Origin of the sequence: Curtobacterium sp. NPDC087082 (genome assembly GCF_044745045.1) — a bacterium.
Taxonomy (GTDB): domain Bacteria; phylum Actinomycetota; class Actinomycetes; order Actinomycetales; family Microbacteriaceae; genus Curtobacterium.
This window is the reverse complement of record NZ_JBIUZN010000003.1, coordinates 353,508-406,467: the sequence shown is the minus strand read 5'-3', so window position 1 is coordinate 406,467 and position 52,960 is coordinate 353,508. Positions and strand designations below refer to the sequence as shown.

Here is a 52,960-nt window from a genome sequence, read left to right as displayed (position 1 = left end):
CTCCTTGGCGGCGGGCGGGGGGGGGGCGGCGGGGGGGGGGGGCGGGGGGGGGGGGGGGGGCGCGGGGGGCGGGGGGGGGGGGGGGGGGGGGGGGGGGGGGGGGGTTGGGGGGGCCCCCCCCCCCCCGCCTCCAGGCGGTCGCGCTCCTGCCCGCTGGCCCGCGTGCCTGCCTGCCCGCCTGCCCGCCTGCCCGCTTGCTCGCCGAGTGGGCACGAAACGTCGCGTTCGCGGCCGCTGTGCGGCCGGTTCCGCCCGCTCGCCGAACGCGAGCGGCGAGTCGTGCCCGCTCGACCGCTCAGCCCGGGCGACGCATTCCGCCCGCTCGCCTGCTGGCGGGGGCGCGGCCTACTGCACCGCGGCGCGCAGCGGCGCCGTCGCGAACTCCCGCATGCCGCGCTCGAAGTCGACCTCGGCACGCCACCCGAGCTCGGCGGCGATCCGGTCCGACGACGCCGTCACGTGCCGGACGTCCCCGAGGCGGTACTCGCCCGTGACGACCGGTCGCGGCCCCTCGGGACCGGCGATCGCGGCCGCCATCTCGCCGATGGTGTGCACGACGCCGGAGCCGACGTTGTACGCACGGAAGGTCTCCGCCGGGAGCTCCGCCGTCGCGGCGATCGACGCGGCGTTCGCGCCGGCGACGTCGTCCACGTGCACGAAGTCCCGACGCTGGCGGCCGTCCTCGAAGACGCGGGGGGCCTCGCCGCGTGCGAGCGCCGAGCGGAACAGCGAGGCGACGCCGGCGTACGGCGTGTTCGCGGGCATGCCCGGCCCGTAGACGTTGTGGTACCGCAGGGCGATCGCGCGGCCTCCGGTGGCACGGGCCCACGACGACGCGAGGTGCTCCTGCGCGACCTTCGTCTGCGCGTACACGTTGCGGGGGTCGAGCGCGGCGGACTCGTCGATCAGGCCCGGCAGGAGCGGCGTGCCGTCCGGCCCGATCGGGTCGAACTCACCAGCGTCGAGGTCGGCCCGGCGACGGGCAGGCGGGCGCACGGGCTCGCCGGCGGCGGTCGTGTACGCCCCCTCGCCGTAGACGACCATCGAGCTCGCGACCACGAGCCGGCCGATGCCGTGGCGGTCCATGCCGGCGAGCACGTGGGCCGTGCCCGCGTCGTTCGTCGAGACGTAGTCCGGGGCGTCCTGGAAGTCGACGCCGAGGCCGACCTTGGCGGCCTGGTGGCACACCACGTCCACACCGTCGAGGGCCGCGTCGAGGGCGACCCGGTCGCGGACGTCGCCGTGCACGAACTCGATGCCCTGCTGCTGGTGGGCGGTGACGACCTCGGCGGGGTCGCCGTGCACGTCGTCGCGGAGGGAGTCGAGCACGCGCACCTCGTGGCCCTCGGCCCGGGCGCGGCGGACGATGGCGGAGCCGATGAAGCCGGCGCCGCCGGTGACGAGCAGGCGGGTCACGCGGTGGCTCCCGTGGTCGCTGCTGCGGGCCGTGCGCTCGTCATGGCGCTCGCGCTCGCCTCGGCCGGGACGAGCTCGCGCGGGGTGTAGTCGTCCGGGATCGCCGCCACGATCGAGCCGATCGCGCGGACGATCACCTCGTTCGCGCGGGCCAGGCGCTCCATCACCATGCCGTGCGTGACCGGGGCCTCGCCGGTTCCGGCGGCTGCCTGCGCTTCCGCCTCGGCCTCGGACGGGGCCAGGCCGGCATCGGCGTCGGTCACGAACGAGAGGTTCACCGTCCCGATGCCGAGCTCGGCCGCGAGGGGCACCTCCGGCGTCATCGTCATGTTGATCGTGTGGCCGCCGGCCTCGCGCATCCAGACGGACTCCGCACGCGTCGAGAACCGCGGCCCCTGGATCACCACGCACGTGCCCGTCGGGCGGAACGGCACGTCGAGGCGCTCGATCGCACCGATCGCGACGCGTCGGAGCACCGGGTCGAACGGGTCTGCGAAGGAGAGGTGCTGCACGGCGTCCTCGAAGAACGTGTCCGCGCGGCCCCACGTGCGGTCGATGAGCTGGTCGGTCACGACGAAGGTCCCCGGGGCGTAGTCGGGGTGCAGCCCGCCGACGGCGCTCGACGACACCACGGCGCGGACCCCGAGCGACCGCAGCGCCCACAGGTTCGCGCGGTGGTTGATGCGGTGCGGGGCGACGGAGTGCGCGCGACCGTGCCGGGTGAGGAACGCGACGCGCTTGCCGGCCATCGTGCCGATGCTGATCGGGCTCGACGTGGCGCCGAACGGAGTGTCGACGTCGATCTCGTCCGCGGTGCCGGGTTCGAACAGCTCGTAGAGGCCCGAACCGCCGATCACCCCGATGCGCGTCTCGTCCACAGCCCCGGTCGTGGTCACGTCGTTCTCCACAGGTCCTCCGAATGGTCCTCGGCGCGTTCTGCGCGCTCGTTACGCTACTGGGACCACCCCCGGCCGGACCGGGAGCGGGCACACTTCTCACCTGTTCGGAGGCGCACGTGCGAACGATCGGTCAGCACCGCGACGAGATCGCGGCCCTGGTCGCGCCGGTCCTGTCCGCCAGGCGCTCCGCGGTCCCGGAGGCGCGGGACATCGACGACCTCGCCACCGGTGCCGGCGGCGGACGGGGGCACCGCGTGCTCGCACGTGCCGTCGTCGCACCCGTGCCGCTCCCACCGTTCGACAACAGCCAGATGGACGGCTTCGCCGTCCGTGCCGCCGACGCCGGTCGCGTGCTGCGGGTGGTCGCCCCGATCCCGGCGGGGACGATGCCACCGGCGCTGGACCCCGGGACCGCTGCGCCGATCATGACGGGGGCGCGCATCCCGCTCGGCGCCGACGCGGTGTTCCCGGTCGAGGCCACCGACCCCGGGGCGTTCCCCGCGGCGCTGGCCCTCGCCGATGTCAGGGTGCCGGACGACCTCGCCCCCGGGACCTTCGTCCGGGCGACGGGCACCGACCTGCCGAGCGGGGGCGAACTGGCTCCTGCCGGTGCTGCCGTGACACCCGCGGTGCTCGGGACGCTCGCCGCGGCCGGGGTCTCGACGGTCGACGTCGTCCGGCAGCTCCGGGTCCTCGTCGTGTCCACCGGCTCCGAACTCCAGGGCGCCGGTGACGCCACGATCGGCGACGCCAACGGGATCGCACTGCGGGCGGCGCTCGCCGAGGTCGGAGTGGCCTCGCGGTCGGTGCGGGTGCCGGACGACGAATCGACCTTCGTCGCGGCCCTCGACGATGCGGTGGGGGACTGGGCCGACCTCGTGCTCACCACGGGTGGCATCAGCGCCGGGGCGTACGAGGTCGTGCGGCAGGCCCTCGAACCGCGGGGTCTCGCCGTCACCCCCGTCGCGATGCAGCCCGGCGGCCCGCAGGCGTTCGGCACCGTCGAACTCGCCGGGCGTCCGGTCCCCGTGGTGTCCTTCCCCGGCAACCCCGTGTCGGCCCTCGTCTCGTTCGAGGTCTTCCTCCGCCCGCTCCTGGCGGCGGACGCCGGGATCCCCGACGACCGCGTCGCCGCGGTGCTGCCCGCTGCGGACACCGCGACCTCGCCGGAGGGCAAGCACCAGGTCCGGCGCGGCCGGGTCGAGGACGGCCGCGTGCACTTCGTCGGGGGTCCCAGCTCGCACCTGCTCGCGCACTACGCCACCGCCACGCACCTCGTCCACGTCCCGATCGGCACCGCTACCGTGGCGCCCGGTGACCCGCTGACCGTCTGGAGCCTCCGATGACCGACCCGACTCTGCCTGGCGTCGACGAACTCTCGCACGTCCGCGCCGACGGCACCGCCCACATGGTCGACGTCTCCGAGAAGGACGTCACCGCGCGGTCCGCCACCGCGACCGCGACCCTCGTCACCCGCCCCGACGTCGTCGCCCGCATCCTCGACGGCTCGCTGCCCAAGGGCGAGGTGATCGGCACCGCCCGCATCGCCGCGATCATGGCGGTGAAGAAGACCTCCGACCTCATCCCGCTCTGCCACCCGCTGCCGATCGCCGGGGTCGAGGTCGACATCACCGGCGACGACGACCGCGTCCTCGTCGAGGTGTCCGTGCGGACGACCTCACGGACCGGCGTCGAGATGGAAGCGCTGACCGGCGCGAGCGTCGCGGCCCTGACCGTGTACGACATGGTGAAGGCCGTCGACCGCACGGCCACGATCACGGACGTCCGGGTACTCGAGAAGCACGGCGGACGCTCGGGGGACTGGAGCAACCGATGACCTCGCAGCCGACCAAGGGCCGGGCGGCCGTCGTGGTGGTGTCGACCCAGGCGTCCGTCGACCCCGCGCTCGACCGGACCGGTCCCGTCATCGCGGGCTGGCTCCGCGAGCGAGCCTTCACCGTGGCCGAGCCGGTCATCGTGCCCGACGGCGGCCCGATCGCCGAGACGGTCTCCGCCGAGCTCCTGTCGGACGCCCGGGTCGTGATCACCACGGGCGGGACCGGCGTCACCCCGACCGACCGCACGCCCGAGGCGATCGCACCGCTCATCGACCTCGAGCTCCCGGGCATCACCGAGGAGATCCGGCGCCGCGGACTCGCCGGAGCAGGACCGACCGCGTTGCTCAGTCGTGGCATCGCGGGGATCGCCGGCGGCGGCACCCTCATCGTCACGCTCCCCGGGTCCCGCGGCGGTGTCGCCGACGGACTCGCGGTCCTCGACGGCCTGCTCGACCACGTCCTCGCCCAGGTCTCGGGCGAGGGCCACGCCCCGCGGAGCGCCTCGTGACGGACGCTGCGACGGTCGGCGACCGGGTCGTGGTGGCGGACGTCGTGGACCGCTGGATCACCGTCGACGAGGTCTCGGCCGTCGTCGCCACCGACCAGGACGGCGCCGTCGTCACCTTCGCCGGGGTCGTCCGCGACCACGACGGCGGCAAGGGCGTGACCGCGCTCGAGTACGAACGGCACCCGAGCGCCGGCGAGGTCATCGCCGAGGTGGCCCGGACCATCGCCGACGCCCACCCCGAGGTCCGCATCGCCGTGCTGCACCGCGTGGGCGCGCTCGGCATCGGGGACGTGGCGCTTGCCGCAGCCGTGTCGTCCCCGCACCGGGCCGAGGCGTTCGCTGCCTGCGGTGCGCTCGTCGACCTCGTGAAGGAGCGGGTGCCGATCTGGAAGCACCAGCGGTTCACCGACGGCTCTGACGAGTGGGTCGCCGCCCTCTGACAGATCCTCAGTCGATCTGGTTGCATCGGGGGCGATGACCGACACCGCAGCACGGGCCGCGTCCCGGTGGGCGCTGGCCGAGGAACGCGCACGGCTCGTGCTCGACGCGCAGCCGCCGCGACGCCTGCCCATCGCCACGCTGACCGTCGCGTTCGCAGCAGCGGTCCTCGCGCTGATCGCCGCTGCACTCGTGTTCGCACCGGACTCAGACGGACGCTGGGTGGCGGCGACCGTCGGCGTCGGCGTCGGCTTCGCGGTCGTCATCCTCGACTCGAGCCGGACGTTCCGATCGAGCCGACACCTCGAGCGACTCCCCGTGACCCGGTCGCTGTCCGGCCGTGAGCGGCACGCCGTCGACCGGGCGATCCGGGGACGTGTGGACGCTCCCGACGAACGGCTGGACGTGGTGCGCGCGACCGCGGTGCAGTCGAGCAGCGGCCGCGCCCTGCTGTCCACCGGCGGCGGGCTCGTGCTCCTGACCTCGGTCGCGGTCTCGAACATCTTCTTCTGGCCGCTCTACCTCGCCGCCGCGATCGCCGCCGCCGTCGCGGTCGGGTTCGGGTTCCGCGACGTCGTCGTCGCGCGTCGGTACCTCGCCGGCGACCCTGTGGATCCCCGCAGCGGACCGTTGCCGGATCGCAACTGCGGCACGCGTTCGGGGCGTAGCGCCGGTTCCTAGCCGATCCATAGAATCCGAGACCATGAGCGTGCTGTTGTACGGGGCCGGCGTGGTCCTGCTGGTCTTCGCCCTGATCGACATCCTGACGAAGACCGACGACCAGATCCGTGGGCTGCCCAAGTTCGCCTGGGTGCTCCTCGTGGTCCTCGTCCCCGTCGTCGGCAGCATCGTCTGGTTCGCCGTCGGACACGACTGGGCGCCGGGCGAGCGGAACCACGGCCGGTACCTCGAGCCGGCTCGCCACGAAGACCGGTACGCCACGCTCGGCGATGCCCGCAACGCCCACGGCGACAAGCGGGTGAGCGGCACGGAGCAGGAGCTCGCCGAGCTCGAGCGCGAGATCGAGTACTGGGAGGCGCAGGCGCGCCTCAAGCGGGCGAAGGAAGCCGCCGGCGAGGGTGAGCCGACCACCGGGACGTGACCCGCGCCTCCCGACCCGCGCCGCACCCCTGACGGACGCACGGTGCGAGGTCCCGCCCGCCGTGCGATCCGCAGCCCGTCCCACGGAGCGCGGAACCTCGCACACTGCGGAACGCCCCCCCGCACCGACCACCCGGCCACGCCGCCTACCCTTGACGGGTGGCTCATCTCCTCGGCGCCGAGAACCTGCATCTCGAGTTCCCCACCAAGGTCGTCTTCGACAACGTCACCCTCGGCATCGACGAGGGCGACCGCATCGGCGTCGTCGGCCGGAACGGCGACGGCAAGTCGACCCTCCTCGCCCTGCTGTCCCAGCGCCTCGAACCGGACGGCGGCCGCGTCACGCACCGCCGCGGCCTGACCGTCGGGTACCTCGACCAGCGCGACATCCTGCCTGCGGGCGAGACGGTCGGCACCGTCGTCGTGGGCGACCTCGCCGAGCACGAGTGGGCCGGCGACCCGAAGATCCGCGACATCATCGGCGGCCTCGTGTCGGACATCCCGTGGGACGTGTCGGTGGACGAGCTGAGCGGTGGCCAGCGCCGCCGTGTCGCCCTCGCGCGCCTGCTCGTCGGCGACTGGGACGTCCTGTTCCTCGACGAGCCCACGAACCACCTCGACGTCGAGGGCATCCAGTGGCTCGCCGAGCACATCAACCGCCGGTGGTCCGCGAACCAGGGCGGCATGGTGGTCGTGACGCACGACCGGTGGTTCCTCGACGCGGTGTCGACCGACACGTGGGAGGTCCACGACGGCGTCGTCGACCCGTTCGAGGGCGGCTACGCGGCGTACATCCTCCAGCGCGTCGAGCGTGACCGGCAGGCCGCCGCGAGCGAGCAGCGTCGGCAGAACCTGGCCCGCAAGGAGCTCGCGTGGCTCCGCCGCGGCGCCCCGGCCCGCACGAGCAAGCCGAAGTTCCGCATCGACGCGGCGAACGCCCTCATCGACGACGTGCCGCCGATCCGCGACACGGTTGCCCTCGCGAAGACCGCGACCGCGCGCCTCGGCAAGGACGTCGTCGACCTGCTCGACGTGAGCGTCTCGTTCGACGGCACCGAGATCCTCGACCGCATCGAGTGGCGGATCGCGCCGGGGGAGCGCACCGGCATCCTCGGCCCGAACGGTGCCGGCAAGTCGACCCTGCTGAGCCTCGTGTCCGGGCGCCTGCAGCCCACGAGCGGCCGCGTCAAGACCGGCAAGACCGTGCAGGTCGCCGTCCTCGACCAGCAGCTCGCCGATCTCGCGCAGTTCGCCGACGACCGCGTCCGCGAGGTCGTCGCCCGCAAGAAGACGAGCTACGTCGCCGACGGCAAGGAGATGACGCCGTCCCAGCTGCTCGAGCGGCTCGGATTCACCTCGGCGCAGCTCTCCACGCCGGTGAAGGACCTCAGCGGTGGCCAGAAGCGCCGCCTGCAGCTCATGCTCATCCTGCTCGACGAGCCGAACGTCCTGATCCTCGACGAGCCCACGAACGACCTCGACACCGACATGCTCGCCGCCATGGAGGACCTGCTCGACACCTGGCCCGGCACCCTCCTCGTCGTGAGCCACGACCGGTACCTGCTCGAGCGCGTGACCGACCAGCAGTACGCCGTGCTCGGCGGGCACCTGCGGCACCTGCCCGGCGGCGTCGACGAGTACATGCGGCTCCGTGCGGCCGGCACCGGTGGCGGGACCGCGTCAGCGGCTGCCGCCGCGTCTGCCGGGAGGCCCGACACGGCTGGCGGGACCGGCTCGGCCGGTGCTGTGGCCGGGTCCACCGCCACGGCCGGTCCCGGCGCGTCGGCCGGGACCGCCTCGGGCTTGTCAGGTGCGGAGCGGCGGACGGCCGAGAAGGAGATGTCGGCGCTCGACCGCAAGATCGCGAAGGTCGGTGCCGACCGGAAGCAGCTGCTCGACCAGTTCGCGACGCACGACCAGTCGGACTACGCGGGTCTCGGGGAGCTGCAGTCTCGCCTGGCCGCTCTGGAATCCGAGGTCGAGCAGCTCGAGGAGCGCTGGCTCGAGGTCGCGGAGCAGCTCGGGGTCTGAGCGGTCTCCGGGGCCTACTCGGCTGGCTTCGCGTCCTCGGGGGCCCCGCCGCCGGGGTTCGCGACGACCTCCCACAGGTGCCCGTCGGGGTCCTGGAAGAAGCCGGACCACATGCCCCACGGCCGCGTGTACGGCGGCGCGAGCATCGTCGCACCGGCGGCCCGCGCGCGGTCGAGGAACGCCTCGGCGTCGGCCTGGCTGTCCACGAAGTGCCCGATCGTGCTGCTCGGCGCGGTCGCGAGGCCGACCCCGGAGTCCTTCGCCATGTCGTCGCGGCCGTACACGCTGACGATGAGTCCGTCGTCGAGCGTGAACATCGCCGTGGTGCCGCCCGCCTCGGTGTCGGTCGCGGGGTACTCGGTGCCGATCACCCCGCTGCCGTCGATCCCGAGCAGGGCGCGGTAGAACTCCGCCGAGCGTGCGACGTCGGCGACGGCCAGGGTGATCGCGTGCATGGGCCGGAGGCTACCCCCGCAGCGCCGGAGCGTGTCCGCCGCACCGCCACAACGCCGCTGCCAGGGCGTCGATCTCCTTCCGGGCACCGGGGTCGCTCGTGCCCTCGGCGAAGACCGTGAACACGATGCGGTCCCCGCCGACCTCGTCGGTCACCCCGGTCAGGCCGTACATGTCGTCGAGCGTCCCGGTCTTGCCGCGGACGTGCCCGCGGGCGTCCGCTGCGGCGCCGGTGAAGCGGCCGTCGTCGCCGAGCGTGCCCGTCCGTCCCGCGACCGCGAGTCCGGCGTCGACCGGGCCGAGGCCGTCCTGCTTCGCAGCGACGGCGCGCATCAGCGTGGTGAGCGCCGAGGCGGGTACCCGGTTGTCCGGGCTGAGGCCCGAGCCGTCGACGAGGCGCAGCCCTTCGGTCGGTACCCCGTAGCGCACCAGGGCCTTCGTGCTCCCGGCCTGCACGGCGTCGAAGGAGCGGCCGGCACCCTCGGCGATGGCGACGTGGCGGGCGAGCACCTCGGCGAGGGTGTCGTCGGAGTCCGTGAGCAGCATCCCGACCAGTTCCGACACCGTCGCCGACCGCACGGTCCCGAGCACCTGCGCGCCGGACGGCACCGGCACCGAGGTCGTGTCCACCCGGACGTCCGGCCCGAGGAGTGCCGCGAACGCCGTCGCAGCGCGCGCGACCGCCCCGGCGCTCCGCAGCGAGTACGACTCGGTCGGGTCGTCGCGGTCACCGTCGACCATGAGCGACGTGACGTTCGAGACGCTGCCGCTGGTCCGAGCGCTCTCCGGCCAGCTCGGGTGCCACGCCGGCCCGTCGAACAGGCTGGTGTCGACCTGCACCGAGCTCACCGGCTGCCTTGCACGAGCCTCGAGCACCTGCCGCGCGAGGTCGTCGAGGTGCGGTGCGTGCGGGTAGACGCTGTCCTGACCGGACGGCAGTCGGCTCAGGGTCGGGTCACCGCCGCCGACCAGCACGACCGCGCCCGGATCGGTGCCGGCGACGACCCGGGTCGTGAACCGGTGGTCGGGTCCCAGCGCGGACACCGCCGCGGCTGCCGTGACGACCTTCATCGTGCTGCCGGTCTGCGTCGGCTCGTCACCCCGGTGCGTCAGGACCGTCTTCCCCGTCCGGGCCGATCGCGCGTCGAGGAACAGCGCACCGTGGTGCCAGCGGGCGGCGAGGTCGTCCGCGGTGCAGAGCTCGCCCGCCGCCTTCGCCTGGCGCTGCGCACCGATGGCCGAGGTCGTGGCCGTGATGCCCGCCGCCAGCAGCAGGAGCACCAGCACGAAGAGCAGGGTGGAGCGGCGGCGACGGATGAGGGCGCGGAGTCTGGGCACGTCGATCATCGTCGCCGGAGCCGGCTTCGTCGCACATCGACCCGACGACCGAAGCCCGGCCCCTGGACTCGGCCGAACGGATGAAGCTGCTCGGCGGTCGGGTCAGTCGCCGAGCCCGAGGATGAGGCGTCGGAGCAACCCCGACAGCTGGTCCTGCTCGGTGTCGGACACCCCCGCGAGGATGGCCCGCTCGGCGGCCAGCAGGTCCGCGATCGCGGCGTCCACCGCTGCGCGCCCCTCGGCGGTCAACGACACGAGGATGCCCCGGCCGTCCTTCGGGTCGGTCCGACGCGCGACGAGCCCGCGGGCAGCCAACCGGTCCACCCGGTTCGTCATCGTGCCGCTCGACACGAGCGTCTGCTGGAGGAGCGTCTTCGGGCTCAGCTCGTACGGCTCACCCGCCCGCCGCAGTGCCGACAGGACGTCGAACTCCCACGGCTCGACGTCGCTCGCGTCGAACGCCGCACGCCGTGCACGGTCGAGGTGTCGGGCGAGCCGGTCGACGCGGGACAGGACCTCGAGCGGGCCGAAGTCCAGGTCGGCGCGCTCGCGACCCCACGCCGCGACGATGCGGTCGACCTCGTCCTCCTGCGGCATCCCACCATCTTGGCGGAAGCAGGGGCTACACGGCCAGCCGCCGCGGCCCGTGCCCGGGGATCAGTCGAACGCGAGCACGATCTTGTCCCGGGTCTCGCCCGACTCGAGGAGCCGGTGCGCCTCGCGGGCTTCCCGGACCGGCAGCGTCAGGCGTCGCTTGAGGCGGAGCGCTCCGGACGCGAGCAACGGCATCGTGACCGCCAGCGCGTCCGGCGCACGGTCGGGGCTCGGGTGGGACAGGAGCGCTCCGGACGAGGCGACCTCCGGGCCCCCGACGAGGGTGACGACCCTGCCGGGGTCACCGACCACGGACACCGCCTCGGCCAGGCCGCCGCGACCGGCCGCGTCGATGACCGCGTCCACCGTCGTGTCGACGTGGTCGAAGACACCGGGACCGGACGCGACGAACTCGCCGCCGAGGTCGCGGACGAGCGCGGCGTCGTGTTCCCTCGCGACGCCGATCACCCGGATGCCCCGGGTCCGCGCCAGTTGCACGACCATGCTCCCGACCGCGCCGGCGGCACCGAGCACGACGAGCGTCCCTCCGGGCTCGATCCCGACGGCGCGCATCGTGCCGACGGCGGCGTCGGCCGAGGCGGGCAAGGCGGCCGCGGCGTCCCACGGCACCGAAGCGGGCTTCGGGTACCAGACCGGGGTGGCGACGAGCTCGCCGTACCCGCCCTGGGCCGGCAACAGCGCGGCGACCTCGTCCCCGACGCGCGCATCGGCCCCGGCTCCGACCTCCTCCACGACACCGGCCGCCTCGAATCCCAGGACGTCGCCGGGGCGCTGCGGGAAGACCGACGTGAGGTTGCCGGCGCGGATGTGCAGGTCGGTCGGGCCGACCGCCGCCGTCCGGACACGGAGGAGGACCTCGCCCGGCCGGACCACCGGCGGCTGCACTGAGCGCCACTGCAGGACCTCCGGACCTCCGAAGGCTGAGATCACGATCGCGTTCGACATGGTGCTTCCGTTCCTGTGGCCGGCGAGGACTGCTTCCCCGTCCCTGCACCGTAGGCAGTTCTCGGGAGGCCGAGCGTGTCCATGGCGCGGACACCCTGCCCGGGAGTGCGCCGTCGGACTCGTCGGTCGTGGGAGGATGGCCGGGCGCCTCCGTGCGCGTTCCGCCTTGGTGTAATGGCAGCACGACGGCCTTTGGTGCCGTTAGGTCCGGGTTCGAATCCTGGAGGCGGAGCTCGGCTCGATCAGAACATCGTGTTCGCGTTGGCCGCTTGCTCCGGTACCTGCTGCATCACGTCCCAGTGCTCGACGATGCGTCCGTCCTCGAGTCGCCACAAGTCCGCGACGGCCATGCCGCGGTCGCCCGGTGCGAGGTGGAACGCACTGTGGGTGACGACGAGGTCGCCCTCGGCGACGGTCCGCTTGACGTCCACGTGGAGTCCGGGGAACCGTGTGCGCATGGAGTGCACGTAGGCGATGAATGCCTCCGCACCGTCAGGGGCCGAGGGGTTGTGCTGCACGTAGCTCGTGCCGAGGGCGCGCGATGCCGCGGCCTCGGGCTCGCCGTCGTTGAACGACTGCGTGTAGAAGCCCACGACGGTCTCGGTGTTCTCGGCGGTCGACATGGGTGTTCCTCTCCGCGGTGCGCCTCTCCGCGGTGCGCCCTCTGCGTTCCGCTGACCAGATCTTCGCCGGTCGCGCGGCCCGGCAGCCTGCCCCCGACCGGGACACGCTCCCGGGCCGTCGCCTCCGTACGGTCGCTGGCACCAACCGAACGGAGATCCGATGCCCGCTGTGCAGTTCACCCGCGAGTCACCCGAGGTCGGACGCGTGGTCGTCTCCGATCCACCCGTCGGCCTGATGACGGGGGCGACCGTTCACGGCCTGGCCGACGTCGTCGCGGGGCTCGCGGGCGACTCGGACCTCAAGGTGCTCGTCTTCGAGAGCAGCACCGACGACTTCTTCCTCAACCACTTCGACCTCGCGCGGATCGACGACTTCCCCGGAGGTGCGGCCTGGCTCGATCTCGTCGTCGCGCTGTCGGAGGCCCGGTACATCACGGTCGCGGTGATCCGTGGGCGCACGCGCGGCGGCGGCAACGAGCTCGCGCTCGCACTGGATCTGCGGTACGCGAGCCGGCAGCGCGCCCGCTTCGGACAGCCCGAGGTCGGCACGGCGGTCGTCCCTGGTGGTGGCGGGACGGAGCGGCTACCCCGTCAGATCGGACGTGACCGCGCGCTGGAGGTCATCCTGACCAGCGCGGACTACGACGCAGACACCGCCGAGCGCTGGGGGTGGGTGACGCGTGCGCTCGACGACGACCAGCTCGACGAGTACGTGGCCGGCGTCATCGGGCGCCTCGCTTCCTTCGACGGCGACGCGCTCGCGACCGCGAAGGCGATGGTCAACCGTGCCACCCTCCCGCCGAAGGCCGACCTCGAGTCCGCCTACCGCACCTTCGAGGAACGCATGGCGAGCCCGTCGTACCGCGCACGGGCGGCGGCCGGTGCTGCGCGTCTCGACGACGACCAGCTGCTCGCCCTGGAACTCGAACTCGGTGAGTTCATCGGAGCGGCCGCTCGACGTCGGGTCGCCGACGCGTGAGACGGCGGACGGGAGGCGCGGTGCGGGCCCGACCCGCGCCTCCCGTCCGATCTGCGGTCGTGACGGGAATACCTGACGCGTCAGGTAGTTGTAACCGCTGTGCAACAGCGACTGAGCGAGCGACAACTGGCCACGTGGCAACGGCTCCAGGTGGTGACGGAGCGGCTGCGCCGCCGTGTCGGCGCCGACCTGCGCAACGGAGCCGACCTGTCGGAGGCGGAGTTCACGGTGCTCGCGCACCTGGTCGACATGGGCGGCGACGCCCGGCCGACGACGTGCGCCGCGGCGATCGGCTGGGACTCCAGTCGCCTCGCCCACCAGCTGCGCCGGCTCGAGCGACGAGGACTGGTCGAACGGCGCGGAGGCCTCCGGGACGCGCGCGGATCGTCGATCGTGATCACCGACTCCGGGCGGTCCGCCCACCGGGCCGCCGTCGGGTCGCACCTCCGTGCTGCGGCGACGTGGTTCGGCGACGCGCTCGACGACGCAGCACTGGCAGGGCTCGACGGCGCACTGCGCGCGCTCGAGGAGCACATGCGCCGATTGGACGGCGACGGACCGGACGACGGACGTCCGGAAGCAGACGAACACGAGGAGCACGGACGATGAGCACCATCGACACATGGACGACACCCACTGCGGACCTGACAGGACGGACGGTCGTCGTGGTCGGCGGCAGCGGCGGCGTGGGGGAGGGCGTGGTCCGGTCGGTGCTCGCCGCGGGCGCGACCGTGATCGCGACCGGACGGGACGGCGCGCGACTCGATGCCGTCGCGGCACGGCTCGCGACGGCCGGGCTCCCCGGCACCCTGCACACGAGGGTGCTCGACGCGATGAACCCCGGGCTGGACGACGACGTGACCGCGATGGCGCAGGAGTTCGGGGCGTTCGACGGCGTGGTCGTGTCGCTCGCATCCTGGGGCGACCAGGGCCGGAAGCCGGCGCTGGCGCTCGACGACGACGAGTGGCAGCGCCTGCTGGACGGCAACCTGACGAGTGTCTTCCGGGTCTTCCGGGCGTTCCTGCCGCGGATCACCGGGACCGGAGTGCTCATGCAGTTGAACGGCATGAGCGCGGACATCCCGTTCCCCGGGAGTGCCGGGGTCGCGCTGAGCGCCGCGGCGACGAAGTCCCTCTCCCTGACGCTGGACGCCGAGCTCGGCGGACGCGGTCCACGCGTCGCGCAGCTCGTGCTCGGGGTGGTCCGGACCCGCGCCCGGCAGGCCGCCGGGATCGACGACCCGCGGTGGATCGACGCGACCCAGGTCGGCGACCACGTCGCGCACCTGGTCGCCGGGAGCAGCCCGCTCGCCCGCACCGCCCTGCAGTACTTCACCGATCGAGCCGAGGGCCCGCGTCCCGGGTCCACCGTGCGCTGAACCGAGGAACCATGGACATCGTCCGACCCAGCGACACCGGGTACGCCGCACTGCAGCACGTCTACTCGAGCACCGGCCGACCGGGATCGATCCTGCTCCCGCGCACGACGACCGAGGTCGCCGAGGCGCTCGCGATCGTGCGCGCGTCGGGGCGCCCGTTCGCGGTGCGCAGCGGCGGGCACGGCATCAGCAGCATCGCCACCAACACCGGTGGCGACGTGATCGACCTCCGTGCCCTCGCGTCCGTCGAGCCCCGGGGAGGCCGGTCGGTCCGCGTCGGGCCCGGCGCGCGCTGGGGCGCCGTGGCGTGGGCGCTCGCCCCGCACGGCCTCGCGATCAGCTCCGGCGATTCCGGTGACGTCGGGGTCGGCGGCCTCGCCACGACCGGTGGCATCGGCCTGATGGGCCGTGCGCACGGCCTCACCATCGACCGCCTGCGAGGCGCGGAGATCGTCACGGCGGACGGGACCGCACGGCGCGTCTCCGGCGACGAGGAACCAGACCTGTTCTGGGCGATCCGTGGCGCCGGCGCGAACTTCGGGATCGTCACGGCGTTCGACTTCGAGGCCTCGGAGACCGCCGACGTCGTGCAGACCACCGCGGTGTACCAGCCGATCGACCTCGCTGCGTTCCTGCAAGCCTGGGGCCGGACGGTGGAGACCGCGGCGCGTCCGGTGTCAGCCTTCCTCTACCTGGGGGCGGGGCCGACGCCGTTCGCGCAGGCGACCATCGTGTACGCCGGCGACGACCTGGAGGCGGCGGCCCCGGAGATCGAACGCTTCCTGCGGATCCCGGGCCTGGCCGGGCAGCGGGCCGCCGTGACGCCGTACGCGGCGGTACCGCTGACGAGCGGTGCGCCGCACACCGGGCAGCAGCGTGCTGCCACCCACACCGGGCTGGCCGTGCACCTCGACCAAGACCTGTCCGACCGGATCGCGGTGTTGCTCCGCAGCGCCGGCGTGGACATGGTCCAGATCCGCTCGGTCGGCGGCGCGATCAACGACGTCGACCCGGCGGCGACCGCCTACGCGCACCGGCACCAGAACTTCTCGGTGACTGCGGTGTCGGTCCGGGGCGGCGACGCGTTCCACGACGCGTGGGAGTCCGTGCACCCTCGGATGGACGGCATGTACCTGAGCTTCGAGACCGATCACGCACCGAGCGCCGTGGCCGAGGCGTTCCCGCCGGCGACGCTCGCGCGGCTGCGGGACCTCAAGGCCCGGTGGGACCCCGACGACCTGTTCGACCAGAACTTCGACGTGTCGCGGACATCGGCGGAGCTCAGCTGAGGGCGACGGCGCCCGCGATGCGGTCCGCGAGGTCCGCGAGCGCGGCGGCGCTGTCGGACCCCGGCACGGCGTGGTACGCGCAGAGCAGGTACCCCGGTGTGTTCGGGACCACGAACGTCTGGTGGCGGAGCGTGATCTGTCCGTACCCGTCGACCGAGGGCCGGACATCCCCGTCGTAGTACGGGTCGACCTCGTGGCGCTCCCAGAGCCGGCGGAACACCGGGTCCGCCTCGGCGAGCCTCGCCGCGGTCTCGTGGAGCCGGGGGTCGTACGGGTGCCCGTAGAACCGCATGCGGCGTGCGGTCCGGTCGGCGAGCGCCGGCCAGGTCGGCAGCGCTCGGACCTCCGGGAAGGTGAAGACCACCTCGGGGATGCTCCTGCCGACCTCGAGCCCGAGCGGGACCACCCACCGCGCGAGGGCGTTCGAGAGCACGACCTCGTGGCGGGAGTTGATGATGTACGCGGGTGTGTTCGGCCAGGAGTCGAGGATGGCGGACATCGCCTCGATCGAGACCGCGGCCTCGGCCGCCGCCACGTCCAGCGGCTGCACCGTGCTGAGCCGCAGCAGGTGCTGGACGCCGGCATCGTCGAGCCGCAGTGCCCGGGCCAACGCGTGGAGGACCTGTTCGGACGGTGCGCGGTCGCGACCCTGCTCCAGCCGCAGGTAGTACTCCTGGCTGATCCCCGCGAGCCCGGCGACCTCGTCGCGACGGAGCCCCGGGACCCGGCGGCGCGTGTGCGACCGTACGTCGACGTCCTCGGGGCGGGTCGCCGCCCGACGCGCTCGGAGGTAGTCGCCGAGCGGTGTCCCTGTCGCGATCACGACCCGTCCTCCCTCCCTGCCGGCGCGTCCGGCGCCGTGGTTCCTCCATCCTGTCGCATTCCCGGTCCCGGGATGCGCCAGGTGTCCCCGACGGGGACACCCTCGCGCCTGCTCGGACCCGTACCGTCGGCGCAGTGCGAAGGGAGTGTCGTGCACGATCCACCGGTCCGCCGGGCGCACGTCACCGTCGCCGCCCGTTTCGACTGCTCGCCGAGCGCGACGTGGTCCCGCTTCGTCGACTTCGCCGACGGGCACGTCGGTCCCGACGGTGCGACCGAGCTCCTCGCGCCCGGTACGAGTCGCTGGATCCGGCGGCTCCCTGGCGACCTGGGCGTCGTCGAGGAGCGTTCCCGCACCGAGGACGGCGTCGTCGCCTATCGCGCTCGCGTCCCCGGCGGTTCGGCGGTCGACGACGTGGACGGCGTCGTCCGCGTGTCCCAGGAGGCAGAGGGGAGCCTCGTCACGTGGACGACCGAGGCGGTCACCGCCCCGTCCGCGTCCGAGCGCGAGCGCGTCCGGCAGTGGCTGGCGGATCGGCTCCGGACCGCCGGGGGCACGGTCCTCGCCCCCCTCACCATGGACGTGTGGCTCGGAGGCTACCGGGACGTCGCCCGCACCGGTCTCGACGGCACGGGCACCGCGACGTGGTCGCCCACGACGGCGACCCTGGTCTCCGGCGAACACGACGCCGTCCTCGTCGACGCCCTGATGACGGCGGACGAGGCCGACGCCCTGGTCGAGTGGATCCGAGGCAGCGGGAAACGGCTCCGAACCGTCGTGGTCACCCAGGGCCAGGCAGACCACTTCTTCGGCCTCGGTCGCGTCCTGCGGGCGTTCCCCGACGCGGTCGCGACGGCCGTCGCCGACGTCGCCACGCGTGCGCTCGACCAGACGGCGCCCGCACACCGTTCCCGGTGGGAGTCGTTGTTCCCCGGACGGCTCCCCGGATCCCTCACCGCTCCGACCCCCGACCCGGCCGGGGTCGTCGACCTCGAGGGCCATGCACTGCAGCTGTTCGACGTGGGACGGATCGGCGACCGGCCGACGAGCCTGGTGTCGGTCCGGCACCTCGACGCGGTGATCGGCGGCGACCTCGTCTACAACCGCGTGCACCCGTGGCTCGTCGGCACGGACGCGGATTCCCGACGGAGCTGGGCGCGGGCACTCGACCTCGTCGAGGCGCTGCGTCCGGCATGGGTGATCGCGAGTCACCGGCACCCGGCTTCCCGTTCCGACGCCGCTCGACCGCAGGTCGCCGCGCTCCGCAGGTACCTCGGCGACGTCGAGACGGTGCTCGCGGACCACGGTGATGCCGGTGGGTTCGTCCGCGAGATGCTCCGGCGGTGGCCGCGGTTCGGCAACCGATCGACGTTGGAGGCCTCCGCGGTGGCCCTGTACACGATGGGCCCCCCGCCATCGGAGGCCGAGTTGCCAGACCTGCTCCCGCGTCGTCCGCAGGACGAGGCGGACGAGCCGACGGACCTCGTCTGAGACGCGACTCAGGTTACGCTGTCCCCGACCGGGAGGAGCGTCGTGGGCGACACGGACCTCGCAGCGCGGCTCCGGACACTCCGGCTCGCAGCCGGCATGACGCTCGAGACCCTCGCGGAACGATCGGGCGTGAGCGTCCGGGGCATCAGCGACATCGAGCGCGGCCGCAGTCGCCACCCGCAGCCCCGCACGATCGAGGCGCTGGTCTCCGGACTCGGGCTCGACGACGCGGCACGTCGATGGCTCCGGGCGCCGCTGGTGGGCGCGGGGCCGGACACCGGACGCACCGATTTCCGCCCGCCGCGCGTGGCGGACTTCACCGGGCGCTCGGGTGAACTCGACCGGCTCGTCGCGGACCTCGACCGGCCGTCGGGCCCGCCGGTCGTCGTCGTCTCCGGACCACCCGGCATCGGGAAGACCGCGCTCGTGACGGAGGCGATCGGACGAGCGTCCGCCGCCGAGCGCCGCGTGTTCGTGGACCTCGCCGGACACGGCCGACCGGCGACGACCGCGTTGGAGGTGCTCCAACGCGTCCTCCGACAGTGCGACCCGGACGATCCGCCCGGCACGTTGGCGGCAGCGAGGGCGCGGTGGTCGGAGCTGTGCTCGGCCGAACGGGTGCTGGTGCACCTCGACAACGTCTCAGGCGAGGACCAGGTCCGACCCGTGCTCGTCGAAGGACGGTCGACCGTCGTCGCGACCTCGCGTCGGACGCTCGCGGGTCTCGACGCGGACCGGATCGTCCTCGACGTGCTCGGACCGGAGGACGGTCGTCGCCTGCTCGAACGCATCGTGCCGGCCGAGCAGCGCGATCCTGCTGCGGTCGACGAGCTCATCGCGCTGTGCGACGGATTCCCCCTCGCGCTCCGCGTCGCCGCCAACCGCATCGCGAGCCGTCCGGCCACGAGCGTGGCGGACCTCGTCGCCCGCATGCGGTCGACCGATCGCCGACTCACGCTGCTCGTGGCCGGCGACGTCTCGGTCGCGGCGGCGATCGCGGTTTCCTACGACGACCTCGACCCGGCGACGGCCGCCGTGTTCCGGGCGACCGCGGCACTCGACGGCGTCACGTTCGGCGCCGACGTCGTCGCGGCGGCGGTCGGCGCGAGCCCAGACGAGACCGAGGCCCGACTCGAGGGACTGGTCGACCTCGGCCTGGTCGAACCCCGGGGCACGCGGTACCGCGTGCACGACATCATCCGGCTGTTCGCGCTCGAGCGGCTCCGCGAAGACGCCCGGACCGAGGCAGCTGCACGCGAGCGGCTCACCCGGTGGTTGCTCGACCGGCTCCTCGCGGCCGGGTCCGCGTTCGTGGTGCCCGGCCGTGCCCCCGTCGCACAACCGGACGCCGATCAGGACGTCGCCCGCGACTGGATCATCGGAGAGGTCGACCACTGGTGGCCGGCCTTCCGCCGGGCCGCCGCGCTCGGGTGGCACGAGATCGTGGTCGCACTCACGACCGTGCTGCAGTGGTTCGGGAACCTCTGGCCGGACTGGGGACGGTGGTACGAGCTCGACCTCGTGGCACAGCGAGCAGCGGACGAGCTCGCGGACGATGCCGCGCGTTCACGAGTGGCGGGACATCTCGCCTGGGCCGCGCACGTCGAACGAGCCGACCACGGACTGGCCACGCAGCACGCGGACGAGGCGCTCGCCGCGGCGGAACGTACCGGTGCCGTCGATCTGATCGCATGGGGGCACTACCACGTCGCCTGGAGCGCACTCGACCGCGGGGATCCGGTCACCGCCGAAGTACACGCACTCGCTGCGGTCGCGGGGTTCGAGAGCGAGGACGACCCGGTCTTCCTGCACCAGGCGCGGGGCATGTTGGGCCTCGCCCTGCAGGCACAGGGTCGGTACGACGAAGCGGTCGCCGCGCTCCGAGCGGCGGTCGACGGCATCGTGGAGGGGCTCGACCCCGTCGACGAACGCGTTCGGTACGCGCAGGCGCTGGCCCGCGCGGCGCTCGCCAGCACGCTCCTCGAGTCCGGTGCGCCGAGCGAAGCGCTCGACGTCCTCGACGCCGGGCTCCGGACGCTGCCGGACGACACCGGGACGTCCATCGGGCTGCTGCTCCGTTCGCGGGCGGCGGTGCTGGTGGAGCTCGGACGACCCACCGAGGCGCTGGCCGACGTGGACCGCGCGCTCCGCGCCTTGCCGGCACGCGTTCGTCCTGCTCGCCTGGACGCCCTGCAACGGGAGTTGGCGGCGCTCCGCGACTCGCTCACCGGGCCGAGCGGCTGAGGGCACGCGGGACGAGGGCGTCGCCCGGCGGTCAGACCTCGACGGCGCGTCGTCCACGAGCGGTCGTGACCTCGTCTCGCAGCGCCGCCAGCGCCCGCGCACCGTCCGTGCCGTCCGCCGCGTGGAAGGCGGTGAGCACGTACCGCTGCGGGCCCGGGACCTCGAGCGTCTGGCACGTGAGGGTCACCCGGCCGTGGCCGTGCACGTCCTGGTCGATCGAGCCGTTGAGGTACGGGCGGGCGTCGTGCCGTGCCCAGAGCCGCCGGAAATCCGGATCCCGGACGGACAGGGTGCCGATGATCTCCTGCAGCCGCCGATCGCGGGGATCGCTCCCGTACCGCAGCGTCGCCGCGGTCCGGGCGGCGGCCTCCGGCCAGTCCTCCATCACCGCGCGGCCGAACGGCGAGAACACCGCCAGCGGCAGGTTCACCCCGGGTGTCAGCCCGCCGCCCGTCATCGCCCGTGCCAGCGGGTTCACGACCAGGACGTCCTGGTTGCCGTCCATGATGTACGCCGGCGTCCCGGTCCACTGGTCGAGGAGGCCGCTCAGCGTGTCCATGACGCGAGCCGGCGTCGTGTGGTCGTCGGAACGAGCCTCGCCGGTCTGGATCCGGACGAGGCGGTCCATGTGGTCCACCGCGTCCTGGTCCAGGCGGAGCGCACGGCCGAGGGCGTGCAGCACCTGGTCCGACGGTTGGCGGTCGCGGCCCTGCTCGAGTCGGAGGTAGTACTCCTGACTGATCCCGGCGCGGCGGGCCACTTCGTCCCGTCGCAGCCCGACGACCCGCCTCGGCGTCGACGACACGATGCCGACGTCCTGCGGCTGCACGAGTGCTCGTCGTGCGCGGAGGTACTCACCCAGAGGCGTGATCGCAGTCGGCATGGCATCGCTCCCGCTCGTCCTCGCTGCACCGTCGTGAACGGTGCTGCATGATGTCGGGTACCAGCCCACCAGGCACCCGGCGTCGGCACCATGCAGAACGCAGGCAGGAATCGAGGAGCACGTGCAGGAACGACCCGACGGCGAGCTCCTCCGGCGGTTGCGCACCACTGCGGGCCGGACGCTGGCCGACCTCGCCGACGCCGCCCACGTCGGCGTGCGGACCCTCAGCGACATCGAGCGAGGGGTCGCGCGGCGCCCGCAGCGCGCGACGATCGAGGCGATCGCGGCGGCACTCGGCGTGACGTCAGCGGAACGGGACGCGCTGCTGTCGATCGGTCGGGCCCGTCCGTCGACGGAGGCGAGCGCCCCGGACGTCGTCGGCGACTTCACCGGACGCGACCGCGAACTCGGCAGGGTGCTCGACCGTCTCCGGGGCGCCCACGCGGGTGCGGTGATCGTGTCCGGCGGCCCCGGGGTCGGCAAGAGCACGTTCGCTGCGGAGGCGCTCCGCGTCCGCGGTGTCCCGTGGATCCACGTCGACCTCGGCGGGCAGACGGCCGCCCCGCTGTCGGCGCTCGACGTCCTCCGCCGTCTCGTCTCCCTCGCCACCGACGGCACGGAAGAGGCACCGGTGATCTTCGACGCGGCGGCAGCACGGTGGCGCGAACTCAGCGCCGACCACCGGCACGCGGTCCTGCTCGACGATGCCGGCAGCGAGGCGCAGGTGCGTCCGGTGGTCGACGCGGCGGGACCGGGGGTGCCGGTGATCGTGACGAGCCGGAGTCCGCTGGCCGGACTCGACGCCGGACTCCGCCTCCAGGTCGAGCCGATGCCGCTCGCCGATGGCCTCGCGTTGCTCGAGCGGATCGTGCCCGACGTGGCGAGCGAGCCGGCCCTGGCGGCGGTGGCCGAGCACTGCGCGGGGATCCCGCTGGCGCTGCGGATCGCCGGGAGCCGCATCGCGGCACGGACGGACGACGTCGACGGCTTCCTCGGTGCCATGCGCGCCGAGGAGCAACGGCTCGGCGCCCTCCGGCACGGTGACCGCTCGGTCGAGGCCGCGTTCGCCGTCTCCTACGAGCGGCTCCCGTCCGTCACGGCGCAGGTGTTCCGCTCGCTCGCGGTGATCGACGGGACGAGCTTCGATGCACGGACCGGCGGCGCTCCCCTCCGGCTCGACGACGTGACCGCCGAGGACGCACTCGAGGAGTTGGTGGACCTCGGTCTCGTCGAGCCGCGCGGTGGGAACCGGTACCACGTGCACGACCTGCTCCGGGCGTTCGGCGCCGATCGGATCGACGCCGAGGACGGTCCCGGCGCGTCCCGTGCGCTGCGGGAGCGACTGCACCGGTCGGTCCTCTCGTCCCTCGATCGAGCGGCACGGCGGTTCGCTCCCGAGTCCGCCCGCCGTGACCAGGCCGATCCGGAGTTCGCCGACCCGGCAGCGGCGAAGCGGTGGATCACCGGTGAGGTCGACCACTGGTGGGCGGCGTTCCGCGCCGCGGTGTCGGACGGGCTGCACGGCGACGTGATCCGGACCGCGGCCGGTCTCGAGTGGTTCTCCAACCTGTGGCCGGCATGGGGGCACTGGTACGAGCTGTTCGGCGACGCGGTCGACGCCGCGCACGCGGCCGACGACCGAGCGTCGGCAGCGCGGCTCCTCGGTCTGCAGACGTGGGCTGCCCTCATGGAGCGCGGCGACCGGACCGGTGCGCTCGAGCTCGCCACGAGGGGTCTGGCGGACGCCCGTGCGGCAGACGACGACGCCGTGTCCGCGAGCGCCGAGTACCACGTCGCGTGGGCACACCTGGCGCTCCGACAGCCGGAGCTCGCGCTGCCGCACATCGACGCCGCGATCGACGGGAACACGCGGACCGGGGACGACGCCGCGCTCGTCCAGTGTCGCTCGATGGCGGGCGCAGCACTCCACCTGCTCGGCCGGCACGCCGAGGCGATCGCGTCCTTCCGAGCGGTCCTCCGCGACCTCCAGCGGGTCGGGGAGGGCGACCCCGGGGCGGTGTTCACCCGGGTGGTCGCGCTGGAGGAGATCGCGAAGTCGGCCAACGCGCTGGGGCGATGGGACGAAGCCCGGGACGCGGCGGACGCGGGGTTCGGTGCGGCGTCGGCACTGTCGTGGGACACGGGTGCTGCTCGCGCGCTCCGACAGCGTGCCGAGGCGCTGTTCGGTTCCGGGGAGGCCGACGGAGCCCGACGCGACGCCGAGCGCGGGATCGCCCTGGTCGACGCCGATCGGGCGGACGCCCAGGCGGCGGTGGTGCTCGGCGAGCTCCGCGCGCTGCTCGAGCGGATCGACGGCCGCGCGCCCTGAGCGGAGACTGTCCCCGGCAGAGACAGGCGCACGGCCTTCCTCGCTGGCTAGCCTGCGACGGTGCAGCGAGACCCTGACGACCGACCCATCGTGCGCGCCCGCGACGTCGAGCACGCCTATCCCGGTCGCGCGGCCGAGCCGGTCCTGCGCGGGGTGTCGCTCGACGTCCAGCGCGGCGAGATGCTGGCGGTCGTCGGCCCGAGCGGCTCCGGCAAGAGCACGCTGCTCGCGTGCCTGTCCGGTCTGGAACGCCCGCTCCGGGGCACCGTGGAGATCGACGGCACCGACATCGGCCCGCTCTCGCGGCAGCGGTCGGCCCGGTTCCGACGCGGTCGGGTCGGCTTCGTCTTCCAGTCGTACAACCTGCTCCCGGCACTCACCGCCCGGGAGAACGTGGCGCTGCCGGCACGCCTGGCGAAACGCCCCGCTGATCGCCGGACGGTCGACGCCGCACTGGAGGCCGTCGGGATGCTCGACTCCGCACACCGGTACCCGGATTCGATGTCCGGCGGACAGCAGCAGCGCGTGGCGATCGCCCGGACGCTCGTCGCACGGCCGCAGGTGGTGTTCGCCGACGAACCGACCGGGGCGCTCGACACGGTGGCCGGCGGCGCGGTGCTCGACCTGCTGCGGCACACCGCCTCGGGGCAGCGTTCGGTCGTCATGGTGACGCACGACCTCGCGGCCGCGGCGCGGGCCGACCGCGCGATCGTCCTGCGGGACGGCGTCGTCCACGCGGAGCTGGTCGCACCGGACGTCGACGCGCTCTTCGACTCGATCGAGCGTGCGTCGGTACGCGCATGATCCTCGTCCGCCTGGCGGCAGCCGATCTCCGCACGTCGTGGCGCGTCTGGGCCGGCCTGTGCGCGGTGTCCGCGGTCGCCGCACTGGCAGGCAGCGTCCCCGGTGTGCTCGTGGTCGGCGGCCTGCGGACACCCGGGGTCCGGGGGCTGGCGCTGCTGTCCATCGCGGGCACGACCGCCGCGTTCGGGCTCATCGCGATCCTCGTGGTGGTGTCCGCCGTGGTGCGGCTCACCGCGGGGCTCCTGGAGCGGACGTACGCCCTCTGGCAGCTGGCCGGCGTCACTCCTCGAGGGGTCCGTGTGACGGTGCTCGTCCAGACCGCACTCGTCGCCGTGCTCGGCGCCGTGGTCGGAGCGGCCGCGGCTGGCGTCGTCGTCCCGGCCGCCGTCGACGCAGCCCTGGCCGGAGCCTCCGGACTCGACGGGGTCCGGGTGGCCGCTTCCTGGGCCGAGGCCGTCGTCGTCGTCGGGCTGACGGTCACCGCCGCGGTCGTCGCCGGGCTCTCGGGGAGCCGCCGCGCCGCCACGACCCCGCTGCTGCTCGGTGTCGGACCGGGTGTGCGCGGACGTCGACCGCCGATCCTCCGTGCCACGGTCGCGGCACTGCTGACGGCGCTCGCGGCGAGCATGCTCGCCGGACTCCCGGCGTCCGTACCGGACGGCGCGGCGTCGGCACTCCTCATCGGTCCGGTGCTGGTCGCGGCGGTCGCCGTCCTCGGCAGGTCGGTCGGTGCACCCGTCGTCCGGCTCTGGACGGCGGCGGTGCCGGCGAGCGCGTCGGTGTCCTTCGCTCTCGCGCGCGCAGCTGTCCGGCGGGCTGCGGCTCGGAGCGACACGACGCTCGCGGCGCTCCTGGTGGCCGTGGCCCTGCCGACGGCGCTCGTCGGGGGTCAGCGGACGGCGGCGACAGCGACCGGAGACGACGCGACCGGGAGCGGCTCAGCGGTGACGACCGTCCTCGTCCTCAGCGGCCCGGTCCTGCTCGCCGCCGTCGGGGCCGCGGCGACGGCGGCGATGGCGGCTCGGGACCGCGCGCAGGAGCGCGAGCAGCTCCTGGCCGTCGGCGCGACCCCGGCCTTACCAGTGGCCGTCGCGGCACTCGAGGGTGTCGTCCTCGGGGTGAGCGGCACGCTCATCGCCGCGGCCACCGTGGGCGTCTCCGTCATCGCGGAGTGGGCGGTGCTCGTCGGGCGGTACCCGTCGACCAGGCCGATCGTCCCCGTCGCGGTCCTGGTGGTGATCGGCGCGCTGTGCACGGCTCTCGTCGTGCTGTCGTCCTTCCTGCCGGCCGTGCCGGGGCGGACACGGAGGAGGACCTCGCCGGGCGACTGACGGCGACGTATGCTCACACCGTGCCCGAACGCGCCTCGCAACTGGTCGGCCGCGACGCCGAACTCCTCGTCCTGGCCGGTGCCCTGGACCACGCCCGGCGGGGGCACGGTACCGCGGTCCTGGTCGACGGCGATCCCGGCATCGGCAAGAGCGCCCTGCTGGAGACCGTCGCCGCGGACGCCACCGCGGACGTCCGGTTCGTCCTCCGTGCCCGTGGGGTCCGCAGCGGGACCGAGATCCCGTTCGGCGGCCTGCACGAGCTGCTCCACCCGCTCCTGCCCTTCGGGGCCGCCCTCCCCGATCGTCAGGCTTCGGCCCTCGACGTCGCCTTCGGCCGTCGTGACGGACCGGCCCCCGACCGGCTCCTGCTCGGCATCGCCGTGCTCGGGCTGTTCGAGGAGGCGAGCAGCCACGGGACCGTGGTGGCACTCGTCGACGATCTGCACTGGACGGACCGGACCTCGCTCGAGGCGCTCCTCTTCGTCGCATCGCGGGTCCGCGGACTCCCCGTCCTCCTCGTCGCGACGACCCGGAGCGGTACCCCTGTCGGTGACCACGAGGACGCGTTCCCGACCGTGCTCCACGTCGGTCCGCTCGACGACGCCGCGGCGGACCGACTGCTCACCGACGTCGCGGACCACCTGCCGACCGGGGAACGGGCACGGGTGCGTCGGGAGTCGTACGGCAACCCGCTCGCCCTGCTCGAGTTCTCCGCGCCCGTCGCCGGCACTGCGCGCGGACCACTGTCCGAACGCATGTCCGCCCGACTCGAGCGGACGTTCCTCGCCGGTGTCCTGCTGCTCCCGGAGACGACCCAGCGGGCGTTGCTCGTCGCGGTCGCCGGAGAGGACGCCACCGCACGGGAGCTCGAGCAGGCACTCGTGGGTGTCGGGCTCGGCGCAGGCGAGTTGGCGACCCTCGAGCGCGAGGGTCTGCTGCGGCGTGACGGCGACCGGTTCGTGCCACGGCACCCGCTGGTGGGGTCGGCGCACTACGACGCCGCCGATCCGGTCCGTCGGCGCGAGGTCCACCACGCCCTGGCACTGGCGGTCCGTTCGCCCAGTCGCCGTGCGATCCACCGGGCCGAGGCGACGACCGGCCTCGACGAGGCGGTCGCCGTTGAACTCGACGCCGTGGCGAGTGCTGCGCTCCGGCAGGGCGCCCCCGCCGAGGCGGCATCGGCGTGGCGGCGAGCCGCCGACCTCTCGCCCGACCCGACCCAGCAGGCGAACCGGTTGGTGGAGGCCGCCGAGGCAGCCCGACGCGCCGGCGCCTCGGGTGAGGCGTCCGCCTTGCTCGACCGTGCGAAGCCGCTCACCGACCTGTCGGACGGACGCGCACAGCACCGGTTCGCCCGCGCGGAGTGGATGCTGAGCATGACCGCGGACCACCGTGGTCGGACGGCCGAGGAGCTCGTGGCGTTCGCGACGACCCGGGCAGATCCGACCGAGCGTGCCGAGGTCCTGCTGTGGGCGGCGGCGAAGTGCTACATCCACCAGGAGGCGGACGCCGTCCGAGCGCTCGTGGCCGCCACGGTGGAGGACGTCGACCACGCTCCGGTCGGACGCGGGGACGCCGACGACGCGGTGCTCGCCGAGGTGGCACTCGCCCTCGTCCGTCCCGGGCAGCGTCTCGACGAGCGCACCGTGGACCGGTTCCTCGCCCGTGCACAGGCGACCGACGGCGTCATCGTGAACTGCCTGGCGTTCGCCGCCGAGGAGTCCGGCGACATGGCCACGTCGGACCGGTGCTGGACCGCTGGCGTCCGGCTGTTCCACGATGCGGCACGCACGAGCGACGAGACCACCGCTCTGTGTGGACGTGCCTCACCCCGCGTCACGGCGGGCCACCTCACCGACGGACTCGCCGACGCCGATCGCGCGGAGCGTCTCAGCCTCGAGCTCGACCTCCCGGTGGTCGCCGGGATGGCGCTCTCCGAGGCGGCGCGGGCCCTCGTGCGGGCCGGGGACACGGCCACGGCCCGGACACGACTCGCGGCCCTGGACGAGATCCCGGTGGCCGGCGCCTTCGCGCGCATCGTCGCGACCGCCGCGTGGGCGGCAGCACTCATCGCCGTCGACGAGGGACGCCACGAGGACGCCGTGGCACACCAGGTGCGCACGCGGGCGAACGGCGCGGTGGCGCTGTGGGCGGGCGCCGACGTGGTCGAGTCGGCGGTCCGCGCGGGCGACACCGACTCGGTCCGTGCCTGGCTGACGGACGCCGCCGCGGCGGCCGCCACGACCGGCTCGCCGCACCTCGCGCTGCTCGTCGAGCGGACGCGCGGTCTCCTCGCACCGGACGACGAGACGGCCCTCGGGCACCTCGCCGCGGCGGTCGACCTCGGTTCGGCGATCGACACACCGTTCGACCTCGCGGTCGCGCGACTGCACCTGGGTGAACGGCTGCGGCGCGTCCGCCGGATCGTCGATGCACGTCAGCACCTGTCCGAGGCGGCCCGGCTGTTCGACCGCATCGGCGCCCGCAACTGGGCCGCGCGCGCCGCGTCCGAACTCCGGGCGACCGGTGGACAGTCGACGGACCGGACGTCGACGGACCGGGCGCCGGCTCGACTCCTCACCGCGCAGGAGCTCCTCGTGTCGCGCATGGCGGCGACCGGGCGCACCAACAAGGAGATCGCGGACGAGGTCTACCTCTCGCACCGGACGGTCGCGGCGCACCTGTCCCGGGCGTTCACGAAGCTCGGCATCAGCAGACGGTCCCAGCTGGCCGGTGCGCTGCGGCCCTCGGACCGTTCCGACTGAGGGCGCGAGCAGACGGTCACGCCACGCGTCCGACCTCGCTGGCGGCCGAGCGAGCGCCGAGACCGCGGCGCATCGCGGTGAACCGCTGCAACGCCAGGGCCGCTGCCGTCCCCGGTTCGGCGGTCAGGGTCATCACCGACCGCCCGCTGCCGCCCGGGACTGCCAGCGAGTGGCACGTGAGCTCGACCGGTTCGGCGGTGGCGAGTCGGATCCGAGCGACCCACGTGACCTGCTGCTCGACGTCGTGCCGGGCCCACAGTTCCCGGAAGGTCGCGTCCCGGATCGCCAGGGTCCCGACGACCTCGCGGTGACGGGCGTTCCTCGGATCACCGTGGAACCGCAGGTTGGCGACCGCCCGTCGGGCGTCGTCCTCCCAGTCGATGACCTCGGCGCGCGCGCGGTCGGTGAACAGGTGGAACAGGAAGTTCGTCCCTGGCAGCAGCCGCGGCCTGATCGCCCGGGCCAACGTGTTCGATGCCAGCACGTCCTGCTCGGCGCTCATGAGCATCGCGGGCACGCCGGACAGTCCGTCGACGAGCTCGAGCAGTGCGGGCTCGACCGGTGGGGGCGGTCCCGCCCCGTCGTCGGTGGTGTTCCCGGTCTGGCCGCCCTCGTCGAGTCGGGCGAGCCGGTGCATGTGCTCGAGCGCGACGTCGTCGAGGCGCAGGGCCCGCACGATCGCGCCGAGCACCTGGTGCGAGGGCCTCCGGTCCCGGCCCTGCTCGAGCCGGAGGTAGTACTCCTGGCTGATCCCGGCCAGTCCCGCCACCTCGCTGCGGCGGAGTCCCGGCACCCGCCGGGCCCGTGAGGAGTCGATGCCAACGTCGGCCGGTCGGACGAGGGCCCGGCGTGCGCGGAGGTACTCGCCGAGGAAGGAGGTCTGAGCGGGCATCGTGTCTCCCGGGTCGTGGCGAGCGTTCCCGGGACGTCCGGCAACCGTGCTCCACGTTGCCGCTGGTCGTCCCCTCCGGGCATCGGTCGAATGACCACATGTCGGCGGCTCGACCGGATCGCGCCGATGGTGTCCCCGCCGGGGACACGATGCCGTCGACGACCGGGCCGTACGCTCCGTCCGTGAGCACGGACGACGGGGTCGACCACCCACGAGCACTGCTCGGCAGGCTCGTGCTGCCGTGGCGGACGGTCCCTGCGGTCGTCTACGACCGACACCTGACCGTCCGGGTGGCGAACGCGTTGGCCGGGGCCGTGCACCCGACGTTCCGGTCCGGTGCGAACCTCGCGCGGGCGACGTTCCTGCGGCCTGAGGGCGACGAGGCGTTCCGCGCGTCGTCGGAGACGGCGGAGGCGGTGCCGCTCGGCGCCCGCGTCGTCGCGGAGCTGCGGCGCTCCCTCGACGAGCACGAGGAGGACCGCGGGTACGTCGAACTGGTCGGGGAGCTCGCGGCCCGGAGCGAGGCCTTCGCTCGACTCTGGGCTGGGCCGGACACTGCGGATCCGGACGGGGTCGTCGGCTTCGACAACCCCGTGGTCGGTCACCTGGCCCTCGCCTACCACCGGTTCGCGGTGCCCGGCCCGGACGGCGACACGCTGCTGTTGTGGCGTGGCGCGGACGAGCAGTCCGCCCGCCGTCTGTCGAGCCTCGCCGACAGCCTGGCCGACTGACAGCCCCCGCCGCGGCCACCCCACCCGGCCCGGCTGACCGGTCCCGCCCGGCCGGCCGGACCCGGCCCACCGCGCACGCCTCAGCGCGCGACGACGACCTTTCCGATCGCGGTCCCGCCCGCCACCTGACGGTGCGCCTCGCGGAGGCCGGCCGGGTCGAGCCCCCGGACGACCGACGTCGCGGTGGTCCGCACGCGACCCGCGTCCACGAGGTCCGCCAGCGCATCGAGGAGCAGGCCCTGCTCGCCCATGTCCGGCGTCCCGAACGCCGATCGGGTGAACATGAGCTCCCAGTGCCAGGCGATCGACTTCCGCTTGAGCGGGTAGAGGTCGAGTCCGCGCGGGTCGTCGATCGCGGTGATCTGGCCGAACGGGCGGACCAGATCGGCGAAGGCGGTGACGTTGCCCGCCGAGTGCGCGGTGAAGACGTAGTCGACCCCGTCCGGCGCGACCGACCGCACGCCGCCGACGAGGTCGTGGTGGTCCACGACGTGGTCGGCTCCCATCGACGACACCCAGTCGCGGCTCTCGGAGCGGCCGGCGGTCCCGAGCACCGTGAGGCCGGTGCGCGCCTTCGCGAGCTGGACGAGCACCGACCCGACACCGCCGGGTGCTCCGACGACGAGCAGGGTGCCGGTACTCGACTCCGTCAGGCGGAACCGGTCGAACAGTGTCTCCCAGGCGGTGATCCCCGTGAGCGGGAGCGCCGCGGCCTCGGCGTGGTCCAGCGTCGCGGGGCGGCGACCGACGAGGCGTTCGTCCACGAGGTGCAGCTCGGCGTTCGTCCCCGGGCGGTCGAGGGTGCCGGCGTACCACACGGCGTCACCGACGGAGAACCGGGTGACCTCCGAGCCGACCGCCTCGACGACGCCGGAGGCGTCCCAGCCCAGTTGCTTCGTCCCGGACCGCAGGCCCTGCCGGGTCTTCGTGTCCACCGGGTTCACCGACACCGCCTCGACCCGGACGAGCAGGTCGTGCGGGCGGACCGGGTGGAGGGGGACGTCGCGGACGACGAACGCGTCCTCGTCGCGGACCGAGCGTCCGCCCTGGGCGAGGAACGCACGGGTCGTGGTCGGGACGTCCCGTCCGGTTCGGTGTGTGGCAGTGTCGGTCATGGCGGTCCTCCGTGCGGGTCGCGTCGGCGGGTGACCGACCGGAGGCGCGGATCGCCTCGTGCAGGCACGGTACGTCCGCACGTGGCCGGTCCGCGTGGCTCCGTCGGGGACACGCTCGCGCCGCCTGTCCCTGCGAGGGGATGGTCCTCGGGGGGACACGTGCGGAGCACCCCACCGGCCGTAGCGTCCTCGGTGTCGCGACGACGTGACCCCGACCGAGGAGACCTGCGATGACGATCTCGTTCCCGCCCCTGCCCGCCGTGCTGCACGTGGGAGCGGGAGCCGCCACCCCTGCCGTGCAGACCCTGCTCCTGCCCGTGCCGACGCCCGCGACCGAACGGCCGGGGGTCCGGCGGTGAACCCGCTGCGGGCGGTCCTGCACGTGCTCAGGGCGGACCCGGACCAGTGGCGTCGACGCGGGCTCCGGTCCCCGCGCGAGATCGCCGTGCTGGTGGCGGAGCGGTCGCTCCCCGACGATCCGTCGTACCGGGACTTCTTCGTCCCGTCCCCGTGACCCGGGCGCACGGCGGACGGCCCGGCCCCGAGGGGCCGGGCCGTCTGACGTACCGGGCGTCAGGCTGCGCCGTCGAGCACCGCGACGTCCCTCGGGGACAGGACGACCGACGCCGCCGCGACGTTCTCCTCGAGGTGGTCCACGCTGGACGTCCCGGGGATCGGCAGCACGTTCGGAGCGTGCTGCAGCAACCACGCGAGGGCCACCTGCGACGGTGAGGCGCCGGCCCGTGCCGCCATCGCCCCGAGTGCTCCGGCGCCGCGCGTGAGGCCGCCGGTCGCCAACGGGAACCACGGGATGAAGCCGATGCCGAGTTCCGCGGTGACCCGGACCAGGTCCTCGGAGGAACGCTCGACCAGGTTGTACAGGTTCTGCACCGTGGCGATCGGCAGGATCCGCTGCGCGGCGAGGAGCTCCGGGACGCTCACCTCGCTCAGGCCGACGTGCCGGATGAGTCCCTCGGCGCGGAGTGCCGCGAGGGTCCCGAGCTGCTCGTCGAGCGGCACCCGCTGGTCGATGCGGTGCAACTGGTACAGGTCGATCCGCTCGAGTCGCAGGCGGCGGAGGCTGCCCTCGACGGCGGCGCGCAGGTGCTCCGGGCGACCGTCGACGACCCATTCGCCCCGTGGTCCCCGGACGAACCCGCCCTTCGTCGCGATGACGACGTCCGATCGGTACGGGGCCAGCGCCTCGCCGATGAGTCGTTCCGCGACCTCGGGGCCGTAGGCGTCCGCGGTGTCGACGAGCGTCACGCCCAGCTCGACGGCGCGGCGGAGCACGGCGCGGGCGCCCTCCGGGTCGCGGGACGGGCCGAATGCATTCCGGCCGGCGAGCTGCATCGAGCCGAACCCGAGTCGGGCGACGGGCAGGTCCCCGCCGATCAGGAAGGTACCGGCGGCGGCGGCTGAGACGCCGTGGAGATCGGTGGTGAGGGTCATGGTGATCCTGTTCGTTGACGTGGAGTGACCGGGAGGAGGGCGGGTCACGCGGTGTGGACTGCCGCGCGCTCCCTGCGGGACCGCGCGGTCAGACCGATCCCGGCGGCGACGGCCGCGATCGCCACGAGCGCGGCGTACGCGGCGCCGACGCCGGCGAGTCCGACGGCGCCGGTGAAGAACCCGGCGACGAGCACCGGAACCCCGTAGGCGGCGTACGCGACCAGGTAGACGGCGGCGAAGAGGCCGCCACGGGTCGCGTTGTCGGCGAGTGGTCCGAGGATCCGCAGGGAGGAGCCGAACGCGGCGCCCTGGCCCGACCCGCCGACGACGGCGGCCGCGACGAGCAGCGGGAGGTCCGCGGAGAGGATCGCCGACCCGGCGCCGATCGCGCCGAGCAGCAGCAGCGCGGCACCGACCGCGGTCGCGATCCGGGCGGTGGCGCGTGAGAAGAGCATGCCGGCCACCGCGGCGGCCGCCGGTTGCAGCGCGACGACGGCCGCGCTGGCGGTCCCGCCGTCGATGCCGAACACGCCGTCGTCGAGACGTGGGCCGAGTCCGAGGAACAGCCCGGAGAACATCCAGCCGGCGACCGTCAGCGGGGCGAGCACGGCGAACCACGCTCGCGCTGCACCGGGCACCGCGAGCACCGGCCGCAGGGACATGAGTGCGCCGGCGTGCCGGTCGGCGGTCTCGTCGGCCGCGAGGACCGCGGCGACGCCGACGAGCAGGACGACCCCGAGGGTCAGGAAGACGGCGGCGGTGGGGTCCGGGGTGAACTGTGCCGCGATCCCGCCTCCGAACGCCCCGAGCGCGAGCCCACCGACGGGAGCGGCACTCGTCAGCACGGTCATCGTGCGACGGTGTCGTTCGCTCGACAGCTCGATGATGGCCGCCGTGAACGTGCTGGTGGCGGCTCCCGTCGCGATCCCCTGCACGGCCCGCGCGGCGATCACCCACCCGATCGAGTCGGCGAGCAGGAACAGGACGCTCGCGATGAGCATGAGCACGAGCGCCCCGATGAGGACGGGGCGACGCCCGATGTGGTCGGACAGCCGTCCGGCCACGAGCAGTGTCCCGAGCAGGGTGACCGCGTACACCGTGAACGCCGTCGTCAGCTGCCAGTCGGGGAAGCCCCACGCCGACTGGTACACGACGAACAGCGGGCTGCCGGCACCCGCTCCGAACGCCACCGCGACGGACGCGACGACGACGCCGATCAGGGCGAGGCGTCGGTACGGGGCCGAGGTGCGGCGGGAGCCACTCGACTCGGACCTGCGGAGCAGCCCCAGCGAGCGGACCGCGATGCTGCCGACGATGCCGGTCGCGACCGCGACGACGACCCAGGCGAGGACGGTCCCCAGGGTTCCAAGGCCGGCGGTGGAGAGCAGTCGCACCGCGTACGTGGCGCTCGCCGCCGTCGTGAACGTCATCGCCCAGAACCCGATCGCGAACCCGCTCCGGACGTACCGGCGCACGAGGAAGGCGTGTGGGAGCAGGAAGGCGACCATGGTGCCCGCGAGGGCGGTGTCGACGACGGAACCCGCGCCTCCCGTCATGGTCCACCAGGCGTTGCCGGCGACCGCCGGCGGCGCGGACAGGATGGCGAGCGTCGGCAGGAGCGGCGGCGGTACGGCGGGGCCGGTGGCGAACCGTGCGATGAGCACCGCGCCCACGAGCAACCAGAACAGCACCCCGGTCGCGAAGTACCCCATCGCCAGGTCGGGGTGTCCGATCACGGCGAGTGACTGCGCACTGAGCAGCGAGCCGGCCACGGTCGGGAGCAGGTAGCCGCCGTGCAGGGAGGCGGCTTCGCGGGGAGACGTGAGGAGATCGGTGACGAACCAGGCGCCGAAGGCGGTCGTGAGCGCCAGCATCGTCCAGACGCCGACGGCACCGGCGACGGGCGCCCAGGTCGCGAGGTGGGCGGCGAGCAGCGAGCCGACGGCGGGGACGAGCGCGGCGAACGGCCCGAGCACGGGGTGTCGGAGGTCGGCGCCGATGGCACGGAGCCCGCCGGGGCGGTGGAGGTACCGGACGATCGTGACGGCCCAGGCGATCGCGGCGGCGGCCCACAGGACCTCGCCGATCGCCGTGGGCGCACCGAGCAGGCTGCCGGCGGCCGTCCAGGTACCGGCGAGTCCGGCGGTGCCGAACGCGATGCCGAAGGTGTTCAGGGGGAGCCGGGGGTGGTGCGTGGCCGTGGTGTTCATCATGCCTCCTGTGGCGGTGCCGCTGTAACCATCCAGAGTGGTTGCGTATTCCGTGGCGCGAGCGGTGACGGACTGGAGGCGCGGTGCGGGCTGGCGCCGCGCCTCCAGTCCGGTGGTGGGTCGCGTCAGCCCTTGATCCAGGCGAGGACGTCCTGCTGCAGGACCGCGCGGTAGTCGCCGTGGATGCCGTGGGGGGCGCCGGGGTAGGTCTTGAGGGTGCCGTCGGCGACGAGCTCGATGGCCTTGCGTGCGGCGTCGTCGATGGGGACGATCTGGTCGTCCTCGCCGTGGTTGATGAGGATCGGCACGGTGAGCGCCCTCAGGTCCTCGCTCTGCTCGGTCTCGGAGAAGGCCTTGACGCAGTCGTACGCGGCGGACAGGTTCACGTTCTGGCCCTGGCGCCAGAAGTCGAGCTTCGCGCCGTACGAGACGTCGCGGCCGTGGTTGGCGCCGAAGAAGCTCTCGGAGAGGTCGAGCCAGAACTGCGACGCGTCCTCGAGGACGCCGGCACGGATGCCGTCGAACACGTCGATCGGGGAGCCCTCGGGGTTGCTGTCGGACTTCACCATGATCGGCGGGATCGCGCCGGCCGTGACGACCTTCGCGACGCGGCCGTTCGCGTACTGCGCGGCGTAGCGGACGACCTCGCCGCCGCCGGTGGAGTGTCCGAAGACGATCACGTCGTGCAGGTCGAGGTGCTCGATGAGCGCGGCGAGGTCCTTCGCGTACTGGTCGATGGTGTGGCCGACGGCGGTCTTCTCGGAACGGCCGTGGCCGCGGCGGTCGTGGGCGATGGTGCGGTAGCCGTTGTCGCTGAAGAACTTCAGTTCCGGCTGCCAGGCGTCGGAGCTGAGCGGCCAGCCGTGCGCGAAGACGATGGGCTGTCCCTCGCCCTGCTCGGTGTAGTACATCTCGATGCCGTCGGGAGTGGTGAACGTGGGCATTGCAGGCTCCTTGCGTCGTGGTCTGGTGCCGGACGAAGGTCGTCGGCGATCGTCACGCTAGGAGCGGTGCGCGCGGCAGGGCGTGTCCCCGTCGGGACCACCCACGGCCTCCGGTGCGACCGCACGGGTGACCCGGGCGGGGACACGCTGCGACGGTGCGCGGTCCCTAGCGTCGGCTGCGTCCACGACGAAGGGAACCAGCCCATGACCGATCTCACCCTCACCCAGGCGCACGCCGCCATCGCCGCCGCCGAGGCGAAGGCCGCCGAACTCGGCGTCCCCTCGACCGTCACCGTCCTGGACCGGGGCGCACGCGTCGTCGCGGTCGCCCGGCAGGACGGCGCACCGCTGGTGTCCGTCGACGCCAGTGCCGCGAAGGCCCGCACCGCGGTGTCGTTCGGTGCCGCGTCCGGCGACCTGGCCGGCGCGGTCCAGCCCGGTGCACCGCTCTACTCGCTCGGGGCGGCCAGCCACGAGCCGCTCACGTTCGTCGCGGGCGGTGTCCCGGTGACCGACGCAGCCGGTTCCGTCATCGGTGCCGTGGGGTCGAGCGGCGGGTCCCCGGACCAGGACCTCGTGATCGCGGAAGCCGCGGTCGCCGCGCTCTGAACCACCGGTGTCCCCGCCCGCGCTGACTGGCCCGGGCGGGGACACGCACGTCCGGGGGCGGCCGATCTACCGTCCCGACATGCACACCGAGATCACCGAGTACACCGCCGACCGGTTCTCCATCCCCATGGCGCAGCCCTTCGACGAGGTCGTCGCGGCGTTCGAGCTGGCCGTGCCGCCGCTCGACCAGACGAGCCTGACCGAAGCACTGGCGCGGCACCGCGACTGGGACACGGTCGAGACCTGGACCGAGCAGCACGCACCCCGTGGCTTCATCCGGTACTGGCGGAACGAACCGACCGCGTTGATGGCCATCGCCGGGCACCGGTCGTCGTGTGTCTCGTACCTGGTGGGGAACCACGTCGTCGCGGAACGGATGTACCGGTTCGACCCGCGCGTGATGGGGCTCGCGCCGTTCCGCGTGACCATCTCGCAGCGGCCCGGGGACCCGGTCCTGCTCACCGCCGACGTGCCGAGCGCGTCGTTCGGCTCCTTCGGTGACGGGCGCATCACCGCCGTGGCCCACGGTCTGGACCGCGAGTTCGCGGAGCTGCTCATCGCACTCGGCGCTCCGGTCCCCGAAGTCCTGGCGGAGCTGTGACGGCGTGCCCGTCGTCAGCGGACCTGCTCGACGACGCTCTCGCCGTGCGGTTCCCCGATCCGGACGACGGGATCCGCGAGGATCCGGGCGAGGGGGATCGACACCAGCCCGGTCGCGGGCGGCGTGTCCGGGGCGGAGGGGTCGCGACGGCGGCTGCGCATGGAGGAAGGCTAGGCACCCGCCGTGCCGGGCCGCGTGGCCGCGCCACGGTCACCCTGGAGCCGGCGCCGTGAGCATCGACGAGACCCTCACCTGGGTCGTCGCGTTCCTCGTCGTGACGGTCGCCGTCAGTGCAGCCGCACGGCGCGTGGGGTGGTCGGCCCCGCTGGCCCTCGTCGTCATCGGGGTCGCCGTGTCCTACGTGCCGGGTGTGCCGCGCGTGGACGTCGAACCGGACTTCGTCCTGTCGGTCCTGCTCCCGCCCCTGCTGTTCGCGGCGGCGCTGCAGACCTCGCTGTCGGACGTCCGTGCCCGGCGGGAATCGCTGTTGCTGCTGTCCGTCGGGCTCGTCGCGTTCACCACGCTGGTCGTCGGCGTCGTGACGTGGGCCGTGGTCCCGACGCTGACGCTGGCGGCGGCGTTCGCCTTCGGTGCCGTCGTGGCGCCGACCGACGCGGTGGCCGTCTCAGCCGTCACCCGGCGCGCACCGCTGCCGAGGCTGCTCGCCTCGGTCCTGGACGGGGAGAGCCTGCTCAACGACGCGACGGCGCTCGTCGCGTTGAACACCGCAGTGGTGGCCATCGTCGCGGTGTTCGACCCGGTCCGCGCCGCGGGCGAGTTCGTCCTCGCGGTGGTCGGCGGCATCGGCATCGGGTTGTCGGTCGCGTTCGTCATGGGCGCCGTCCGGAGGCGGCTCTCCGTCGCGGTGCTCGACACGAGCCTGTCCCTCGTCACGCCCTACGTCGCGTTCCTGCTCGCGCACGGCATCGGTGCATCGGGTCCACTCGCCGTCGTCGTCACCGGACTCTTCCTCGGGTACCGGGCGCCGGTCCTGCAGTCGGCCGAAGCCCGCCTGGCCGAGTCGCTCAACTGGCGCACCGTGCAGTTCCTGCTCGAGAACGCGGTGTTCCTGCTCATCGGACTCAGCCTGCCGGCGATCCTGCGCGGGGCCTTGTCGTCCGGGATCGGGCTGGGTCGCGCGCTGCTCGTGATCAGCGTGGTCCTCGTGACGCTGGTGGCCGCGCGGCTCGGCTGGAGCCTCGCCGTGACGGCGGTCTACCGATGGGGGCCGGCGCGGCTCCGACGCCGGAGCTGGCAGTGGCGCCTGGACCTGCCGGTCACCGTCGCGGGCGTCCGGGGGGTCGTCACCCTCGCCGCGGTGTTCCTGCTGCCCGAGCAGACGCCGCACCGGGCGTTCCTGCAGTTCCTCGCGTTCGTGGTCGTCGTCGCGACGCTCCTGCTCGGGCTCTCGCTGCCGTGGGTGATCCGCCGGGTCGCGCTGCCACCACCGAACCTCGACCAGGAACGGATGGAGACCCAGCTGCTCCTCGCCGAGGCCCGCGCCGAGAGCCTGCAGCTCGTCGACGGCCTCGACGACGGTGCCTACGACGACCGGGCCGTCGAACGCGTGCGGATCGACGCCGCCCTGCTGGGCGAGACGTTCGTCGGGGACGACGGGGTCCGAGCCGACCGTGCGGCCTCCTACGCGGAGCTGCGGATGCGCACGATCGCCGAAGAACGTCGAGCGGTCCTGCGCGCGCGCCGGGAGGGGCGCTACGCGGAGACCGCCGTCCGTGCGGTGCTGACCGTCCTCGACATCGAGGAAGCCGCGGTCCGCGCGACGCTCGCCGGCGACGTGGACTGACGGCCGGCCGGTGTCTGACCGTGTCCGGACCATGTCCCTGACGGGAGCACGCGGCGCTGTCCGCACCGCTCCTAGCGTCGACCTCGCCACCGACCACCCGGGTCGGTCGAACCCAGGGAGTCATCGATGAGCACCACGGAGACCACGGCCGGTCACACCGCCACCACCGTCCCGACCAGCACCGTGACCGCGGCGAACGGCACGACCTACGCCTACCGCCGGTTCGGGAGCAGCACCGACGGCGTCCCACTCGTCTTCCTCATGCACTTCCGCGGCAACCTCGACAACTGGGACCCGGCGCTCATCGACCCGATCGCGGCTCGGCGCGAGGTCGTCCTCGTGGACAACGCCGGCGTCGGCGCGTCGACCGGGACGGTCCCGACCACCGTGGGGCAGATGGCCACCGACCTGCTGGCCTTCACCGACGCCCTCGGCATCCGTCGGTTCGACGTCTTCGGGTTCTCGCTCGGCGGGTTCGTCGCCCAGGACCTGGCCCTCCTCCGACCGTGGGCGGTCCGCAGGCTCGTCCTCGCCGGGACGGGCCCCGCCGGTGCACCGTCGATGCACGGATGGCGGGAGGACATCGAGCGCGAATCACGGCACGACGTCCCCACGGCGGAGAGCCTCCTGTACATCTTCTTCGCGCACACGGACACGAGCCGGGCTCGTGGCGTCGACTTCCTCCGGCGGTTGGGCGCTCGGACCGAGGACCGCGATGCGCCGACCACCCCCGCTGTGCGCGACGCGCAGTACGACGCCGTGCTCGCCTGGGGCGTCCCGGACATCTCGAAGCTCGAGCGCTTGACCGGGATCCGGCAGCCGACGCTGGTGCTCCAGGGGGACGACGACCTGATGATCCGGACGCCCGGGAGCCACACGCTGGCCGGACTCATCCCGGACGCGCGCCTGCACGTGTTCCCCGACGCCGCCCACGCGTCGATCTTCCAGTACCCCGACGAGGCCGCTGCCATCGTCGAGGACTTCCTCACCGCGGCCACCGCCGCCTGACCCGGAGCGATCATGACCACCACCACGACCCTGCTCGACCGCATCCTCGACGCCCACGGCGGCAGCCGCTGGGCCGACGTCTCCACCATCTCGGCGAACCGACACTTCGGAGGCGCCTTCTGGGGCCTCAAGCAGGTTCCGGGGATCGCCGAGGAAGGTCGGTTCACCGTCGACCTCCGCCGCCAGCGCACGTCGCTCGAACACTTCGGCGCCGACGACCTCCGTACGGAGTTCACCGGCGACCACGTCGCGGTCGTCCGCACGACCGCGCACGGCGACGAGGTCGTCGAGGAACTCGCCGATCCGCGATCGTCGTTCCGCGGGCACGTGCTCGAGACGCCGTGGAACCGGCTGCAGCTCGCCTACTTCACCGGCTACGCCATGTGGACGTACAACACCGAGCCGTGGTCGTTCACGTTCCCCGGCGTCCGCGTCGAGGAAGTCGGCCCGTGGACCGAGCCGGACGGAGCCACGTGGGACCGCCTGCGCGTCACCTACCCCGACAGCATCGCGACCCACACCCCCACGCAGACCCTCTACGCCGATGCGGACGGCGTCCTGCGTCGCCGTGACTACGAGGTCGACATCGCCGGTGCCTCGCCGAGCGTCGAGTACATGACCGGCCAGACCTGGGTCGACGGCCTCCTGCTCGCCACCGAGCGCAACATCTTCGTCCGCGACGGAGACGGCCACGCGCTCCCGGAGCCGCTCATCGTCTCCATCGGCATCGACGACGTCGTCGTCGGGTGACCGGGCCCACCATGCGAGTCGTCGTCGCCGGCGCACACGGCAAGGTCGCACGGCTGCTCTCCGCACAGCTGCGCGCCGGCGGGCACGTGCCCGTCGGCCTCATCCGGAACCCCGACCAGCGCGGGGAGCTCGCACGTGCGGGCGTGATCCCGATCGTGCTGGACCTCGAACACGCCTCGGTCAGCGACGTCGCGGCGGTGCTCACCGGTGTGGACGCCGTCGTCTTCGCAGCGGGCTCCGGGGAGAACAGTCCCAGCAGCCGTTCGCTGGCGATGGACCGGGACGGAGCGATCCTCCTCGCCCAGGCCGCGGTGGTCGCCGGCGTCCGGCGGTTCGTGGTGCTCTCCGGCGCCGGTGCCGACGACTACGAACGCGGCTCCACCGAGCCGTTCCAGGTCTACCTGCGGGCCAAGGCCGACGCGGACGCCGCCGTCCGGACGCTCGACCTCGACTGGGTGATCCTCCGCCCCGACGCGCTGCACGACGGCGCCGGCACGGCACGGTTCTCGGCCGGAGTCCGGGTCGAGCGGCGCGGGATCGCTCGCGAGGACGTCGCGGCGGCGTTGTGCGACGTCGCCGTCGGCCAGGACCCGGGCCGGGTGCAGCTCGAGATCACCACCGGCGACCTGCCGCTCCGTGCCGCGCTCCGTGCCGCGGACGTCGCGGTCGGTTGATGCCCGCACACCCCCGATCGACGGCACGACGACAGGAAGGCCAGACATGACGGAGATCACAGGAGCAGTGGTCGTGGTGACCGGTGCGAACGGCGGCCTGGGACAGGAGTTCGTCCGACAACTGCTCGACCGCGGGGCGGCCACGGTGTACGCCGCAGCACGGACTCCACGCGCTCAGGTCGGCGACCGCGTGGTCCCGATGCGGCTCGACGTGACGGATCCGGCATCGGTGCGGGCCGCCGCGGACGCGGTTCCGGACGCGACGATCGTCGTCAACAACGCCGGAGTGCTGCGCAGCGGATCCCTGGTGGACGGCGACATCGCCGCTGTCCGGGAGCAGATGGAGACCAACTTCTTCGGACCGGTGCAGGTCACCAGGGCGTTCGCGCCGGCACTGCGTCGCGCACACGGTGCGGTCGTGAACGTCGCGTCCGCGCTCAGCTGGCTCGCGATCGGCAACGGGTACAGCGCGTCCAAGGCTGCGCTGTGGTCGGCGACGGACTCCATGCGCCTGGACCTCGCCCCCGACGACGTCCAGGTGCTCGGCGCGTACCTGGCGTTCACGGACACGCCGATGACACCGGGGGACATGCCGAAGAACGACCCGGCAGACGTCGTCGCCGCGATCCTGGACGGCGTCGAGGCAGGGGCGCACGAGGTCCTCGCCGACGACCTCACGCGCGCGGCACGGTCATCCCTCGCTGCCCCGGTCCACGAACGCTACGACGCCCTCCGGTGAACGACGGAACGGCCCGCGGGGACCCTGATCGGGTCCGCGCGGGCCGTTCGTCGTCTCACACGTCCAGCGGTTGGAGCGTCCGGAGCGCGATGGGGACCGCCAGGCGCCCCTCGAGAGCCGAGCCGAGGGCCGCGAACGCGGCGCCCGCTGCGTGGCTCTCGAGGGCGGACTGGTCGGCCCAACGCTCGACCATCACGAACCGACCCGTTCGGGCGTCGTGGTGGAGGTCGTACTGTTCGCAGCCGAGATCCTCGGACCGGACCCGCGCGACCGCGGCGAGCAGGGCCTCCTCGACGGCCGGTTCGTTGTACGGCGCGGGTTCGATCTCCGCGATGACGACGATGCTCATGACTTCCTCCTCGGCTCAGGCGACGCGCTGGCCACCGTCGACGTGCACGGTGGTCGCCGTCAGGAACGGGTTGGTGAGCGCGAACACGACCGCGTCCCCGATGTCCGCCGGTGTTCCGACGCGCCGGGCGGGGTTCGTCCGGGCGACCTCGTCGAAGAACGCCGACTTGTCGTCCAGTCCGTCCCAGGACCCGGAGTCCACGACGCCGGGTGAGATCCCGACGACCCGGATCGGGGCGATGTCCACCGCGAGGGCCGGGACGAGTGCGTCCACCGCGCCGTTCGTCGTCGCCATGACGGCGAGCCCTCCCTGCGGCCGGGCGGAGACGTACCCGGAGAAGAGCACGAACGAGCCCCGCGGTGACATGCGCGGCGCGAAGTGCTTGGTCAGCAGGAGCGGGCCGAGGACCTTCGCCCGGAACGCCTCCTCGATGTCGGCTGCCGCCAGGGTCGTGACGGGGCCGTTGGCGTGGTCGGCCGCGACCGTCACGACGTGGTCCACCGGTCCGAGCACGTCGGCAGCGGCGATGATGCTCTCCTCGTCGCCGAGATCGAGGCGGACGGCCGCCGTCCCGCGTCCGACGATCTCGGCGACCTGTTCCGCGGTGTCGAGTCGTCGGCTGGCAGCGACGACCCGCGCGCCGGCACACGCGGCCGCCTGCGCGATCGCGGTGCCGATGCCTGATCCGGCGCCCACGACGAGGACGGTCGTGCCGTCCAACCCCTGCGTGCTCATCGGATGGCGTCGAGGCCGGCCTGCGCGATGACGGCGTCCTCGTCGGGCGTACCGCCGCCGGAACCGACAGCACCGATGACGGTCCCGGTCGCGTCCGTGATGGGGAGTCCACCGGCGAGGAAAGCGAGGGGCTCGGTGCTCGCTGCGCCGAGCGTGTAGAGCGGGGCGCCGGGCTGGATCGCAGCTGCGAGGTCCCCGGTCGCCGCGCCACCGAAGTACACCGACGTCCGGGCCTTCGCGAAGCTCGAGTCGACGGACACGAGCGGGGCGCCGTCCTGGCGGACCGAGGCGACCATGCGGGCGCCGCGATCGAGGACGGTGATCGACGACGGGACGCCGAGTTCGGTGGCCTTGGCGTCCGCGGCGGCGATGATCTCCTGTGCCTGCGCGAGAGTGATGGTCATGCTGGTTCCTTTCGTTGTTCCGTACTCGGTGGTGGGGGACTCGGGGTCAGAGCGCCGGCTCGTCGGTCACGACGACCTTGCCGATCACGCGACCGCTCTCGACGAGGGCGTGTGCCTCCCGCAGGGTCTCGGCCGAGATCGGTCGGAGCACGGTGGTCGCCGTGTGCCGGACCCGGCCGGAGTCGACGAGGTCCGCGACGGTGTCCAGGAGCTCGTGCTGACGATGCATGTCGGTGGCCTGGTGCAGCGAACGGGCGAACATGAACTCCCAGTGCCAGCTCAGTGCCTTCGACTTCAGTGCTACGACGTCGACCTGTTCGGGATCGTCGATCGCGACGATCTCACCGAAGGGACGCAGCACGCGCTCGTACACGGGGAGCTGTCCTGCCGAGTTCGTGGTCAGGATCCACTCGATCCCGTCCGGCGCGACCTCGAGGACCTGTGCGGCCAGGTCCGCGTGGTGGTCGACGACGTCGTGTGCGCCGAGGTCCCGGACCCAGGACTCGCTCGCCGGACGTGACGCGGTCGCGATGACCCGCACGCCGGGCAGCAGCGTCCGGGCGAGCTGGATGGCCATCGAGCCGACGCCACCAGCGCCGCCGACGACGAGCAGGGTCCCGGTGGCGTCAGCACCGATGCGGAGCTTCTCGAACAGGCTCTCCCAGGCGGTGATCGCGGTGAGGGGAAGCGCTGCGGCCTCGGTGTGCGACAGGGTGCGGGGTCGCCGCCCGACGATGCGCTCGTCCACGACCTGCAGCTCGGCGTTGCTCCCGGGACGGTCGATGGCCCCGGCGTAGAACACGTCGTCGCCCGGAGCGAACAGGGTCACGGCGTCTCCGACGGCGCGGACCGTGCCGGATGCGTCGAAACCGAGCACACGGACGCCGCCGTCGGGTTCGGCACCGCCCCGGAGCTTCACGTCGACCGGGTTGACCGAGACGGCGCGGACCTCGACGAGCAGGTCGTGGGGCCCGGGAACCGGTTCGGGGATGGTCGTCGGCACCAGGCTGCGCGCGCTGGTCACCGGGAGAGCTGCGGTCTGTCCGATCGCTCGGACCTCGTTCGTCGTGGTCATGTCAGCACTCTGCACCCGGTGCTGTGGTTACCCGCAAGGGCCCCTGGTTACCCCACGGTAACCATGGAATCCCTGATGGGCGGCGGTACCCATCGGGAATCGACCCCTTGTCGAAGGCCGCGGCGCGCGCTACCGTTCCGGTGTGACCCCCTCGACGAGCCACCCTCTCGAAGCGGCGCACGTGCTCGACGCCTGCGACCGGAACGACGTGTACGCAGCCGCTTGCCCCTGCCGCGAGATGCTCGACCTGCTCGCCAACAAGTGGACGGCGCTCGCGATCGGTGTGCTCGAGGACGGCCCGCAGCGGTTCGGGGAACTCCGGCGCCAGCTGCAGGGTGTGAGCCCGAAGGTCCTCTCGGCGTCCCTGAAGCGCATGGAGGAGGCCGGCCTGGTCGACCGCACCGTGTTCGCCGAGGTCCCGCTGCGGGTCGAGTACGCGCTCACACCGCTCGGTCGCGGTGCTGCCGCGCCGCTCGCGCACCTGCGCGACTGGGTGAACGAGAACGTGACGCGGCACTGAGACTCCTGACGGGCGATGCCATCACCCTGACGGAGCGCGCGCGCTGATGCGTGCCTCTGTCGGGGACACGCTTCGGTGGCCGCACGGCCGCACGGCCGCACGGCCGCACGGCCGCACGGCCGTGCGGTGTCGGCTCAGCGCGCCCCCGGCGCCCCCGCCACCCGCTCGAGGATCCCGTCCAGCGCCGATCGATCCCAGAACGACCCCGCCCGGACCACCCCGTCGATGCGCCCCAGCGCCGTGTGACTCGTCATCGGATCGGCGGCGAGCAGCACCGCGTCCGCCCGTGACCCGGGTGCCAGGCGTCCGGTCTCGGTCTCGAGCCCGAGGAACCGCGCCGCGTCGGACGTCGCCGTCCGGAGGATCTGCAGGGGCCCAAGACCGGCGTCGGCGAGGTACCCGAACTCGTCGTGGAGCGCGAAGCCCGGGATCACCCCCGCGGCACCGTCGGCATCCGTCCCGGCGAGCATCGGGACGCCCGCGGCGGCCAGGAGCCCGACGAGGCGCAGTTGCGTCGCCCAGTGCGACTCGAGGGCGTCCCGGGTCGCCGTCGGGAGGCCGGCGAACTTCCGGCCGGACCGGTCCCACGAGCGGAGCTCCCCGGGTGCGATGTAGCGGCGACGGTCGTCGTGTCGGTGCTCCGGCGCGTTCGGGAACTGCTGCGTGTGCAGGCGGACCAGGGTCGGGCACTGCCAGGTCTCGTGCTCGACGAAGAGCGCTGCCAACTCCTGGGCGGCCTCCTCGTCGAACGTGTCGTCGGCGAGCGTGAGCGCGCGGGCGGACGAGTCCGAGGTCCTCGTGGCCGGGTTCACCACGATGCCGCGGATCACGCGACCGATGACGCGGTCCATGCCCGGCAGCCTGACCGTGGGGATCTTCGGCGTGCGACCCGCTCCGACCGCGGATCGCACCTCGGCCTCGCGGGACGACGTCGCGGCGAACACGGTCGCGCCGGGCCCGAGGTGCTCGATCGCTCGCATGCCGCCTCGGGACGCTTCGCGCGGGTCCACGTCGTTCGGGAGGTGTCCTGCGAGCGGGACACCGAGCCGACCTGCCTCAGCGAGTGCTGCGAGGAACGCATCGCGCCCGACGAGGGCCGCCTTGATGAAGTCGGCACCCTGGGCGTGCTGGTCACGGACGGTCGCGACGGCGGCCTCCGCGGTCGACGCGTTCACCGGGGTGAGGAGGTCTCCCGGCGTGGCGAGGAGCGCCGGAGCGCCGAGCGGTGCGGGCAGTGCACCCGCGGCACGGGCTGCCAGCAGGGCGGGCGAGCCGGACATCTGGCGGAACCCGACCACCCCGTTCGCGAGCATCAGTGCGTAGGCGCCGTCGACGTCGTCCGGGGAGTTGAGCGGGTGGGCGTGCATGTCCGCGAAGCCCGGCACCAGGAACCGGCCGCGTCCGTCGACGACCTGCTGGCCCGGGGCCGTCCCGGTCTGCGACGTGGCGGACACCGACGCGATGGTCGCGCCGGTGAACCGCACGTCCTGCCCGGCCGTGGCGGTCCCGTCGAGCGGGTCGACGACGGTGACGTCGCGGATGACGACGTCGTGGTCGGCGGTGGGTGCGGTGACGTAGCGGCTCATTCGTGGTCTCCGTCCCGGCCGTCGCGATCGTGGCCGTCGAGCCAGTCCTGTTCGGCGGCGTCCACCGCCTCGACGGACCCGGGCCGGTCCGTGCCGGGCAGGTCGTCGGCGATGCGGTGACCGCTCGCCCCGAGGACCGTCGCGAGCCATCGGTACGACGGCCGACGGTCGTCGACCGCGACGGAGGACAGGTCCGGCACGGTGCCGGGAACGGTCGGTGTCACCGTGTCGGATTCGTAGACGCACGTCATCGCGGCCAGCCGCCAGCCGGTGCCGGTCCGGCGTGCGCGGTACAGCAGCCGGACGCGGGAGGCCAGGTCGACCTCGGCGCCGCCCAGTCCGGCACGGACCTCGATGACCGCCGGTGCGGCGACGATCGCGCGGTCACCGAGGAGGTCGACGACCGGCGGGCTCATCCGGTGTGTGGCTGCCGTCCCACCGGCGGCCATCGCGATCGACCCCGCGACGAAGTCCCGCGCGCTGCCGTCGAACCAGCTGATGCGGACGCGGCCGTCCGGCTCCCACGCGTCACGCATGCGGTCCCACCGCCCGCGGTCCCGCCCCTGGCGTTCGCGCAGCACGAGCTGACTGATGTCGGTGACGTCGTCCACGATCTGCTCCTTCGTCCGGGGGCCGAGCGTAGGACGGCGCGAGAGCGGTTCGGCGTGGGTTTCCACTCAGCGGAAGACGGCATCGGCGGTAGGGTGCAGCGGTGGGCGACACTCGCACGGGGACGGTCGGTCGGGCCTTCGCGATCCTGGGGTGCTTCGACGACCGCCACCCGACGCTGACGCTCAGCGAACTCGCGCGTCGCTGTGGCCTGCCCGTCAACTCGACGCTGCGGATCGCGCGGAGCCTGGTCGCCGAGGGCGCCCTCGAACGCCGGGCCGACGGCCGGTTCACGATCGGGCTGCGCCTGTACGAACTGTCGTCCCTCGCCCCGCGGGGCGTGGCGCTCCGCCAGGCCTCCCTGCCGTACCTCCAGGACCTGCACGACCTGACGGGACAGCACGCCATGCTCAGCGTCCGTGAGGGGGACGAGGCGGTCCTCGTCGAGCGCGTCTCGCCCAAGCGCGGGACCCGGAGCGTCGACTACCGGGTCGGCGGCCGGATGCCCCTCGCGGCGACCGGCGGCGGACTCGTCCTGCTCGCGTTCGCGCCCGACGATGTCCAGGAGCGTGCGATCACGACGTTCGACGTGCGGACCTCGGTCGACGAGGTGACGTCGGCGGTCGAGCTCCGCCGGTACCTGTCGGCCGTCCGTCGGACGGGTGCCGCCGTCGGTTCGCAGCGGTCCCCGCGTGCGCTCGTCGCGGCGGGTGCACCGATCCGGGACGCCTCGGGCGTCGTCGCGGCCCTCTCGATCGTGATGCCGACCGGGCACGCCGAGCCGAGCACCGTCGTGCCCGCGTTGCACGCGTGCGCACGGGCGATCACGCGCGACGCGACGCGCTGACCCGCTCGCGCCGTGCCGTGGTCCGGCACCGCATCGGACGGGAGGCGCGGTGCCGGCCCGCACCGCGCCTCCCGTCCGATGCCGGGCCCTTCGCCGGCGGCCCCACCGCTGCCATACTGGCGGCATGACGATGGCGCAGCCCGTCATCGGGCGCGAGCGGGAGGGCTCCGCCCTGCGGGACGCCCTCCGCGACGTCCACGACGGCGGCTCCGCGTTCGTCATCGACGGCGAGGCCGGGATCGGCAAGTCGACGCTGGTCGCCGATCTGGTCCGCCACGCGACCGACCTCGGCGTCCGACGGCTCTCGACCGCGGGGACCCTCGCCGAGTCGGCCGAGCCCTACGCCGCGCTCCACCTGCTCCTGTACCCGTTGCGCAGCGGGATCGCCGACCTGCCCGCACCGCAGCGTCGTGCGCTCGAGGTCGCGTTCGGTCTCGCGACGGGGATCCAGCCCTCGCCGCTGCTCGCCGGGCTGGCGGCGCTGACGCTGGTCTCCGACGCCGCCTCGGAGGGCCCGATCCTGGTCGTCGCCGAGGACCTGCACTGGATGGACGCCGCGTCCGAGTGGGCGATCCGGATGATGGCCCGGCGGGTCGACCAGGACCCGATCGTCATGGTGATCACGACCCGGAACACCGAGACCGCGGACGACCCCGCGGTCCGGCGCCTCCACCTGACGCCGCTCGACGAGTCGGACGCCGGCCGCCTGCTGGACGCCGTCCCCGGGGCGCCGATGGGCCAGGCGCGACGTGACCTGGTGCTCCGCGCCGAGGGGAACCCGCTCGCGCTGCACGAACTCAGCCGCACGACACCGGGGGACCGGACCCGCGACCGTCCCGTGGTGGGCCGGGTGGAGCAGGAGTTCGCCGCGCGGTACGCGGAGCTGGACCACCCCGTCCGGCTGGCCATCCTCGCCGTCGCCCTGTCCGGTGGCACCGGCGCCGAGGAAGCCGCGCGGGTGGCCGCCCGGACGCTCGGGAGGTTCCCGCCGCCGACGTGGACGGAGCAGGCCTCGGCGTCGTCGCTGCTCGAGTGGGTGGCGCCCCGCGCGATCCGGTTCCGGCACCCGCTCGTGCAGTCGGCGGTCCTCACCGCCGCGTCGCCGACGGAGCGCACCGCGGTCCTGCGTTCCCTGGTCCTCGAGCACGACCACGACCCCGCGCGCACGGTCTGGTGGCGGGCCGAGCTGGCGACCGGCCACGACGACGACCTCGCGGACGAGATCGCCGCGATCGGCGACGAGCGATCGGCGATGTCCGATCCGTTCGTCGCGAGCCGGGCGTACGAGCGCTCGGCCGAGCTGACCTCGGACGTCGCCCGACGCGTCGGCCGGCGGATCCTCGCGGCGGAGCACGCCGGGCTGTCCGGACGGCTCGCGGACGCCTCGCTCCTGGTGCAACGAGCGTGCGACGAGGCACCCGACCGGCTCCTCGCAGCACGCGCGGCCTTCGTCGCCGAGACCCTGCCCACCGGTCGGACCGGGCTCGCGGTGGGCGACCTCGGGCCGGCCCTGCACGCCGTCTCCGAGATGCAGCAGGGCGGCGGGGTCGACCACGCCACCGCGGCGCTCCTGCACCTCGCCGCGATCGCCTGGGACCACACCGCCGAACCGGATCCGGGCGACCCGATGCTCGTCGTGGTCGAGGCGCTCGCCCTGCCGGACGACGACCCCCGGTCGATCCTGCTCGCGGCCCGGACCGAGCCGGTGGTGCGTGGCGACCGTGTGCTGGAACGCGCGCTCGCCGCCGCACCGACCGCCGAGGACGAGGGCTCCGCCTGGTACCTCGGGTACGCGCTCAACCTCGTCGGGGAGATCGAGACGGCACGCGTCCTCCTCGACCGTGCCGTCCGGAGCATGCGGGCGCGTGGTGACCTGCGCACCTTCCCGCAGGCGCTCATGGGGACGTCGATGACCACGTTCCTCGGTGGGGACCTCGCGCGGGCGCGGGTCCTCGCCGAGGAGGCCTCCTCGCTCGGACGGGATCTCGGTGACGACGGCTTCACCGCCGCGACCCGGTGCGCGCTCGCGTGGTTCGACGCCCTCGACGGGAAGCATCCGGACCCCGAACGGATCGCGGGCGGGACGGCTGCCGGGGCGCAGGTGCTCCGGTCGAGTGCGATGCGCGCGACCCTGCTCGGCGCTGCGGGGGCGGCGTCCCTGGTGTCCGGTCGCGCGGCCGAGGCACTCGAATCCGTCCGGGCACTGGCCGATCCGGACCACGACGCGTTCAACCCGACGTTCGCCGTCATCACCTCGCACGACTTCGTCGACGCCGCGCTGGAGTCGGGCAACCGGGCCGATGCCGAGCAGCGGGCGGCGGACCTCGAGCGGCTCCACGCCCGCTGGCACGCGCCGATCGTCCGCGCCGCGCTCGACCACGCGCGGCTCGCACTCGTCCCCGACGCCGACCTCGAACCGGCGTGGGCGTCCGTGCAGCACGAACGGTGGCCGGTGCCGTACGTGCAGGCCCGTGCACTGCTCCGCCTCGGCGGCCGCCTGCGCCGGGCGGGTCGGCGGGACACGGCCCGTGCCGCCCTGCACGCCGCCCTCGAGCTGTTCGAGTCGATGCCCGCGCCGGCGTGGGCGGACCGGACCCGTGACGCCATCCGGGCGACCGGGCAGCGGGTGGCAGCGGCGGGGCACGGCGGCGTCGAACTGCTCACGCCGCAGGAGCTCCGGGTCTGCACGCTCGCGGCACGGGGACTGAGCAACCGGGCGATCGGCGAGCACCTGTTCGTCTCCCCGCGGACGGTGGGGGCCCACCTGTACGCGGCGTTCCAGAAGCTCGGGATCTCGGCCCGGCAGGAGCTCGCCGCGGCCCTGGCGGCCGGTTCGTCCGGCGACTAGGTCATCCGGCAACGCATCTCGGTCACCGTGACCGATGTGCACCTACGCCGCGCGCCCCTAGCGTCGTCAGCGCCACCAGGCACCGCCCTCGACGAAGCAGGTCCGCGCCTCCCGCTGCGGACCCGGAAGGACCGCACCATGCCCGGATCACCCACCATCGTCCTCGTCCACGGAGCGTTCGCCGACGCCTCCAGCTGGGCCCCCGTCACGAGGCTCCTCCTCGACCAGGGCCACCACGTCCTCGTCCCGCCCGTCTTCAACCGCAGCCTCTCCGGCGACGCGGCCTACATCCGGTCGTTCGTCGAGCAGATCGACGGACCGGTCCTGCTCGCCGGGCACTCGTACGGCGGCGCGATCCTGACCGTGGCCGGTGTCGCCGAGAACGTCGTCGGCCTCGTCTTCGTCGCCGCGTACGCGCTCGAGGAGGGCGAGAGCCTCGGGGCCCTGCAGGGCGGCTTCCCGGACAGCGACCTCGCCGCGAACCTCGTGTACGCGCCCTACCCCGTGGACGGCGGCGAGCCCGGCACGGACGTCTCCGTCGCCGTCGACGCCTTCCCCGCCGTCTTCGCGGACGGGCTCGCACTGGCCGAGGCGCAGGTGCTCGCGGTGTCGCAACGTCCGCTCTCCGCCGTCGCGTTCGGCGAGCCGGCATCGGCGGCCGCGTGGAAGACGAAGCCGTCCTGGGGCATCGTCTCCAGCGCCGACCACACCATCAACCCCGACGTCGAGCGCTTCGGGTACCAGCGCGCCGGCGTCCGCGAGGTCGTCGAGATCGACGCCCCCCACCTCGTGATGCAGACCCACCCCGCCGAGGTCGCCGCGGTCATCACCACCGCCCTCGCAGCGGTCAGCTGACCCCGGCCCCTCGACCGACCGACCGAGAACCACCGAACAACCGAACCACCACAGGGAGACCACCATGGGATACGTGACCACCGACGACGGTGCAGAGATCTACTTCAAGGACTGGGGGAGCCACGACGCGCAGCCGATCGTGTTCCACCACGGCTGGCCGCTGTCCTCGGACGACTGGGACGCGCAGATGCTGTACTTCCTGGCCGAGGGCTACCGCGTCATCGCCAGCGACCGCCGCGGCCACGGACGCTCGTCGCAGATCGGCACCGGCCACGACATGGACCACTACGCGAGCGACGTCTCCGCCGTGGTCGAACACCTCGACCTGCACGACGCGATCCACATCGGCCACTCGACCGGTGGCGGCCAGGTCGCCCGGTACGTCGCCCAGTACGGCCAGCCGCAGGGCCGGGTCGCCAAGGCCGTCCTCGTCGCGGCGGTGCCGCCGCTCATGGTCAAGACCGAGGCGAACCCCGACGGCACCGACATCTCGGTCTTCGACGGGTTCCGCGAGGCGCTCGCCGCCAACCGTGCCGAGTTCTTCCAGGCCGTCGCCTCCGGCCCGTTCTACGGCTTCAACCGTGACGGTGCGACGCCGTCGGAGCCGGTCATCGCGAACTGGTGGCGTCAGGGCATGACGGGCAGCGCGCTCGCACACTACGAGGGCATCAAGGCGTTCTCGGAGACCGACCAGACGGAGGACCTCAAGGCCATCACCGTCCCCGTCCTCGTCCTGCAGGGCGACGACGACCAGGTCGTGCCGTACCGGGACGCGTCGTTGAAGCAGGCGGAGCTCCTCAGCGACGCCACGCTCAAGATCTACGAGGGGTACCCGCACGGCATGCTGACGACCCACGCAGACGTCGTCAACCCGGACATCCTCGCGTTCCTCCGGAGCTGAGAGCACCGACGCTGCGGACGCAGCGTCCCGGACTGGAGGCGGGGGGGGGGGGGGGGGGGGGGGGGGGGCCCCCCCCCCCCCCCCCCCCCGCCCCCGCCGGGGCCCCCCCCGCCCGGGGGGGGGCCCGGGGGGCGCCCCCCCCGCGGCCGCGGGGGGGGGGGGGGCGCGGCGCGCGCCCCC

At 73.6% G+C, this 52,960-nt stretch carries 53 protein-coding genes, 1 tRNA gene and 1 pseudogene; 34 read left to right on the top strand and 21 right to left on the bottom strand.

What is annotated here, in order from left to right; genetic code table 11:
- Positions 1–345: 345 nt before the first annotated feature.
- Both ACIPEP_RS10990 and ACIPEP_RS10985 read right to left on the bottom strand, forming a co-directional pair.
- Entirely contained in the window at positions 346–1,416 is a 1,071-nt protein-coding gene (locus ACIPEP_RS10990; RefSeq protein WP_261645787.1) for an NAD-dependent epimerase/dehydratase family protein, read from the bottom strand.
- Positions 1,413–2,312, bottom strand: a complete 900-nt coding sequence (locus tag ACIPEP_RS10985) for an MTAP family purine nucleoside phosphorylase (protein ID WP_254789371.1) — start codon at positions 2,310–2,312, stop codon at positions 1,413–1,415. Before ACIPEP_RS10985 ends, ACIPEP_RS10990 begins: the two co-directional genes overlap by 4 nt.
- 119 nt (positions 2,313–2,431) lie before the next feature.
- Between ACIPEP_RS10985 and glp the strand changes: the two genes are divergently transcribed.
- From glp to ACIPEP_RS10945, 8 genes and pseudogenes are all read left to right on the top strand, one after another.
- Positions 2,432–3,661 carry a gephyrin-like molybdotransferase Glp gene (gene glp, locus ACIPEP_RS10980; RefSeq protein WP_402717271.1) on the top strand — a complete coding sequence of 410 codons (1,230 nt, stop codon included), beginning with the start codon at positions 2,432–2,434 and terminating at the stop codon, positions 3,659–3,661.
- A complete protein-coding gene (gene moaC / locus ACIPEP_RS10975) occupies positions 3,658–4,152 on the top strand; it encodes a cyclic pyranopterin monophosphate synthase MoaC (RefSeq protein ID WP_402717270.1) in 495 nt (164 codons plus the stop codon). The genes glp and moaC overlap by 4 nt, the downstream gene beginning before the upstream one ends.
- A complete protein-coding gene (locus ACIPEP_RS10970) occupies positions 4,149–4,661 on the top strand; it encodes a molybdopterin-binding protein (RefSeq protein WP_261645783.1) in 513 nt (170 codons plus the stop codon). Before moaC ends, ACIPEP_RS10970 begins: the two co-directional genes overlap by 4 nt.
- On the top strand, positions 4,658–5,101 hold the full coding sequence (locus tag ACIPEP_RS10965) for a molybdenum cofactor biosynthesis protein MoaE (protein WP_402717269.1): 444 nt from the start codon (positions 4,658–4,660) through the stop codon (positions 5,099–5,101). The genes ACIPEP_RS10970 and ACIPEP_RS10965 overlap by 4 nt, the downstream gene beginning before the upstream one ends.
- Positions 5,102–5,135: 34 nt before the next feature.
- Entirely contained in the window at positions 5,136–5,780 is a 645-nt protein-coding gene (locus tag ACIPEP_RS10960; RefSeq protein WP_402717268.1) for a hypothetical protein, read from the top strand.
- 22 nt (positions 5,781–5,802) lie between these two features.
- Positions 5,803–6,201 (top strand): PLDc N-terminal domain-containing protein, encoded by a 399-nt coding sequence (locus tag ACIPEP_RS10955; protein WP_070416948.1) that lies wholly within the window; start codon positions 5,803–5,805, stop codon positions 6,199–6,201.
- Positions 6,202–6,359: 158 nt separating this feature from the next.
- Positions 6,360–6,828 (top strand): annotated as a pseudogene (locus ACIPEP_RS10950) (ATP-binding cassette domain-containing protein); the annotation flags it as partial.
- Positions 6,829–6,884: 56 nt separating this feature from the next.
- Positions 6,885–8,231, top strand: a complete 1,347-nt coding sequence (locus ACIPEP_RS10945) for an ABC-F family ATP-binding cassette domain-containing protein (protein ID WP_402717322.1) — start codon at positions 6,885–6,887, stop codon at positions 8,229–8,231.
- A gap of 14 nt (positions 8,232–8,245) precedes the next feature.
- Here ACIPEP_RS10945 and ACIPEP_RS10940 read toward each other — a convergent pair whose 3' ends face one another.
- The 4 genes from ACIPEP_RS10940 to ACIPEP_RS10925 all read right to left on the bottom strand — a co-directional run bounded on the left by ACIPEP_RS10940 (position 8,246) and on the right by ACIPEP_RS10925 (position 11,582).
- Complete coding sequence (locus ACIPEP_RS10940; RefSeq protein ID WP_402717267.1) at positions 8,246–8,686, bottom strand: VOC family protein; 441 nt, start codon at positions 8,684–8,686, stop codon at positions 8,246–8,248.
- Between the two features lie 10 nt (positions 8,687–8,696).
- Positions 8,697–10,031 (bottom strand): D-alanyl-D-alanine carboxypeptidase/D-alanyl-D-alanine-endopeptidase, encoded by a 1,335-nt coding sequence (locus ACIPEP_RS10935; RefSeq protein WP_402717266.1) that lies wholly within the window; start codon positions 10,029–10,031, stop codon positions 8,697–8,699.
- 93 nt (positions 10,032–10,124) lie between these two features.
- Positions 10,125–10,619 carry a MarR family winged helix-turn-helix transcriptional regulator gene (locus ACIPEP_RS10930; protein ID WP_402717265.1) on the bottom strand — a complete coding sequence of 165 codons (495 nt, stop codon included), beginning with the start codon at positions 10,617–10,619 and terminating at the stop codon, positions 10,125–10,127.
- A 60-nt stretch (positions 10,620–10,679) separates the two neighbouring features.
- A complete protein-coding gene (locus ACIPEP_RS10925; RefSeq protein ID WP_071295080.1) occupies positions 10,680–11,582 on the bottom strand; it encodes an NADP-dependent oxidoreductase in 903 nt (300 codons plus the stop codon).
- A 160-nt stretch (positions 11,583–11,742) separates the two neighbouring features.
- Between ACIPEP_RS10925 and ACIPEP_RS10920 the strand changes: the two genes are divergently transcribed.
- Positions 11,743–11,814: transfer RNA gene (locus tag ACIPEP_RS10920), tRNA-Gln, on the top strand.
- Between the two features lie 10 nt (positions 11,815–11,824).
- Here ACIPEP_RS10920 and ACIPEP_RS10915 read toward each other — a convergent pair.
- Complete coding sequence (locus ACIPEP_RS10915; RefSeq protein WP_071295117.1) at positions 11,825–12,205, bottom strand: ester cyclase; 381 nt, start codon at positions 12,203–12,205, stop codon at positions 11,825–11,827.
- 160 nt (positions 12,206–12,365) lie between these two features.
- Here ACIPEP_RS10915 and ACIPEP_RS10910 point away from each other — a divergent pair, with 160 nt between their 5' ends.
- The 4 genes from ACIPEP_RS10910 (at position 12,366) to ACIPEP_RS10895 (ending at position 15,852) form a co-directional block, all read left to right on the top strand.
- Positions 12,366–13,184, top strand: coding sequence for an enoyl-CoA hydratase/isomerase family protein (locus tag ACIPEP_RS10910; RefSeq protein ID WP_309889253.1), 819 nt, complete (start codon positions 12,366–12,368; stop codon positions 13,182–13,184).
- 99 nt (positions 13,185–13,283) lie between these two features.
- Positions 13,284–13,793, top strand: coding sequence for a MarR family winged helix-turn-helix transcriptional regulator (locus ACIPEP_RS10905; protein WP_402717264.1), 510 nt, complete (start codon positions 13,284–13,286; stop codon positions 13,791–13,793).
- Entirely contained in the window at positions 13,790–14,563 is a 774-nt protein-coding gene (locus ACIPEP_RS10900) for an SDR family NAD(P)-dependent oxidoreductase (protein ID WP_309889256.1), read from the top strand. The genes ACIPEP_RS10905 and ACIPEP_RS10900 overlap by 4 nt, the downstream gene beginning before the upstream one ends.
- Positions 14,564–14,574: 11 nt before the next feature.
- Complete coding sequence (locus tag ACIPEP_RS10895; RefSeq protein WP_309889258.1) at positions 14,575–15,852, top strand: FAD-dependent oxidoreductase; 1,278 nt, start codon at positions 14,575–14,577, stop codon at positions 15,850–15,852.
- Here ACIPEP_RS10895 and ACIPEP_RS10890 read toward each other — a convergent pair.
- The gene (locus ACIPEP_RS10890) at positions 15,845–16,675 is read right to left on the bottom strand and encodes a helix-turn-helix transcriptional regulator (RefSeq protein WP_175473757.1); all 831 of its coding nucleotides are present in this window, start codon (positions 16,673–16,675) and stop codon (positions 15,845–15,847) included. The genes ACIPEP_RS10895 and ACIPEP_RS10890 overlap by 8 nt on opposite strands.
- Positions 16,676–16,825: 150 nt before the next feature.
- Here ACIPEP_RS10890 and ACIPEP_RS10885 point away from each other — a divergent pair, with 150 nt between their 5' ends.
- Complete coding sequence (locus tag ACIPEP_RS10885; protein ID WP_402717263.1) at positions 16,826–18,166, top strand: MBL fold metallo-hydrolase; 1,341 nt, start codon at positions 16,826–16,828, stop codon at positions 18,164–18,166.
- Between the two features lie 42 nt (positions 18,167–18,208).
- The gene (locus tag ACIPEP_RS10880; protein ID WP_336697672.1) at positions 18,209–20,410 is read left to right on the top strand and encodes a helix-turn-helix domain-containing protein; all 2,202 of its coding nucleotides are present in this window, start codon (positions 18,209–18,211) and stop codon (positions 20,408–20,410) included.
- Between the two features lie 31 nt (positions 20,411–20,441).
- Here ACIPEP_RS10880 and ACIPEP_RS10875 read toward each other — a convergent pair whose 3' ends face one another.
- Positions 20,442–21,293 carry a helix-turn-helix transcriptional regulator gene (locus tag ACIPEP_RS10875; protein WP_336697671.1) on the bottom strand — a complete coding sequence of 284 codons (852 nt, stop codon included), beginning with the start codon at positions 21,291–21,293 and terminating at the stop codon, positions 20,442–20,444.
- 121 nt (positions 21,294–21,414) lie between these two features.
- On the opposite strand from ACIPEP_RS10875, the gene ACIPEP_RS10870 reads away from it, so the two are divergent.
- Genes ACIPEP_RS10870 through ACIPEP_RS10855 form a run of 4 tightly spaced genes read left to right on the top strand, consistent with a single transcriptional unit; the run spans position 21,415 to position 28,522 of the window.
- On the top strand, positions 21,415–23,622 hold the full coding sequence (locus ACIPEP_RS10870; protein WP_402717262.1) for a helix-turn-helix domain-containing protein: 2,208 nt from the start codon (positions 21,415–21,417) through the stop codon (positions 23,620–23,622).
- A 60-nt stretch (positions 23,623–23,682) separates the two neighbouring features.
- Positions 23,683–24,426, top strand: a complete 744-nt coding sequence (locus ACIPEP_RS10865; protein WP_309889266.1) for an ABC transporter ATP-binding protein — start codon at positions 23,683–23,685, stop codon at positions 24,424–24,426.
- Entirely contained in the window at positions 24,423–25,757 is a 1,335-nt protein-coding gene (locus tag ACIPEP_RS10860) for a hypothetical protein (RefSeq protein WP_402717261.1), read from the top strand. Before ACIPEP_RS10865 ends, ACIPEP_RS10860 begins: the two co-directional genes overlap by 4 nt.
- 20 nt (positions 25,758–25,777) lie before the next feature.
- Positions 25,778–28,522 (top strand): ATP-binding protein, encoded by a 2,745-nt coding sequence (locus tag ACIPEP_RS10855; protein ID WP_402717260.1) that lies wholly within the window; start codon positions 25,778–25,780, stop codon positions 28,520–28,522.
- Between the two features lie 16 nt (positions 28,523–28,538).
- Here ACIPEP_RS10855 and ACIPEP_RS10850 read toward each other — a convergent pair whose 3' ends face one another.
- A complete protein-coding gene (locus tag ACIPEP_RS10850; RefSeq protein WP_402717259.1) occupies positions 28,539–29,414 on the bottom strand; it encodes a helix-turn-helix domain-containing protein in 876 nt (291 codons plus the stop codon).
- 182 nt (positions 29,415–29,596) lie between these two features.
- Here ACIPEP_RS10850 and ACIPEP_RS10845 point away from each other — a divergent pair, with 182 nt between their 5' ends.
- Positions 29,597–30,145, top strand: coding sequence for a hypothetical protein (locus tag ACIPEP_RS10845; RefSeq protein WP_139201892.1), 549 nt, complete (start codon positions 29,597–29,599; stop codon positions 30,143–30,145).
- A gap of 80 nt (positions 30,146–30,225) precedes the next feature.
- Here ACIPEP_RS10845 and ACIPEP_RS10840 read toward each other — a convergent pair whose 3' ends face one another.
- On the bottom strand, positions 30,226–31,260 hold the full coding sequence (locus ACIPEP_RS10840; protein ID WP_071295130.1) for a zinc-binding alcohol dehydrogenase family protein: 1,035 nt from the start codon (positions 31,258–31,260) through the stop codon (positions 30,226–30,228).
- Positions 31,261–31,490: 230 nt separating this feature from the next.
- On the opposite strand from ACIPEP_RS10840, the gene ACIPEP_RS10835 reads away from it, so the two are divergent.
- Both ACIPEP_RS10835 and ACIPEP_RS10830 read left to right on the top strand, forming a co-directional pair.
- Positions 31,491–31,619 (top strand): hypothetical protein, encoded by a 129-nt coding sequence (locus tag ACIPEP_RS10835; RefSeq protein ID WP_261645759.1) that lies wholly within the window; start codon positions 31,491–31,493, stop codon positions 31,617–31,619.
- Positions 31,616–31,774 (top strand): hypothetical protein, encoded by a 159-nt coding sequence (locus ACIPEP_RS10830; RefSeq protein ID WP_175473759.1) that lies wholly within the window; start codon positions 31,616–31,618, stop codon positions 31,772–31,774. The genes ACIPEP_RS10835 and ACIPEP_RS10830 overlap by 4 nt, the downstream gene beginning before the upstream one ends.
- A gap of 59 nt (positions 31,775–31,833) precedes the next feature.
- On the opposite strand, the gene ACIPEP_RS10825 is transcribed toward ACIPEP_RS10830, so the two are convergent.
- From ACIPEP_RS10825 to ACIPEP_RS10815, 3 genes are all read right to left on the bottom strand, one after another.
- Complete coding sequence (locus ACIPEP_RS10825; RefSeq protein WP_402717258.1) at positions 31,834–32,712, bottom strand: aldo/keto reductase; 879 nt, start codon at positions 32,710–32,712, stop codon at positions 31,834–31,836.
- 44 nt (positions 32,713–32,756) lie between these two features.
- Positions 32,757–34,925 (bottom strand): MFS transporter, encoded by a 2,169-nt coding sequence (locus ACIPEP_RS10820; RefSeq protein WP_402717257.1) that lies wholly within the window; start codon positions 34,923–34,925, stop codon positions 32,757–32,759.
- A gap of 122 nt (positions 34,926–35,047) precedes the next feature.
- The gene (locus ACIPEP_RS10815; RefSeq protein WP_071295132.1) at positions 35,048–35,866 is read right to left on the bottom strand and encodes an alpha/beta fold hydrolase; all 819 of its coding nucleotides are present in this window, start codon (positions 35,864–35,866) and stop codon (positions 35,048–35,050) included.
- Positions 35,867–36,070: 204 nt separating this feature from the next.
- Here ACIPEP_RS10815 and ACIPEP_RS10810 point away from each other — a divergent pair, with 204 nt between their 5' ends.
- Together ACIPEP_RS10810 and ACIPEP_RS10805 are read left to right on the top strand one after the other, a co-directional pair.
- A complete protein-coding gene (locus ACIPEP_RS10810; protein WP_071295133.1) occupies positions 36,071–36,475 on the top strand; it encodes a heme-binding protein in 405 nt (134 codons plus the stop codon).
- 79 nt (positions 36,476–36,554) lie between these two features.
- Entirely contained in the window at positions 36,555–37,076 is a 522-nt protein-coding gene (locus tag ACIPEP_RS10805; protein ID WP_261645755.1) for a hypothetical protein, read from the top strand.
- 14 nt (positions 37,077–37,090) lie between these two features.
- Here ACIPEP_RS10805 and ACIPEP_RS10800 read toward each other — a convergent pair whose 3' ends face one another.
- Entirely contained in the window at positions 37,091–37,237 is a 147-nt protein-coding gene (locus ACIPEP_RS10800; protein ID WP_175473760.1) for a hypothetical protein, read from the bottom strand.
- 68 nt (positions 37,238–37,305) lie between these two features.
- Here ACIPEP_RS10800 and ACIPEP_RS10795 point away from each other — a divergent pair, with 68 nt between their 5' ends.
- From ACIPEP_RS10795 to ACIPEP_RS10775, 5 genes are all read left to right on the top strand, one after another.
- Positions 37,306–38,880 carry a sodium:proton antiporter gene (locus tag ACIPEP_RS10795; RefSeq protein WP_071303556.1) on the top strand — a complete coding sequence of 525 codons (1,575 nt, stop codon included), beginning with the start codon at positions 37,306–37,308 and terminating at the stop codon, positions 38,878–38,880.
- Positions 38,881–39,006: 126 nt separating this feature from the next.
- Complete coding sequence (locus tag ACIPEP_RS10790) at positions 39,007–39,888, top strand: alpha/beta fold hydrolase (RefSeq protein ID WP_071303557.1); 882 nt, start codon at positions 39,007–39,009, stop codon at positions 39,886–39,888.
- Positions 39,889–39,900: 12 nt separating this feature from the next.
- The gene (locus tag ACIPEP_RS10785) at positions 39,901–40,638 is read left to right on the top strand and encodes a hypothetical protein (protein ID WP_071295137.1); all 738 of its coding nucleotides are present in this window, start codon (positions 39,901–39,903) and stop codon (positions 40,636–40,638) included.
- A gap of 11 nt (positions 40,639–40,649) precedes the next feature.
- Positions 40,650–41,312, top strand: coding sequence for an NAD(P)H-binding protein (locus ACIPEP_RS10780; protein WP_402717256.1), 663 nt, complete (start codon positions 40,650–40,652; stop codon positions 41,310–41,312).
- A gap of 46 nt (positions 41,313–41,358) precedes the next feature.
- Positions 41,359–42,051, top strand: a complete 693-nt coding sequence (locus tag ACIPEP_RS10775; RefSeq protein WP_071295138.1) for an SDR family oxidoreductase — start codon at positions 41,359–41,361, stop codon at positions 42,049–42,051.
- 55 nt (positions 42,052–42,106) lie between these two features.
- On the opposite strand, the gene ACIPEP_RS10770 is transcribed toward ACIPEP_RS10775, so the two are convergent.
- The 4 genes from ACIPEP_RS10770 to ACIPEP_RS10755 are packed head-to-tail and all read right to left on the bottom strand — an operon-like array spanning position 42,107 to position 44,614.
- Positions 42,107–42,400, bottom strand: a complete 294-nt coding sequence (locus ACIPEP_RS10770) for a putative quinol monooxygenase (RefSeq protein WP_071295139.1) — start codon at positions 42,398–42,400, stop codon at positions 42,107–42,109.
- A gap of 15 nt (positions 42,401–42,415) precedes the next feature.
- Positions 42,416–43,135: an SDR family oxidoreductase gene (locus ACIPEP_RS10765; protein WP_071295140.1), complete on the bottom strand. Its 720-nt coding sequence runs from the start codon at positions 43,133–43,135 to the stop codon at positions 42,416–42,418.
- Positions 43,132–43,539: a heme-binding protein gene (locus ACIPEP_RS10760; protein ID WP_071295141.1), complete on the bottom strand. Its 408-nt coding sequence runs from the start codon at positions 43,537–43,539 to the stop codon at positions 43,132–43,134. Before ACIPEP_RS10760 ends, ACIPEP_RS10765 begins: the two co-directional genes overlap by 4 nt.
- Positions 43,540–43,585: 46 nt before the next feature.
- Positions 43,586–44,614 carry a zinc-binding alcohol dehydrogenase family protein gene (locus tag ACIPEP_RS10755; protein ID WP_402717255.1) on the bottom strand — a complete coding sequence of 343 codons (1,029 nt, stop codon included), beginning with the start codon at positions 44,612–44,614 and terminating at the stop codon, positions 43,586–43,588.
- A gap of 142 nt (positions 44,615–44,756) precedes the next feature.
- Here ACIPEP_RS10755 and ACIPEP_RS10750 point away from each other — a divergent pair, with 142 nt between their 5' ends.
- A complete protein-coding gene (locus tag ACIPEP_RS10750) occupies positions 44,757–45,134 on the top strand; it encodes a helix-turn-helix domain-containing protein (protein ID WP_254791863.1) in 378 nt (125 codons plus the stop codon).
- Positions 45,135–45,268: 134 nt separating this feature from the next.
- Here the strand turns inward: ACIPEP_RS10750 and ACIPEP_RS10745 are convergent, their stop codons facing one another.
- Together ACIPEP_RS10745 and ACIPEP_RS10740 are read right to left on the bottom strand one after the other, a co-directional pair.
- Positions 45,269–46,720, bottom strand: coding sequence for an amidohydrolase family protein (locus ACIPEP_RS10745; RefSeq protein ID WP_402717254.1), 1,452 nt, complete (start codon positions 46,718–46,720; stop codon positions 45,269–45,271).
- On the bottom strand, positions 46,717–47,331 hold the full coding sequence (locus ACIPEP_RS10740) for a nuclear transport factor 2 family protein (RefSeq protein ID WP_402717253.1): 615 nt from the start codon (positions 47,329–47,331) through the stop codon (positions 46,717–46,719). The genes ACIPEP_RS10745 and ACIPEP_RS10740 overlap by 4 nt, the downstream gene beginning before the upstream one ends.
- Before the next feature lie 101 nt (positions 47,332–47,432).
- On the opposite strand from ACIPEP_RS10740, the gene ACIPEP_RS10735 reads away from it, so the two are divergent.
- From ACIPEP_RS10735 to ACIPEP_RS10720, 4 genes are all read left to right on the top strand, one after another.
- Positions 47,433–48,176, top strand: coding sequence for an IclR family transcriptional regulator (locus ACIPEP_RS10735; RefSeq protein WP_402717252.1), 744 nt, complete (start codon positions 47,433–47,435; stop codon positions 48,174–48,176).
- Positions 48,177–48,300: 124 nt separating this feature from the next.
- Entirely contained in the window at positions 48,301–51,024 is a 2,724-nt protein-coding gene (locus ACIPEP_RS10730) for an AAA family ATPase (RefSeq protein ID WP_402717251.1), read from the top strand.
- A gap of 138 nt (positions 51,025–51,162) precedes the next feature.
- On the top strand, positions 51,163–51,879 hold the full coding sequence (locus ACIPEP_RS10725; RefSeq protein ID WP_071295148.1) for an alpha/beta fold hydrolase: 717 nt from the start codon (positions 51,163–51,165) through the stop codon (positions 51,877–51,879).
- A gap of 64 nt (positions 51,880–51,943) precedes the next feature.
- Positions 51,944–52,780, top strand: coding sequence for an alpha/beta fold hydrolase (locus ACIPEP_RS10720; protein WP_402717250.1), 837 nt, complete (start codon positions 51,944–51,946; stop codon positions 52,778–52,780).
- Positions 52,781–52,960: the final 180 nt, after the last annotated feature.

Excerpts from the sequence above, each read along its gene's own strand:
- ACIPEP_RS10810 (WP_071295133.1), top strand. The coding sequence starts at position 36,071 with ATGACCGATCTCACCCTCACCCAGGCGCACGCCGCCATCGCCGCCGCC.
- ACIPEP_RS10760 (WP_071295141.1), bottom strand. The coding sequence starts at position 43,539 with ATGACCATCACTCTCGCGCAGGCACAGGAGATCATCGCCGCCGCGGAC.
- ACIPEP_RS10820 (WP_402717257.1), bottom strand. The coding sequence starts at position 34,925 with ATGATGAACACCACGGCCACGCACCACCCCCGGCTCCCCCTGAACACC.
- ACIPEP_RS10840 (WP_071295130.1), bottom strand. The coding sequence starts at position 31,260 with ATGACCGACACTGCCACACACCGAACCGGACGGGACGTCCCGACCACG.
- ACIPEP_RS10940 (WP_402717267.1), bottom strand. The coding sequence starts at position 8,686 with ATGCACGCGATCACCCTGGCCGTCGCCGACGTCGCACGCTCGGCGGAG.
- ACIPEP_RS10915 (WP_071295117.1), bottom strand. The coding sequence starts at position 12,205 with ATGTCGACCGCCGAGAACACCGAGACCGTCGTGGGCTTCTACACGCAG.
- ACIPEP_RS10900 (WP_309889256.1), top strand. The coding sequence starts at position 13,790 with ATGAGCACCATCGACACATGGACGACACCCACTGCGGACCTGACAGGA.
- ACIPEP_RS10930 (WP_402717265.1), bottom strand. The coding sequence starts at position 10,619 with ATGCCGCAGGAGGACGAGGTCGACCGCATCGTCGCGGCGTGGGGTCGC.
- ACIPEP_RS10970 (WP_261645783.1), top strand. The coding sequence starts at position 4,149 with ATGACCTCGCAGCCGACCAAGGGCCGGGCGGCCGTCGTGGTGGTGTCG.
- ACIPEP_RS10790 (WP_071303557.1), top strand. The coding sequence starts at position 39,007 with ATGAGCACCACGGAGACCACGGCCGGTCACACCGCCACCACCGTCCCG.
- ACIPEP_RS10850 (WP_402717259.1), bottom strand. The coding sequence starts at position 29,414 with ATGCCCGCTCAGACCTCCTTCCTCGGCGAGTACCTCCGCGCACGCCGG.
- ACIPEP_RS10770 (WP_071295139.1), bottom strand. The coding sequence starts at position 42,400 with ATGAGCATCGTCGTCATCGCGGAGATCGAACCCGCGCCGTACAACGAA.
- ACIPEP_RS10805 (WP_261645755.1), top strand. The coding sequence starts at position 36,555 with ATGCACACCGAGATCACCGAGTACACCGCCGACCGGTTCTCCATCCCC.
- ACIPEP_RS10935 (WP_402717266.1), bottom strand. The coding sequence starts at position 10,031 with ATGATCGACGTGCCCAGACTCCGCGCCCTCATCCGTCGCCGCCGCTCC.
- ACIPEP_RS10775 (WP_071295138.1), top strand. The coding sequence starts at position 41,359 with ATGACGGAGATCACAGGAGCAGTGGTCGTGGTGACCGGTGCGAACGGC.
- ACIPEP_RS10825 (WP_402717258.1), bottom strand. The coding sequence starts at position 32,712 with ATGACCCTCACCACCGATCTCCACGGCGTCTCAGCCGCCGCCGCCGGT.
- ACIPEP_RS10730 (WP_402717251.1), top strand. The coding sequence starts at position 48,301 with ATGACGATGGCGCAGCCCGTCATCGGGCGCGAGCGGGAGGGCTCCGCC.
- moaC (WP_402717270.1), top strand. The coding sequence starts at position 3,658 with ATGACCGACCCGACTCTGCCTGGCGTCGACGAACTCTCGCACGTCCGC.
- ACIPEP_RS10755 (WP_402717255.1), bottom strand. The coding sequence starts at position 44,614 with ATGACCACGACGAACGAGGTCCGAGCGATCGGACAGACCGCAGCTCTC.
- ACIPEP_RS10835 (WP_261645759.1), top strand. The coding sequence starts at position 31,491 with ATGACGATCTCGTTCCCGCCCCTGCCCGCCGTGCTGCACGTGGGAGCG.
- ACIPEP_RS10725 (WP_071295148.1), top strand. The coding sequence starts at position 51,163 with ATGCCCGGATCACCCACCATCGTCCTCGTCCACGGAGCGTTCGCCGAC.
- ACIPEP_RS10910 (WP_309889253.1), top strand. The coding sequence starts at position 12,366 with ATGCCCGCTGTGCAGTTCACCCGCGAGTCACCCGAGGTCGGACGCGTG.
- ACIPEP_RS10875 (WP_336697671.1), bottom strand. The coding sequence starts at position 21,293 with ATGCCGACTGCGATCACGCCTCTGGGTGAGTACCTCCGCGCACGACGA.
- ACIPEP_RS10785 (WP_071295137.1), top strand. The coding sequence starts at position 39,901 with ATGACCACCACCACGACCCTGCTCGACCGCATCCTCGACGCCCACGGC.
- ACIPEP_RS10945 (WP_402717322.1), top strand. The coding sequence starts at position 6,885 with ATGGTGGTCGTGACGCACGACCGGTGGTTCCTCGACGCGGTGTCGACC.
- ACIPEP_RS10765 (WP_071295140.1), bottom strand. The coding sequence starts at position 43,135 with ATGAGCACGCAGGGGTTGGACGGCACGACCGTCCTCGTCGTGGGCGCC.
- ACIPEP_RS10780 (WP_402717256.1), top strand. The coding sequence starts at position 40,650 with ATGCGAGTCGTCGTCGCCGGCGCACACGGCAAGGTCGCACGGCTGCTC.
- ACIPEP_RS10860 (WP_402717261.1), top strand. The coding sequence starts at position 24,423 with ATGATCCTCGTCCGCCTGGCGGCAGCCGATCTCCGCACGTCGTGGCGC.
- ACIPEP_RS10745 (WP_402717254.1), bottom strand. The coding sequence starts at position 46,720 with ATGAGCCGCTACGTCACCGCACCCACCGCCGACCACGACGTCGTCATC.
- ACIPEP_RS10720 (WP_402717250.1), top strand. The coding sequence starts at position 51,944 with ATGGGATACGTGACCACCGACGACGGTGCAGAGATCTACTTCAAGGAC.
- ACIPEP_RS10800 (WP_175473760.1), bottom strand. The coding sequence starts at position 37,237 with ATGCGCAGCCGCCGTCGCGACCCCTCCGCCCCGGACACGCCGCCCGCG.
- ACIPEP_RS10960 (WP_402717268.1), top strand. The coding sequence starts at position 5,136 with ATGACCGACACCGCAGCACGGGCCGCGTCCCGGTGGGCGCTGGCCGAG.
- ACIPEP_RS10955 (WP_070416948.1), top strand. The coding sequence starts at position 5,803 with ATGAGCGTGCTGTTGTACGGGGCCGGCGTGGTCCTGCTGGTCTTCGCC.
- ACIPEP_RS10815 (WP_071295132.1), bottom strand. The coding sequence starts at position 35,866 with ATGCCCACGTTCACCACTCCCGACGGCATCGAGATGTACTACACCGAG.
- ACIPEP_RS10895 (WP_309889258.1), top strand. The coding sequence starts at position 14,575 with ATGGACATCGTCCGACCCAGCGACACCGGGTACGCCGCACTGCAGCAC.
- ACIPEP_RS10925 (WP_071295080.1), bottom strand. The coding sequence starts at position 11,582 with ATGTCGAACGCGATCGTGATCTCAGCCTTCGGAGGTCCGGAGGTCCTG.